This is a genomic window from Paraburkholderia largidicola (genome assembly GCF_013426895.1).
Classification (GTDB): Bacteria; Pseudomonadota; Gammaproteobacteria; order Burkholderiales; family Burkholderiaceae; genus Paraburkholderia; species Paraburkholderia largidicola.
Genome location: NZ_AP023176.1, coordinates 1,656,881 through 1,713,132, shown reverse-complemented (window position 1 = coordinate 1,713,132; position 56,252 = coordinate 1,656,881). Strand labels below are relative to the sequence as shown.

Sequence of the window (56,252 nt, the reverse complement as noted above, 5' to 3'; positions counted from 1 at the left end):
GCGCTTCCTCTTCGCCGCAGCGAGTGCTGCGGGCGCCTCGCTCGCCGCACGCGCCGCACCGGGCGAGCACTTCGAAATCGTCTATCCACAGATCCGGCCGGGCAGGGACGTGCATGCCGCTTTCGCGCTCGCCACGCTCGATCTCGCGATGAAAGCGGCCAACGCGTCCTATACGACGCGGCAAGTCGAACTCGTGATGGAGCGCGGCCGCGCGCTCGCTGAACTTGCGGCCGGCACGACCATCAATCTGCACTGGACGAGCATGGAAGCGCAGGCCGAGCGCGGCCTGAACGTCGTGCATATTCCGATTCATCGCGGCTTGATCGGGTATCGGGTGTTTCTGATCAGGCAGGACAGGCAGCCCGATTTCGACCGCATCGAAACGCTCGACGATCTGCGTTCGATGACGGGTGTTCAAGGGCTGGGCTGGATCGACACCGAGATCATGCGCAACGCAGGTCTCACCGTGCAGACGACCTCGAGTTACGAAACGATCTTCAAGATGGTCGAAGGCCGGCGCGTCGACTATTTTCCGCGCGGCGTGATCGAAGCGTACCCGGAGATCGAGTCGCGCAAGGACACCGAGCCGAGCCTCGCTGTCGAGAACCGCTTGCTGCTCGCGTATCGCTCGGATTTTGTGTTCTACGTGTCGCCAAATCAGGCGCGGCTCGCGGCGACCATCGCGCGAGGCTTCGCGACGGCCTGGCGCGATGGCTCATATCTGAAGTTGTTCAACACACATCCGTATATCCAGAATGGATTGAAGCGCACGAATCTGGCGAACCGGAAAATCATTCGTCTGGACAATCCGTTTCTATCAAATGAGGATCGCGCGATTCCCGACATGTACTGGATGCATCTTTAGCGCGTCGCTGAAACGTAATCAGCCATGATTTGTATCAACATTTGGGAAATGAGCGCTAAAACCTAGGGTAACTACCTACAAAAGACCATTTATTAATTGTCAAATGATGTGTTTAGAATGACGCTTCAAATTGTGCTTCGCACAACAATCGTTATGCGAACACACATGCTTTTTGCATGACACAGCGCGGCCCCGCTGTGCATGCGGCATGGATCTAATTAGTAAGACTAACGGAGTCGCGTCAATGAACACACGGAATTCCGTAGGTGTCATTTCGGCGTGGGAGCCAGGCATCTCCGCTCTCCACGCATGGGCCAATCCCTTCGTTCGCGAAGGGCAATCCGTCGTTGCGCTTAATCTGCATTTGATTAGCCAGTTGAATGGCGAGGCGCTGAAAACCATGAGCATGATCAGCAGTGCTCAGAGGCCGGATGAATGGGCCGCAATCCAGTGGAATGCGCTCAATACCGGCATGTCGCTATGTGCGGATTACGGCCAGGAATTGGGGCGTATCGTTTCGCAGCTGAATGCAGCGCTTCAGGAAGTCGGACAAACACAAGCGAAAAAGAACGACATCCAGTTGCGCTGCGCCGTCGATGCCATCCAGAGCCGCACGCAAGCAGCGGCATCGGCCATGAAGTCGGCTGTCGCGACGGCGCTTTCCACTGCGCCGACGCCCGAAGCGCTCGCGCAGCAGCAAACCGAAGAGGCGATCGCGCGCGCTGCGAGTCCGCAGGCCGCTACGCGTCCTCACAAAGCGGTTGTCGATTAATCACCTTAAGCACAGGCATACGCCGAACCATCTACCGACACGCGACGTCGCAGGGAATCGCGAAACGCGCGCGCTGCAGTGAGCGGCGACATAAAGGATCAGTCGGGGAGACCAGTCAACGGCTGTATCTGCGAACCAGCCGGTTGACGATCGGGAAGTTTCGCAATGAACGACTGACAGGTGTAAAGGATGACTAATCGAATTGCTGTGGTAACGGGCGGTATGGGTGGTCTGGGCGAGGCTATCAGTGTCCGTTTGCACGACGCCGGCTATCGCGTGGTCGTGACGTGCTCGCCCGGCAACACGTGCTCGGACGAATGGCTGGCCGCGATGGAAGCCTCAGGCCGCGCGTTCTACGCGTATACCGTCGATGTCGCCGACTACGACTCGTGTTACGCCTGCGTGGCGAAGATCACGGCGGAGATCGGTCCCGTCGACATCCTCGTGAACAATGCGGGCATCACGCGCGACATGACGCTGCGCAAGCTCGACAAGGTGAACTGGGACGCCGTCATGCGCACGAATCTCGACTCCGTCTTCAACATGACGAAGCCGGTCTGCGAAATGATGATGGAGCGCGGCTGGGGACGCGTGATCAATATCTCGTCGGTGAATGGATCGAAGGGATCGGTTGGGCAAACCAACTACTCGGCGGCGAAGGCGGGCATGCACGGCTTCACGAAGGCGCTTGCGCTCGAAGTGGCGCGCAAGGGCGTGACCGTCAACACGATTTCGCCGGGTTATCTCGCGACGAAAATGGTCACGGCGATTCCGCAGGAGATCCTCGACACGAAGATCCTGCCGCAGATTCCCGCGGGCCGGCTGGGCAAGCCGGAAGAAGTGGCTGCGCTGGTCACGTTCCTTTGCTCGGACGATGCGGGTTTCATTACGGGCGCGAACCTGGCCGTGAACGGCGGCCAGCATATGAACTGATTTCGTATCGACAATAAACAAGGGCCCACGCAAGTCCAGAGATAGCGGAAAGGGCCTGACAAGGAAGAAGTGGTGGAGACAAAACAACAGCTTTATCAATGCCGGTGCACGAACCAGATCGTCGTCGTGAACCGGACTTTTGGGCCGCGTACGCCTGCGGATCGCGACGCGGGTCGATACCGCGAACTGGTTTTCGAGCAGTGCATGAACTCAGGCAATTGTCCGAAGGCGGGACAGTGCCCGCTCTGAAAACATGGCGCGACATTGCAGGCGTAGCTGTTACAGGGGATGGCAATGAACGAAACATGGATTGTGACTGCTCTCGGGGGATCCGTGCTGTTGATTGCGTTGCTGTCGGTGGTGCAGCACTACCGTCGCGAGCGGTCGCGCGCGGAATTGCTGAAGAATCTCGATCACCATAGCTGGTGCCGCTTCTCACGCGTGCGACGTTGACTTCGACCAGCCAGTAGCCGCGCGGGTCTCCGCGCGGCTTACGCTTCCACCATGCTGATCGTGCGCGCGACGTCGACGACGGCAAGACGTATCGCGTCGATCAACGCCCGCGCGGCCGGGGACGGCGTCCCCGCGCCGCGCATCGTGAGGCCGATTTCGCGCCGCGTGTTGTGCAGCTTTACATCGAGCACGACCAGTTCACCCGACTGACATTCGTAGTGCAGTTGCTGTGCGGACAGTGCCGCGAGCATGTCCGTGCCGAGCAGCAGTCCGCGAATCACCGCGAGGTCCGCCGTTTCGACGGACGGCATGGGCGGCTTCAGTTTGATCCGCTTGAATTGCGCTTCGAACAGCCCGCGTGCCGGCGCGTGGCTGCGCGGCACGATCCATTGCACGTTCTGCAGATCGGCGAGCGTCAGGCCGCGCGCGTTCGCCAGCGGATGCGCGCGCCGCGCGAGCACGACCATATCGTCCGACATCAGGCGCTCGTTCATCAGGCCACTCGATGCATCGTTCTCGCGCAACGCGCCGAGAATGAAATCGATATCGCCGGCGCGCAGTCCCGCGACCAATGTTTCGTATGCGCTCTCGTCGGTGATGATGCGCACGCCCGGATGCTTCGCGCTCATGCTTGCGATCGCTTTCGGCAGGATCAGCGTGCGGCCGAGCGGCAGCGCGCCCACTGTCACTGCGCCCTGAATGTAGCCGTGCAACGCGGCGATATCGTCGGGTACGTGGCGCAGTTCGTTCAGCGCGCGGCGCACGTGCAGCAGGAACGTTTCGCCCTCCGTGGTCAACAGGATGCCGCGCGGATTACGATGGAACAGTTGCAGACCCGAGCCGCTCTCGAGCACGCGAATCGCCGTGCTCACGGCCGGCTGGCTGATGCCGAAAGCCTTTGCCGCGCTCGGCATATGCCGATGACGCGCGAGCGCCGAGAACAGTTGCAGCCGCCGCGTATTGAGCAGGTAGGCGGGCAACGAACCTTCCGCCGCAGGACGGCGGCGCGCCTGACGCGCGGCGCACCATTGCGCGAGTTCTTCCAGCTCCGCGAAGAGCCGTTCGCAGCGATTCAGCACTGCGCGGCCGACGGGCGTCGGCAGCATGCCGGAAGGCTTGCGGTCGAACAGCGGTTCGCCCAGCGCGGCTTCGAGTTCCTGCACCGAACGCGTGACGGCCGACTGCGCACGAAACAGCGCGGAAGCCGCGCGCGTGGCACTGCCCGTATCCGCGACGAGTTTGAACGCGCGCAACTGTGCGATGTTGAGAAGATCTTTGCTGCTCACGGAATAGGCCAGAAGAAAGTACTAAAAGCCGCAATCGCCATCATGCCGCGCCCGCGATCAGATGCAGCGTCGGCAACGACAGATTGAGGCTTTCCTTCGATATATGCGTGTGTTCCTTCATGAGCGCGTCGACGCGCGCGCCTTCGCCATTGACCAGCGCATTGACGATCGCATGATGTTGCCGGTGCGCATACGTGAGCATCGAGAACTGGCGGTCCCGAGCGGATTCGTCGAATGCAATGGTCGATGGCGCGACGAAGGGGATCTTGTCGTTCAGGCTCAATGCAGCGCTGATTGCGGCGTTCTGCGAGGCTTCGATAATCAGCGCGTGAAAACGGCCGTTCATCGCTGCATAGCGCAAGTCGTCGCCATGCTTCAACGCGCCCGCGTTGAAAATCTCGTCGCCCTCGCGCAAACATGTATTCAGCGATGCGGCGAGTGCCGCCGACACGCCATTTTCCGCGACCATCCGCGCAGCGAGACCTTCGAGCACGCCGCGCACGTCGATTGCATTCAGCACGTCGCGCACGCTGAAGCGCCGCACCACGAAACCGCGCGCACCCGAACGTTCGAGCAGTGCTTCACTTGCCAATACGCTCAACGCGTAACGCAGCGGCGTGCGGGATACGCCGAGCCATTGCGCGAGTTGCGCCTCGACGAGACGCTGGCCGGGCGCCAGTTCCCCTGCGAGGATCTTTTCGCGCAACGTGTGAACAATCGCTTGCTGGGTTGTCTCGTTCATGTGTTTCTACTCATCGGCTGGTCAGTATAACGGCGCTCATGATCGCGCAACAACGCCGTTTCAACGCATTGCGACTTGATTCGCTTGCCATCTGTTCTGTTTATCGGCATGTACGACTGCCGATAGCGAAGCGAACCGGCTCACCCACGTCTCGGGATACCACAGAGCCTGATCTGTCGGGCAATCGGGCCGCCTACCACCGGCTCGCGCATCCCGTTCCGCCTTGTCTTACCGAATCTGACCGGCCTTTCATGTGGTTTACCCGCACTACCGGGAGTGGATGCCATTTCTATATCTTTGTATCCCAAGATAGCCGCAAGTTCAGGAAGCAGGAAGACCGCGAGCTATCCGACTGGCGCGCGAGCGCCGCGCAGCGTGAAGTGACGGAAGACATCGAAATGGCAAGGATTATGGGTGGTATCGGAACGTCGAACATGCCGACTGTGACGATCACGAATCTCGGCATGCACACCCGTATGCGGGGCGAAATACGGGAAGCGGTCCTGACGATGCGTCGAGTACCTGAAGCGGTGTAGCGAGCGCCGCCGCTGAATCTTCCGTAGTCGCTTTTCTCCTTCGATACAACAAGACCCCGGGTTCGACAGAAGCCCGGGGCGGGGCACCTTTTTTTCGGAGACATCTATGAAACCAACAGAATCAGTCGACATCAAGGCGTTTATCGACGAACGCAAGATGTCGGCGTACCAGTGGCTCGTGCTCGTGCTGTGCTTCTGGATCGTCACCATGGACGGGCTCGACACGGCCGTCATGGGCTTCGTCGCGCCCGTCATCATGCATGACTGGAACGTGAGCCGCGCCGCCTTCGGGCCCGTGATGAGCGCCGCGATGGTCGGCCTCGCGGTGGGCGCGCTGGTAGCCGGACCGATGGCCGATCGTGTCGGGCGAAAGAAAATATTGATTGGCTCCGTGTTCTGCTTCGGGCTTTTCAGCCTGCTCTGCGCGTTCGCGGAGACACCCACCGCGCTCGTGATCCTGCGCTTTCTGACGGGCCTCGGTCTCGGCGCCGCGATGCCGAACTCGACGACGCTGCTGTCCGAGTACGTGCCGTCGCGCAGCCGTTCGCTGCTGCTGACGATCATGTTCACCGGTTTCAACTTCGGCTCGGGCGCAGGCGGCTTCGTTGCCGCGTGGCTGATTCCGCATTTCGGCTGGCGCGCGGTGTTCATGTTCGGCGGCATTCTGCCCGTCGTCAGCGTGCCGTTGCTGCTGTGGCTGTTGCCCGAGTCCGCGCGACTGCTGCTCGTGCGCAAGGCCGTCACGGAGCGCATTGCGCGCACCTTGGGACGTGTCTGCGGGCACCGCTTCGCTGACGACGTTCGCTTCACCGCGCCGGAACCCGTCGTTGCCGCAAAAGCGCCCGTGCGCATGCTGTTCGCGGACGGCTACGCGATGAGCACGCTGATGCTGTGGGTCACGTACTTCATGGGCCTGCTGATCATCTATCTGCTGACGGGCTGGCTGCCGACGCTCATCAAGGACGCGGGCCTGCCCGTCGAACGCGCAGCGGCAATCACCGGCATGTTCCAGCTGGGCGGCACGGTCGGCGCGGTGGCAGTCGGCTTCGCGATGGACCGGATGGACCGCAATGCCGTCATCGGCTGCTCGTATCTGCTCGGCGGCGCGTTCATTTTCGCGCTCGGCATGGGCACGCTCCAGTCGGGCACGCTGCCCATTCTCGTCGCGTGTGCCGGCTTCTTCATGAGCGGCGCGCAAACGGGCCTCAACGCGCTCGCGCCGAGCTGCTACCCGACCCGTGCGCGTGCCACGGGCGTCAGCTGGATGCTGGGATTTGGCCGGCTGGGCGGGATTCTGGGTTCGCTGGTAGGTGGCGCATTGCTCTCGCTGGGCTTCAGCTTTGCGACGGTGTTCTCGGTGCTCGCCGTGCCTGCCGTGATCGCTGCCATTGCGATCGTGATGAACCGCGTTGCGTTGCGCTTCATCACGAGTCCAGTGGCCGATGTCTGAAGTCAATACGTGAAGTTCGCCGATGGCCATGCGCCATCGGCTTTCGAAATACCCGATGTTTAAACCGGCATGAGGAGACACGAGATGGCTGGCAACTTCAGCATTAGCGGAAAAGAACTCGGCGGCAATGCAGCGCTGAATGCGTCAGGCTGGCCGAGCGTATCCGCGATGCTTCGTGCGGGACTGGCGGCCGGGCTGCTCGGCGCGGTGATCATCTGGATCTACGAAGCCGTCGTATGGGTCGGCATCCAGCATCTGATGCCGCTCGCGGGCATTCCGCGCAACGCGACAGGGCTGGTGTTCGGCAAGGCGGTGCAGGAATCGATCGGCGTGTGGGCGTATGTCGTCGGCACGGGCATTCACTTCGTTTTTGCGCTCGGGTGGGGCGTGCTGTTCGCCGCGATCTGGCCGTACTTTCAACGCCGCGGATACGAAGCGACTTTCGTCGCGCTCTTTTACGCTGTGCTGGCGTGGATCGTCATGCACGTCGCGATCATCGTCGTCTCGGACAACCACCCCGATTACACGAACCCCAATGTCGTGATTGGCGGCTTTATGTCTCATTTCTTCTTTACCGTGCCATTGGCTTTGACGGTGAAGCGGAAGCTGAGCGAGTACAGAACATAACGACACAACGGTTTTAAAGAACTCAAACAGCAGCAAAAACCAGGAAGATGGAGGTCACAAGAATGAAGAGGAGTACCAGTAGCGTCAAGGCGGTTGTCATCGGGGCGGCGATCGTCGGCGGGGCGCCGGCGTTTGCGCAGAGCAGCGTGACGTTGTACGGCATTGTCGATAACGGACTGGCGTATCAGAGCAGTTCGACATCGCTTGGATCGACGAGCGGCGGGCACTCCGTCGTCAAGATGACGCCGGGCGTGTGGGCGGGCAGTCGCTTCGGCCTGAAAGGCGCGGAAGATCTCGGCGGCGGTACGAAAGCGATCTTTCAACTGGAGTCGGGTTTCAATTCGGGGACGGGCGCGCAGCAGTACACCAATGCGATGTTCGGCCGTCTCGCGTATGTCGGCGTGACGAATCCGACCTACGGTACGTTCACGGCAGGCCGCCAGTACGCTTCGTACTATCAGCTGTTGTCGCCGTATAGCCCGACGACCTGGATCACGGGCTTCTACGGCGCGCATCCTGGCGATATCGACGGGCTCGACACGATCTATCGCGCGAACAATACGCTCGAGTACACGTCGCCGAAGCTGTACGGCGTGACGGTGAGCGGCTCGTATTCGCTCGGCGGCGTAGCGGGCAGCGTGAACCAGGGCTCGACATGGGCGACGGCGATCCAGTACGCGCTAGGCCCGATCGGTCTCGCGGTCGGCTTCTCGCGGATCAACAATTCGACCTCGGGCGGCGGCGCGTGGGGCGCGGATTCCACCACGACGAACGGCGGCTCGCAGATCGGCGTATCCGCGTTGACGAACGGCTATCAGACGGCGCGCGCGCAGCAGCGTTTTGCCGTGGGTGGCGGCTATACGTTCAACAGCGCGTGGGACGTCACGGCGACTTACTCGAATGTTCAGTACATTCCCGGCATCAATTCGAAGTTCACCGGTACGGCGATCTTCAATACGGGTGGTGCCGTGCTGCACTGGAAGCCGGCTGTGACGTGGGACTTTGCCGCGGGCTACAGCTATACGCGTGCTACCCGCTCGAATGGCATTACGGATGCCGCGTCGTATCAGCAGTTCAACCTGTCCCAGTACTATTCGCTGTCCAAGCGTACGGGCCTCTATGCACTCGAAGCGTATCAGCACGCGAACGGCAAGACGCTCGGCACGAATGGCGCGGGGCAGATCATCGACGCGACCGCGAGTATCGGCGATGGCTTCAACTCGACGCCTTCGTCGTCGGCCAGTCAGTTTGCGTTTGGCCTTGGTGTGATTCATCGCTTCTGACGTGAAGCGCAAGCCGGACCGGTGAAGCCGGTTCGGCTTGTGGTAGCGTAACGGCATCTGTCCGTTACCGGTATCTCACGTCATGTCCGCATCCTTCAGCAAGGTCCCCCGCGTTCTTCTCACCAACGACGACGGCATCGACGCCCCCGGCCTCGCCGTGCTCGAAGCCGTTGCCAACGAGTTGGCCGACGAAGTATGGGTCGTCGCACCCGAGCACGATCAGAGCGGCACGTCGCATTCGATCAGCCTGCATTCGCCGCTGCGCGTGAGCCGCCAGGGCGAGCGCCGCTTCGGCGTAGTGGGCACGCCCGGCGACTGCGTCGTGATGGCCGTGCGTCATCTGATGCGCGACAGGCGGCCGACGCTCGTCCTGTCCGGCATCAATCGCGGCGGCAATCTCGGCGTCGAGACGATGTTCTCCGGCACCGTCGGCGCGGCGATGACAGGGCTGCTGCTCGGTCTGCCGTCGATTGCCTTGAGTCAGACCTTCCGGGACCGCGAGAACGTGCGCTGGGATACGGCACGCGCGCTCGCGCCGGGCGTGATCCGCCAGTTGCTGGCCATCGAGCACGACGCGCCCGTTTGCCTGAACGTCAATTTCCCCGATGTCGATGCCTCGGCGGCAGGACCGCTGACGCCGACGAAGCAGGGCGTGGGTCTCGTCGAAGGGATCGACGTGCTGCCGCAGGTCGATCCGCGCGGCCTCGAGTATCACTGGCTGCGCTTTCAGCGTGGCCCGCGCGAGAACGCGCCGGATAGCGAAACGGCCGTGGTCGCATCGGGGCGCGTGTCGGTGACGCCGCTTTACTTCGATCGTACGGACGAGAATACCTTTGCGAAGCTGTCGGCGTCGTTGAGCGCTTGAAGCTGGTGAGGCGCCCGGAGCGATGGGTCCGGGCGAAGTCGCCGCGTCACGGGCTGCAGATGCGTCGGCAGCGCGAATCGATGAAGCACCGGGATTACAACGACTGCGCGGAGAACGTGTCGCATTGACGGATATCCCCCGTCGTCATGCCACGCCGTAGCCATCGCTGACGCTGCTCACTCGTGCCATGCGTGAATGCGTCGGGCACGACGCGTCCCTGCGATTGCCGCTGTAGCCGGTCATCGCCGATCGCGGCGGCTGCGTTGAGACCCTGTTCAAAGTCTCCCGGTTCTATCAGCCTCGCATTCTGTTTCTGCGCGACGGCTGCCCACACGCCGGCGAAGCAATCTGCCTGCAATTCCAGGCGCACTGACAAGGCGTTGCCACGTGCCGCAGACATACGCGCACGCGCGGCTTCATACTTATCGGAGATCCCCAGCACGTTCTGAACATGATGGCCGACCTCATGCGCGATCACGTACGCTTGCGCGAAGTCACCGCCCGCACCGAAACGGTCGCGCAATTCGCGGTAGAACGACAGGTCGATATAGACAGTGCGATCGGGCGGGCAATAGAAAGGGCCCATGGCGGACTGACCGGTACCGCACGCGGTACGCGTTGCATCACTGAAAAGTACGAGCTTGGGTGCTGGATAGTCCTGATCGAAACGCGTCCGGAAGATATATTGCCACGTACGTTCAGTGTTGCCGAGCACACGCCGAACGAACTGACTGCCCTGATCCTCGACGGGGCGTGCGCTTGTCGGCGCCTGATGCTGCGGCGCGTTACCTTGGAGCACTTGCGCGCCGTTGATGATCGTCATCGGGTTGATGCCGAAAAAGTAAGAAGCGGCCAGCGCGATGATGATGGTCCCAAGACCAATGCCGCCGCCTACCCGCATCCCGCCGCCTCTGCGGTCTTCGACGTTCTGACTTTCTGCTTCATCATCGAGGCGCATGTTCGTTTCCTCTGAATGGCTCGCGCACTTGCGAGTGGATATCGATCGTCATTGTAAGCAGTTTATATGCCCGTTTCCGCGCGACCAGCGCGAGTCTGGCGAGGCTGTATGACGGCGGCTGCGTAGCGTGGTCTTGCGCGAGAACGGCTTCTACAGCGCGACGGATCCTCAGGCGCAGCGACATGCGTACATGGTAGCTCGCGAAGGGACTGCGTGACGCGCTGACGTGTTGAAACGTGCAGCAATAACTGGCACGGAAACGGGAAGGGCGCTACGAAGCGCGGGGAATGGCGAAGCAAAACGTTGCGGACCTCTCCGATAGAGGTTCGTAACCGGTTCGCTGCTCAGCAGCGTGGGCGTGCGCCGCGATATTTCGCGGCGCACGCTGCAGAAACGATCTGGATATAAAGCAGGTGAAGCAACTACGACAGGTGACGCTGCCCTTACTTCACCTGATCGCGCCAGTAGTACTTCTGCTTCCAGCCGAGCAGGCGCTTGAGCTTCTCGTTGCTCAGCAACGTCTCGAACTCACCGAGCTGCTTCTTCACCGGCACTTCCGGGTAGAACCGCTTCAGCAGTTCCGCGGTCGGCAGATCGGACGATACGTCGTCGGCGGCGATATTCATCACCTCGAAACCGAGGCCGTCTTTCTCGATACCAAGACGCGCCGCTTCAGCGAGATCGCGGCCGTCGATATAACTCCATGCGATGCGCTTGCGCAGCGACGGGTCCTTGTTCCACTGCGTGAACTTCGCGTAGTCTTCCGGATCCAGCACGTTGCCGATCCGGAAGCAGTACAGGTCGGCGCCGGTGCGCGCATGAAACGCTTTCGCGGTCACTTCGTTGATCACCTTCGACGTCGCGTAACTGTCCATCGGGTCGACGGGATACTGCTCGTCGAGCGGGAAGTACTGCGGATTGCGGTGCCGGTGCGCAAACACTACGCCATAGGTGGTTTCGCTCGATGCAACGATCACCTTGCGGATTCCAAGCTTCGACGCAGCGTCCAGAATGTTGTAGGTGCCCATCACGTTGATGCGGAACACCTCGTTGTCGGTAGTGACCATGATGCGCGGAATCGCCGCAAAATGGACGATTGCGTCGATCGGCTTCGGCTCGAGGTCGGGTACGAATTCGGTTGGCGCGGTGCTCGACGCGAGCGCGTTGAACACCTGGCCTGCATCGGTGATATCCGTGATCAGCGTGCGCGCGGTGCGCCTGGGCATCGGCACGCGGTCGAGGTTCAGCACTTCGTAGCCGTGCTCGACCAGATTTTCGACTACCCATTTACCGGCGAGTCCGCTGCCGCCGGTCACAATCACTCGCTTCGTCATACGGTTTGCTCCTTGAAGAATGTAGAGGGGCCGGATGCGTGTCGCGTACCTGGCCGGCGGACCTTGCCAAGAGCTTAATGAACTTGTGCGGCACATTTCTGTGACGGGCGTCATAGTCGGCATCGCCGTGCGGGTTCGATGCGCGATTTGCGGGCCTTCGCAGCATGTTTCGGCGGTTCTTTCGCCGGTTCCTGTCTTGCAGACAGATTGCACGCGCATTGCAGTCACACGTCAATCGCACTGCAGCAATCGCTGATCCCGGGACAACCCCAATAGGTTTGTATGACGCCCGTCACAGTTTTGCGGCGCGCTCTCAACCTATGATCGTCCACGATGTCGAGCGCTCACATGGTAGTGGGCCCGCGGCGATGTTCATGCGCGACACCGAGGAGACCATCCGTTGAGAGCCCTTTCTTCGAAAACCGACGTGCCCGCTTTGCCGATGCCGCTCGCGCTGCTGCGCGCTTGCGTCAGGGTGCGCGAATTCAACATCTTCGCAGTGTTGATTCTGGTCGGCGTGCTGATCAGTCTGTTCTCGCCATACTTCCTGACCACCAACAATCTGATGGGCGTATTCCGCTCGTTTTCGCTCACGGCGATCATGGCAGTGGGGATGATGCTGGTGATCATTACGGGCGGCATCGATCTGTCGGTCGGTTCGGTGATGGGACTGTCGTCGCTGGTGACGGCGCTGTCGTTTCAGCACGGTCTCGGCGCAATGGTTGCCGTTGCAGCGGGACTCGCAACTGGCGTGGTAGTCGGCGCGTTCAATGGCTTTCTCGTCACACGCGTCCAGTTACCGCCGTTCATCGCGACGCTCGGCACGCTATCTATCGGTCGCGGCCTGATGTACATCATCACCAAAGGCGTGCCCGTCACACCGGATGTGCCCGACGGGTTTACGTTCCTCGGCCAGGGTTATCTCGGCTTTATCCCATTCCCTGTCGTGGTGATGGCGCTGCTTGCCGTGTGCTTTTCGATCGTGATGCGGCGCACGCGTTTTGGCCGTCATGTGTATGCGACGGGCGGTAACGAAACCGCTGCGCTGCTGAGCGGCGTACGCACAGCGCGCGTGAAGTTCACCGTCTATGCGCTGTCCGGCGCGATTGCGGCGCTGGCAGGCGTGCTCGCGTTTTCGCGCTTCGTGTCGGCCGAACCGGCCGCGGGCTTCGGCGCGGAACTCGACGTGATCGCGGCCGCCGCGATCGGCGGCGCGAGTCTGTCGGGTGGTGTCGGCAGCGTCGAAGGGGCGATTATCGGCGCGGCGCTGGCGGGCATCATCACCAATGGTGTGGTGCTGCTCAATATCGATACCTATGCGCAGCAAACCATCACGGGCTGCGTGATCCTGATTGCGGTCAGCATCGATATCTGGCGGCTGCGCTTTAAGGGGCGCTAAGGCTGCGAGCGAGGCCTGGCGCATGCGCCGCCAGGCCGTCTTGTGACTTTCCAAATTTCTAAAAATCGACGCATTCTGGAGACGACATCATGCAACGAACCCTGACTCGCGCGGCCCGTACGCGCAGCCTGAACGCATTGCTCGCGGTGTCGGCCGTGGCGGCGCTCTGCGCGCTCCCGGCCGGTAACGCTCACGCGAAAGACGCGAAGGATATTTCGGTCGCAGTGATTCCGAAAGTCGCCGTGCCGTTCTTCGACGATTGCAATAACGGCGCGAAAACTGCCGCGGACAAGTTGTCGGTCAATTACCAATGGGTGGTGCCGCAGAACACCCAGGGTTCGACGCAGGTGCAGATCATCGAAGACCTGATTTCGAAGCACGTCGACGGCATTGCAATTTCGGTGAACGAGCCGAAGTCAGTCGAAAGCGTGATGAAGCGCGCGGAAAAGAGCGGCATCAAGGTGCTGACCTACGATTCGGATTCGCCTAATAGTGGCCGCTCGATGTACATCGGCACCAGCAACGAATCGGCTGGCGAGACGATGGCCGAGACGATGGGCAAGGCATTGAACGGTCAGGGCGATGTCGCGATCGTCACCGGGCAACTGGGCGCGGTGAATCTGAACGAGCGCATCGCCGGCATCAAGAAGGGCCTCGCCAGATATCCGGGTATCAAGGTCGTCGAAACGCAGGGCACTGACGACGATCTGGCGCGCGGCGTTTCAGTGGTCGAGACCACGTTGCGTGCGCATCCTCAATTGAAGGGCATCTTCGGTGTCAGCCAGGTCGGCGGGCCGGCGGTCGCAAAGGTGTTGAACACCAAAGAGTTCGGCGCGATGAAGGGGAAGCTCGAAGTAATTGCGTTCGACGATCTGCCTGACACCGTGAAGGGTGTCCGCGATGGCTCGATCCAGGCAATCATGGTGCAGCGCCCCGTGACGATGGGCAAGCTGGCTGTCGAGCATCTGGTTTCGCAGATCCAGGGCAGCGAGAAGCAGGCGAACGATATCGACACCGGCGTGACCGTGGTGACAAAGAACAATCTCGGCAGCTATACCAAGTAACCGCGCGAAGGAACTGCGCCGCGTAGCCGCGCGGTCCGACCACGCGGTAAGCACGACGCGCCACGCAACCCGACAGAGACCGCCGATGACCCCGTTTCTCGAAGTGCGCGACATCTCGAAGACGTTTCCCGGCGTGCGCGCGTTGAACCGCGTCACGCTCGAGATCGCACGCGGCGAAGTGCTGGCGCTGGCGGGTGAAAACGGCGCGGGCAAGAGCACGTTGATGAAGATTCTCACCGGCGTGCTCGAACCTGACGCCGGCGGCGAAATCCGCATCGAAGGCGAGCCGGTGACATTGCGCGACGGCAATCACGCGCGTGCGTTGGGTATCGGCATCATTTATCAGGAACTGTCGGTCGTCGAAAACCTCAGCATCGCCGAGAACATCTTTCTCGCACGCGAACCGCTGACGCGTTTCGGCATGATCGACCGCGCGCGGATGAACGACGCGGCGCGCACCCTGCTCGAAACGATCGGCATGCATGTCGATCCGCGCGAACAGGTGAGCCACCTGAGCGTCGGGCAGAAACAGATGGTCGAAATCGCCAAGGCGATCTCGTGCGATTCGAAGATCATCATCATGGACGAGCCGACTGCGTCGTTGAGCCATCACGAAACGCGCATTCTGCTCGACCTGATCAAGCGACTGCGGATGCAGAACATCGGCATTGTCTATATTTCACATCGGCTCGAAGAACTGTTCGAACTGGCTGACCGCGTGACGGTGCTGCGCGACGGCGCAACCGTCGGCAGTGCGCCGATGGCAGAGATTACCCGCGAGTGGCTGGTGCGCAAGATGGTCGATCGCGATCTGAACGAACTGTATGCGGTGTCCGCGTCGCATGCGACACGCGAGGTCGTGCTCGAAGTGCGCAATCTGGAGCTTCGCGCACGCAATCGCGTGCCTGGCCGCATTCGCGACATCAGCTTCACTGTGCATCGTGGCGAGATTCTCGGCATTGCGGGGCTGGTCGGCTCGGGGCGCACGGAAATCATGGAGATGATCTTCGGCATGCGGCCGAAGAGCGGTGACGTGCTGATTGCCGGCAAACGCGTGACGATTGACAGTCCGCACGATGCGATTGCCAATGGCATCGGCTTCGTCACCGAAGACCGCAAAGGGCAGGGCCTGATAGCCGGTATGAGCGTGCGCGAGAATTTCAGCCTGACGCACCTCGAAACATACTCGCCGTTTCAGTTCGTGCGGCGCGCGGCCGAAGACGAACACTGCCGCGAATACGTGCGCACGCTTGGCGTTAAAACGCCGACCATCGAACAGAAAGTGATCAACCTGAGCGGCGGCAATCAGCAGAAGGTCGTGCTCGCGAAGTGGGTTGCGCGCAATCCGCGCGTGCTGATCGTCGATGAGCCGACCCGAGGCATCGATATCGGCGCGAAAGCGGAAGTGCATGCGCTGCTCGGGCGGCTTGCCGCGCAGGGCATTGCGATCATCGCGATCTCGTCGGACCTGCAGGAAGTGCTGGCGATCAGCGATCGCATTCTGGTGGTGCGCGAAGGGCGGCTGAACGGTACCTTCGAGTGCGCAGACGCAACCCAGGAGCGGGTGATGGCGGCGGCAACCGCATAACGTCCCGCCGCAAGTCTGTTTATTCAACACGGAGCTTCAATCGAGATGGCCACGATAGTCGTAGTGCACACCGGTCCCGTGACGGTTCAGCCGTTGAAGGATCAATTCGCCGCGCAACTGCCGGATGTGCGGATGATCAATATCGTCGACGACAGCCTGCTGAACGACGTACGCAGCGCCGGACACCTGACGCCCGAAGTCACGGGCCGGCTGTACTCGTATATGTCGAACGCGCAGGCGATGGGCGCGGACTTCATCCTGAACGCGTGTTCGTCGGTCGGCGAAGCGGTCGATACGTTGCGCGGCATGATCCGTACGCCGATCATCAAGATCGACGAAACCATGGCGCAGGAAGCGAGCCGGCTCGGCACGCGGATCGGTGTGGTGGCCACCGTGAAAACCACACTTGAGCCAACGGTACGGCTGATCCGCAAGAAAGCCGTCGAAGCGGGCCGCGAGATCAGCGTGGTCGAGCGCGTGGCCGAAGAAGCGTTCGCCGCGCTGCTGGCTGGCGACGCGGAGCGTCACGACGAAGTGCTCAGGCACACCATCGTCGCACTTGCCGACGAAGTGGACGTGGTGGTGCTCGCGCAGGTGTCGATGGCGCGGCTCGTGCCGTCGCTCGGCCAGACGCGCGTGCCCGTGCTGTCCAGCCCGCAAAGCGGCGTGGCGACGGTCAAGGCTGCGCTGTCAGACGCGCATTAAGTACGGGGCAGGCACGGCACTAGGCACGCACCAGCGGCGCCTTGTACGCATGATGGGTCGCCTGCACGCTGCTGGCGACTGGCTGCGCGGCGCCCGCCGCGGCGAGCGCCGCTGTCATGCCCGGCAGAAATTGCGCGACGAACGCGGGTGTCAGCACGACCTTGCGTTCGTGTGTATCGACGAGGCCTTCGGCTTTCAGATCGCTGAAGTGGCGGTTCACCGATTCGCGCGACGTGCCGATGAATTCCGCCAACTTGTCCTGCGCGATCGACAGATCGATCAGCACCGCGCCGCTCGCGCCGTCATGCACGAACGGTGCGCCGATCTGGTTGGCGAACATCGCGAGAATATTGACGAGGCGCTTGCGCACGTCGTGCAGCGACAGATTCTCGATCAGCTTTTGCGCTTCCTGCCAGCGCTGGTGATGGCTGCGCAACACGAACTGGTTGATCACGTGGTAGCGCTTGAGCAGGTCCTTGAAGTCTGCCTTGCGGATGAAGCAGATGCGGCATGCGGCGAGTGTCTCCGCATAGTGTGAGTAGCTCGCTTCGTTCAGCACGTCGCCGTCGCCGAAGATCATGCCGGCCTTGATAAACGACAGCGTGATTTCCTGGCCTTCCTCGGTGAGCCGATAGAGCCGCACGTGACCGACTTTCAGCAGGTACACGTATTCGCTTCGCTCCTCAGGGCGATAGATCAGTGCGTTCTTGCGCAGGCTGCGGTGATCGCTGAAGGCGGGCATCACCTCTTCGAGGCAGTTGCGTTCGATCAGCGCGAGAAGCTCGCTTTTTCCGACAAACCACATCGCTTGTCTCCTTGTGTCGTGCCGGCATTGCTGCAAAGGCAGAGATGAAGCCGCGACGCGCCGGCGCCTGATTGCCAGATATTCTAACCAGCATATTGTCGCGCCGCTGAGCTTTGCGCGCCGATGCGAGCTGCGCGGTGTAAGTGATATGTCAGGCGTGCCGTGGTGGGACGCGTGCAAGGGCTCAATGAGAAGTGACGCCAGTCGTCATGACGACACGTTCACGCAAGCGGAGGTAAGTGTCGATGCAAACAAACGCGCCCGGAAAGCAATGCTCCGGGCGCGATCGCTACGGCATCAGGCACATGCCGGGTTTTTTCCTGTCAGGCCTGGTCGTTGTTCAACATGCTCCTCGGGATGGACAGGATGAGCGCGCAACTGATGAGCAGGCATGCCCCGAGTGCGTAAGTACCATTGTTGATGTTGCCCGTCAGATCCTTTGCCACACTCGTGATCATCGAACCTGTGAAGCCGGACAGGTTGCCGACGGAGTTGATGAGGGCAATGCCTGCGGCGGCCGCCGTTCCCGACAGAATCTGGCCAGGAAAGGTCCAGAAAATCGGCATCAAGCCGAGGATTGCGCAGGTGGAAATCGTCAGGAAGAGGATGGACAGCGGCACATTGTTCGCGAAGGTGGCGCTGAGGATGAGGCCGACGCCGCCGATGCACGCGGGAATCGCTGCATGCAGGCGGCGCTCGCCTGTCTTGCGTGAGTGGCGCGCATTCCAGATCATCGCGACAACCGCGCTCAGGTACGGAATGGCCGTCAGCAGGCCGATATTCAGCGTGCTCTTGACGCCGGATGCCTTGATGATGGATGGCAGCCAAAACGCGAGACCATAAAAGCCCGTGTTGAAGGTGAGCAGGATGAAAGTCAGCAGCCACACGCGCGGGCTCTTGAGCGCCGCTCCGATGCGGTGGGTCTTCTTCGTGCTTTCCTGCTCGAGATTCCTCTGCAGCAGTGTCTTTTCGGATGCCGTCAGCCATGTCGCCGACTGGATACCGTCGCCCATGCGAAAGAACACGAGGAACGCGACGAGGATCGACGGAATGCCTTCGACCAGCAGCATCCATTGCCAGCCGTCCATGCCAAGCGCGCCATGTGTGTTTTCCATGAGCCAGCCGGAGATGACGCCACCCAACGTCAGGCTCACGGGAATGGCGATCAGGAACCCGGACATGGCGATGCTCTGGCGCCGTGCGGGGAACCAGTAGTTCATGTAGAGGATGATGCCGGGGAAGAAGCCCGCTTCACAGACGCCCAGCAGGAAACGCAGAATGTAGAACATCGTAGACGTTTCGACATGAAAGAAGCTGGCGAGCGGCGAGATGAAAGCGAGTGAGGAGGAGACGATGCCCCACGACACCATGATGCGTGCGATCCAGAACCGTGCGCCGTACCGGTGAAGGAGGAGATTGCTGGGCATCTCGAAGAGAAAGTAGCCCCAGAAGAAGATACTCGCGCCGATAGCGTAGACGGAGTCGCTCAGCCCCAGCGAATCGAGCATCTGCAATTTGGCGAAACCGACGTTCACGCGATCGAGATAAGCCACGACGTAGCACAGCAGAAGCAGCGGCAGAATCCGCTTCAGAACCTTGCGGTATAGCAGTTCTTCGGTCTCATTGACCGCCGCAGGCGAAGCCGCAGTCTGAGCGATTGTTGGCATTGGAATGTCTCCTTTTTGTATGTCTCGAGCGGTATAGCGGTGGGAGTCGCCTGCATGAAATCAGGGTCTGCCCGCAGACGAGCCTCAATCTGTTCACCGTTATCGAACAATCGGGCTCTCTATGTTACCGATAACAAATCGGGGTGCAATTTTATGTGGTGCGGGATGTTATCGGTAACAAAATTAGCACGTTGTACCCTGAAGAGGCAAGCCAGGGGAATCTACCTGGTCCGGGATGGACGTCCCGTCTGGTTGGCGCGGTGGGGCGTTGCGCTTTTTTGTGTTGCGTCACGTTGCGGCGCCAGCGCGATGCTGGCCGCCTGTGGCAACAGATTGAAGCGAAGCTACGCAGCGTGCAGTTCGGCCCGAAGGCCGACGCATCGGCTATTCGTCGAGTCCGGAATACGTTTGCCGCGGTGCCAGGCCGTGCTCCTGGCGAATGGTGTTTTCAGTCAACGGGTAGGCGGCGCTATCGGCATATTGTCCTAAACCGACCACTTTATTCTCGTCGTCGATTTTAGGATCTGCGGGGAGAGAGGTCTTTTGCTGGGCAATCTTGCCCGGTCCTTGCGCGCCCGTATTGGCCGTCGAACCGGAGGGTTTCGAAATCAGACTGGATTCGCCTTTCAGATTGTTGTGCGCGTGGATCATTTCATGAGCGAGCCCGATGAATGGTGGCCGCTTGCCGTCCGGCGTAACGGTTTGCTGCGGGTTCCATTTGACGGACGACGCAGCGCCTTCGCCCGGTGTCGAAGCTTTTTCATCGCTGGCCGATTTGGTGACGTTACCGTCCGCATAGGTCCGCGGCCGCCCGAACAACGTCTGCCGCTTCTCCGAGGCCTGGGGCATGATGGCAACTTTGTACCCAAACTGGTCGTTGCCCTGGTGGTCCCCGATCTCCTGCAGCAACTGTTTGCCCGCCGGTTGGCTTGCGATCTCGTCCAGCGCCGCGTGAACCTGCCCGGGAAATGCCTTTGAATCGCCGGGACGCGTTTTGATCACCACGCCGTTCCATTTTGTTGGCGTCGTTACCATCGGGCCCGTCGGCGGGACAACTGGACGGCTTGTCTTTTCCTTCACCGCCTTCGAGAACGATGACAACGCACTCAATGTGGCGTTGGGAAGCCTGGCTTTGGACGGGCTGGCCGGATTGGCTGCCGGTTTGTCAGGCGATACGGACGGCGCTGATAACGCGTGATCGCTTGACGTACTTCCGCTTCGGCGAATCTGACTGGGCATCGCAACTCTCCTGTGTGCAGCCACCGTGGCTAGCTGTGTGACGGTGGTGAGTCGAAGTATGCGCAACAAGGTGCGGCGTGATGACGAGCATGCGAAGTGATACACGTCGCCGCGCAAAACGATGCTTGTCGGGGCAATTCGGCACGCCATCCCTTCAAGAGCCGAAAGTGAGTTTCATATCGTGAGATTTGCTCCGGGTTTCAGCGCCATCCTCTTTTTGGTACCTGAAAGCATGTTTTACATGGCAAAAAGAGTCGCCTATCTCATTGAAAAATAGGCATAAATAATGTCTTATGTCTTATATAAGACTTGGCTCAAGCGGGTCAAACGGCGCTACTATTTAGTCATGCAGTTCGCTCACGCAGACGGAGCGACACGCCAGATCAGTTAAACGCCCCAGGAGAAAAACATGAGCCAGTATCAAGACGACATCAGCGCAGTTGCCGATTTGAAAGAGACTCACGGCAGCGCGTGGAATGCAATCAGCCCGGAGTACGCCGCCCGCATGCGTGCCCAGAACAAGTTCAAAACGGGCCTGGACATCGCGAAGTACACCGCCAGGATCATGCGCGCTGACATGGCTGCCTACGATGCCGATCCGTCGAAGTACACCCAGTCGCTGGGATGCTGGCACGGCTTCATCGGCCAGCAGAAGATGATCTCCATCAAGAAGCACTTCAACAGCACCGACCGTCGCTACCTTTATCTGTCCGGCTGGATGGTGGCCGCGCTGCGCTCCGAGTTCGGCCCGCTGCCGGACCAGTCGATGCACGAAAAGACCTCGGTCAGCGCGCTCATCCGCGAGCTGTACACATTCCTTCGCCAGGCCGATGCGCGTGAACTGGGAGGCTTGTTCCGCGAGCTCGACGCGGCCGTTGGCTCTGCCAAGGCGGCCATTCAGGAAAAAATCGATAACCACGTCACGCACGTCGTGCCTATCATCGCCGACATCGACGCAGGCTTTGGCAACGCGGAAGCAACCTACCTGCTCGCCAAGCAGTTCATTGAAGCGGGCGCATGCTGCATCCAGATCGAGAACCAGGTGTCCGACGAGAAGCAGTGTGGTCACCAGGATGGCAAGGTCACGGTGCCGCACGAGGATTTCCTGGCCAAGATCCGCGCCATCCGTTACGCGTTCCTCGAACTGGGCGTGGACGACGGCATCATCGTGGCCCGCACCGATTCACTCGGTGCCGGCCTGACCAAGCAGATCGCCGTCACCAGCAGGCCAGGCGATCTGGGCGACCAGTACAACGCCTTCCTCGATTGCGAAGAATTGTCGGCCGACGAACTGGGCAATGGCGACGTCATCATCAAGCGTGACGGCAAGCTGCTGCGTCCGAAGCGCCTGCCGAGCAACCTGTTCCAGTTCCGCGCCGGCACGGGCGAAGCACGCTGCGTGCTGGATTGCGTCACCGCGTTGCAAAACGGCGCTGACCTGCTGTGGATCGAAACCGAAAAACCGCACATCGCTCAGATTGGCGGCATGGTCAGCGAGATTCGCAAAGTCATCCCGAACGCCAAGCTGGTGTACAACAACAGCCCGTCGTTCAACTGGACCCTGAACTTCCGTCAGCAGGCGTATGACGCAATGCAGGCCGAGGGCAAGGATGTGTCGGCATACGACCGCCCGCGACTGATGAGCGTGGAATACGACGAGACCGAACTGGCGAAACTCGCCGACGAGAAGATCCGTACCTTCCAGGCCGACGCATCGCGCGAAGCAGGTATCTTCCACCACCTGATTACGCTGCCGACGTACCATACCGCCGCACTGTCGACCGACAATCTGGCCAGGGAATACTTCGGCGACCAGGGCATGCTGGGTTATGTGGCCGGCGTGCAGCGCAAGGAAATCCGTCAGGGCATCGCGTGCGTCAAGCATCAGAACATGTCCGGTTCGGACATCGGTGACGACCACAAGGAGTATTTCAGCGGCGAAGCGGCGCTGAAAGCGGCGGGTAAAGACAACACCATGAACCAGTTCTGATATCCGTCATACGCCTGGCGAAACGCCAACCCATACGGGTTGGCGTTTTTTTTCGCGCGATAGCGCGTGGGTTCGCTTCAATATTTCCTTGTGCGCGTCCATGCAGAAGCGACATGTGTGGTCGACACGCGGAGGATGACCCGGTGTGTTTTCGGGGAGTCACAGCTTCTGGTCTGGATGTGACACAGCCGTTTGAAGATCTGGCTTCATTTCTGTTGCTGCGTGAGACAACGCATCGCAACTGCAGCGGCTGCCGATCGCGTTTCAACACTGAGCTTGCTGAATACGTGTTCGAGATGCTTGTTAACCGTGCGTGGCGCCATGCCCAGAATGTCGCTGATATCGCGGTTCGTCTTGCCGCGTGAGAGCCAGAGCAACACTTCCGCCTCGCGGCTGGTGAGGCTGAAACGTCCGGCGAGGCTATCAGTTTGCGACGCGTCGTCGAACTCTTCCAGCACGATGAGCCAGTCGCCGTGTTCCGCGCGTCCGATTACGCGTACGCTCTGACGCACGCGGCCGCTCACCGTGTCGAAACTCGCCTGCAGATCGCAGCCGGCTTCGACCCAGCGCATTAGCCACTGATGCAGCAACTCAGGGAGCAACTCAGGGAGCAACTCAGGGAGCAACTCAGGCAGCCCATCACCGGGCGCACTCTCCGCTGCGTAGCGGGGTAGCCGCTCGCGCGCGAGTTCGCTTTGCCAGCGTATCGTGCCGTCTTCCGCAGCGATGAGTGCCGCGCGCATGCCGATCTCCAATGCCGCATCCATATGCCGCTGTTGCCTGGACCGTTGCACGTGTGCGGCGATACGCGCAACCACTTCGCTCGGCTTGACTGGTTTTGGCACATAGTCGATGCCACCAACACGAAAGCCATGCACGACATGTTCGCTTTCTGTCAGCGCGGTCATGAAAATCACGGGCAGGTGTCGATTGCGCGGATCGGCCTTGATGAGCTTGCAAGTCTCGAAGCCGTCCATGCCCGGCATCAGCGCGTCGAGCAGTACGACGTCGGGCGTCACGCGCGCGAGTCGTTGCAGCGCCGATTGGCCGTCCAGCGCGACGAGCACCGCATAGCCAGCGTCGTTCAGCGTATCCGAGAGCAGCGCGAGATTGTCGGGCGTGTCGTCGACGATCAGCACGACTGCGCGGTCATTGGGCAATTCGGGCAGGCTCGCCGTCTCGCTGGGCAGAAGGTGCTGATCGTCATGCATCGGGATTGGTCGGCTGAGGTGGCGCAAGCACGCGCGCGAGTTCGGAAAGCCTGAAGCGCCGCGCCATTGCACGTAGTGGTTCGAGGAGCGAAGAGAGCTCGGGGGCATGATGCTCGGCGGCATCCAGTTGTTCGATGAAGCCCTGCATATAGCCCATCTCCAGCGTTGAGCGCAGATTGTCGAGCAAGGGCGTCGGTAGTGAGGCGATCGCCTGTGGCGAGATGGATGCTTCGGCAGATAGCGGCGCGGGCTCTGTGATCCACTGCAATTCGAGCAGCGTGGCCATCTTGTCGAGCAGCAGCGGCAGATGCACGGGCTTGGCCAGATAATCGTCGCATCCGGCCGCCGCACCTTTTTCGCGGTCGTCGGCGAAGGCGTTTGCCGACAGGATCAGGATCGGCGCGTCCGACAGATGATTGTCACGGATCAACCGGCTCGCCTCGAAACCGTCCATCATCGGCATGGCCACGTCCATCAGAATGAGATCGGCACCGCCCGTCGCAAGCCATTGCAGTGCTTGCGGGCCGCTCCCAACCTCGATCACGTCGAAGCCGAGTGGTACGAGTGTCTGCGTGACGATGCGCCGCTGCTCCGTCAGGTCGTCGACGATCAGCACGGTGCGCCGTTTGCCCAGGTAGCCCCTGATGTTGATCTGACCACCGGAAAACCGCACGGGTGCGCGCACTTCCGATGCGAACAGCTTCACGATGAAGCGCGTGCCTTTACCTACTTCGCTTTGTACCTGCAGGCTGCCGCCCATCAGCTCGGTCAGCAGCCGGCATATGGTGAGACCAAGTCCCGCGCCGTGGTCGTGCTCGCGTGCGGCCGCGCCGCGTTCGAACGGCAGGAACAGGCGTTCCAGTTCGGCGGCAGGGATGCCCGGGCCGGTGTCGGTGATATCGAAGGTCAGCGTTTCCCACGCATATCCGGCGCGCACGTTCACGCGGCCTTGCGACGTGAAACGGATTGCATTGCCGATCAGGTTGATCAGAATCTGCCGCACGCGCTTTTCGTCGATGCGAACCACTTCCGGAATGCGGCCCGTGGTCTGGAAGTCGAACGCGAGGCCCTTGTCGGTCGCCTGTGGTTCGAGCATTGCGCTGAGTTGGGTAACGAAATCCGGCAGCGACACTTCGGTGACGTTCAGTTGAAGCTTGCCCGACTCGATGCGCGCGACATCGAGCAAGCCGTCGACGAGTGCCAGCAGGTGTTCTCCGCTGCGATAGATGGTCGCCGCCGCTTCACGGCGTGCGGGAGGCAACTCGTCGGTCGCTTGCAGAAGCAGTTGCGCATAGCCGAGGATGCTGTTGAGCGGCGTGCGCAGTTCATGGCTCAGCCCCGTCACATAGCGGCTCTTCGCACGGTTCGCCGATTCGGCTGCCGCGCTTGCCTGCTGGAGCGCCGCGTCGGTCTTGCGGTGCGCCTCGATTTCCTGCATCAGCAATTCGGCCTGGCGCTGCAGTTCTTCCTGGGTGACCTTGCGATTTTCGTTCGCGAGCACCAGCCACCACGCAGCAATGCAGCCGACCAGCGCGAGTGCGAAGAACGCTTCCAGATAACCGTGCAGAAGCGCGTCGCGCGCCATCGTGTCGAGATCGGACAGGGCGCTCACGCTCTGATACCACTGGATCGACATGACGCCGCCGAGCAGGACGAGTCCGACAATCAATAAGCCAAGGTATTGCGCGATGCGCAAGCTCGCGCGTCCGAGCTGCAAGCGCGGAAACAGGTTGCGCACGGTTTGCCCTAGTTGTGTGGTCAGGCGGGCGTGTGGCTTGCATAAGTCGTTGCAGCGTGAATCGAGTGAGCAACATAGCGAACAGATCGAACCCGCGTAGGCGGGGCAATGCGCCATGTCTTCACGTTCGAAGGTGTTTTCGCAGATCACGCAGCGCAGGGTCGCACCGGGCGCGAGCGTGCTGTCGTCGCGTGCCAGATAGAAGCGGCCTCGGGTGACGAGCGCAATGAGCGGCGCACACACGAACGCAACCAGCAATGCAATGAACGACGACAGCGCTTCCGCCACCGGCCCGAAAACGCCCGCATGCGAAAGCGCCGCGACGGCGGACGCGACGAACATCGCACCGATGCCGACCGGGTTCACGTCGTACAGATGCGCGCGCTTGAACTCGACATACGACGGGCTGAGCTTGAGCGGCTTGTTGATGACGAGGTCCCCGACGAGCGCCCCGATCCACGCGATCGCCACGTTCGAATACAGCGCGAGCACCTTGCTGATCGCTTCGAATACGCCCATCTCGACCAGCAGCAACGCGATGAGCACGTTGAATACGAGCCATACCACGCGCCCTGGATGACTATGTGTGAGCCGTGCGAAAAAATTCGACCACGCGAGCGAACCGGCGTACGCGTTGGTCACGTTGATCTTGATCTGCGACACGATGACGAACAGGGTCATCGCGGCAAGCGCACCTTCGGGCGAACGGAACAGGTATTGATAGGCGACGAGGTACATCTGCGTCGGCTCGACGGCCTTTGCCGGATCGATTTCGTGCTGGATGGCGAGAAACGCGAGGAATGCACCGCCGAGCATCTTCAGTGCGCCGGGAATGATCCAGCCGGGCCCTGCCGCGATCAACGCAATCCACCAGCGCACGCGGTTCTTGCTCGTGCACGGTGGCAGGAAACGCAGATAGTCGACCTGTTCGCCGATCTGCACGATCATCGACAGCGCCACCGTGCAGCCCGCGCCGAACGCAAACAGATTGAATTTGCGGTCATCGCCCGAGATCCCGGCGAAGGTGAACCAGTCGGCGAGTGCGTGCGGTTCGCGCCATAGCACGGCTGCGTAAGGGACGACGAGCAGCACGATCCACAGCGGCTGCGTCCAGCCCTGCAAGCGGTTGATGAACGTGATGCCGAACGTCACCACGGGGATGATGACGAGCGCACTGATCACATATGCGATGGAGAGCGGTATGCCGAAATACAACTCCACCGCGAGCGACATGATGGCCGCTTCGAGCGCGAAGAACACGAAGGTGAAGACGGCATAGATCAGCGACGTCAGCGTCGAGCCGATATAGCCGAAGCCCGCGCCGCGCGTGAGCAGATCCATATCGACGCCGAAACGCGCGGCGTAGTAACTGATCGGCATACCCGTCAGGAAGATCAGCACCGCGACCGCGAGAATCGCGCACACCGCGTTGGTGAAGCCGTAGTTCACGACGAGCGCGCCGCCGATGGCTTCGAGCGCGAGAAAGGACACGGCGCCCATCGCCGTATTGGCGACGCGCAGTTCCGACCAACGCCGGAAGCCGCGCGGCGTATAGCGCAGCGCGTAGTCCTCCAGCGTTTCATCCGCGACCCATGCGTTGTAGTCGCGGCGAATCTTCACGATACGTTGCGTGCCGCCCATTGCCGGGCGCGACGCCCCGGCTTGGGTCGCTGCGTCGTCAGAGGCGGCAGGCGGTGATTCCCTTTGGTGCATCGATGGCTGGAGTAGGCGGGTTCCGGGCGGATCGGGCTCGCCATGCAAGTAGCATTCCATTCGATGGGGCTTCCTTGAACGTTTGGCTTTGGAACGTCGTGGCGGACGCGATTGTATGAAGCCGTTTTGGGGAGCGCCCTACGTCATATGACGTATTCAATCGCGCAAATTGGCTCCCTACATTTCGCTTCGAAGACGCAAACCGGATACGACCACAAGGGAGATTTCGATGTCGCACGACGATCACAACGACCAGACCATGCCGTCGGCCATGCGCCGCAAACTCTTGATGGGCCTCGCCGCAGCGCCCGCGCTTGCGGTGCCGGCCATCGGCTGGGCGCAGCAATATCCGACCGCAAAGGTCAATACGACCAACCTCGCCGTGACCGATACGGAAGTGACCGTCGGTCAGCTTCACTCGGCGACCGGCACGATGGCGATCTCCGAGACGGGCTCGATTCAGGCCGAGCGTCTCGCAATCGAGCAGATCAACGGGATGGGCGGCATTCTGGGTCGCAAGATCAAGATCATTCAGGAAGACGGTGCGTCCGACTGGCCCACCTTTGCCGAGAAGTCGAAGAAGCTGCTGGAGAACGACCATGTGGCCGCCGTGTTCGGCTGCTGGACCTCGGCATCGCGCAAGGCCGTGTTGCCTATCTTCGAGCGCGACAACGGCCTCCTGTACTACCCGACCTTCTACGAAGGCCTCGAGCAGTCGAAAAACGTCTTCTATACCGGACAGGAAGCGACCCAGCAAATCCTCTGGGGCCTGAACTGGGCGAACCAGACGAAGAAGGCGAAGAGCTTCTTCCTGATTGGCTCCGACTACATCTGGCCGCGCACGTCGAACAAGATTGCGCGCAAGCACATCGAAGGGCACCTGCAGGGCTGCAAGGTCGTCGGCGAAGAGTATTACCCGCTCGGCACCACCAACTTCAATTCGCTCATCAACAAGATCAAGATCGCGAAGCCCGATTGCATCTACGCGATCATCGTCGGTGGCTCGAACGTCGCGTTCTACAAGCAGCTGAAGGCGGCGGGCATTACGGCGGACAAGCAGTTCCTGCTGACCATCTCCGTCACGGAAGACGAGGTGCTGGGTATCGGCGGCGAAAACGTCGCGGGCTTCTATTCGGCCATGAAGTACTTCGAATCGCTCGACAACGAGAACAACAAGAAATTCGTCGCGGCGTTCAAGGCGAAGTATGGGCCGAAATCTGTCATCGGTGACGTCACGCAGGCAGCGTACCTCGGGCCGTGGCTGTGGAAGGCGGCTGTCGAGAAAGCTGGCAGCTTCGACGTCGACAAGGTCGTTGCGGCTTCGCCAGGCATCGAACTGAAGACGGCGCCTGAAGGCTACGTGAAGATCCACGCGAATCACCACTTGTGGAGCCGTACGCGCATCGGCCAGGCGCAGGCGGACGGGCAGTTCAAGGTGGTCGCGGAATCGCCGGATCTGATCGAGCCGAATCCGTTCCCGAAGGGCTATCAGTAAGCGCTGCCATGCCGCTCGTGTCGCGTGACGTGCGTGACGTGAGCGGCTTCATTCGAGGAGGGAAGCATGTCGGCTTCGGACATTCTCAACATCACGCTGATGCAGGGTTTCGCGGGTCTTTCGCTTTTCAGCGTGTTGTTGCTGATGGGCCTTGGGCTAGCGGTGATTTTCGGCCAGATGGGCGTCATCAACATGGCGCACGGCGAATTCATGACAATCGGCGCGTACACCATCTACATGTTCTCGCAGCTCGCGGATAACGTGTGGCCCGGTTTCAGGCCGGTATATTTTCCGCTCGCGATCGTCGTCGCGTTCGTGCTGGCATTCGCAGTGGGCTGGCTCGCAGAGTGGGCGCTGATCCGTCATCTCTACAAGCGCCCGCTCGACACGCTGCTTGCGACGTGGGGCTTGAGCCTCGGCATGCAGCAGGTGTTTCGCTCGACCTTCGGCCCGAAGGAAGTCAGCCCGAATCTTCCCGAATGGCTGATGGGTTCATGGTCGCCGAAGCAGGGCCTCGACATTCCCATCAATGGTCTCTTCGTGATGTCGCTTGCTGCGTTGATGACGGGCGGCCTGTTGCTCGCGCTGTATCGCGCACGCTGGGGCCTGCGTGTGCGAGCCACGGTAGCGAACCGGCAGATGGCGAACGCGGCCGGCATCGACACGAAGATGACGGACCGCGTGACCTTCGCGATCGGTTGCGGCATGGCAGGCGTTGCCGGTGCGGCCTTCACCGCGATCGGTTCGACGGGACCGACGAGCGGCTCGCTCTACATCGTCGATTCGTTTCTGGTGGTCACCTTCGGCGGCGCGGCGAGCCTGCTTGGCACGGTAGCGTCGGCGTTCGGCATCGCGCAGATGCAATCGATCAGCGAGTTCTTCATGACGGGTTCGTCGGCGCGTGTGCTGACGCTGCTCACCATCGTGATCGTGCTGATGCTGCGGCCACAGGGCCTGTTCGCATCGAAGGTGCGCCGTGCGTGAACTGACCCACTCTTCAATCTCTTCGATGCAAGCGGGAGAAACGACCATGAATCCAATCGCCGATGCCCCGGTCGATACGCAACCGCCGCCGGCTGCGGGCTGGCTGCGCCGCATGTTCCTGCATAGCGGCGGGTACGGCAGCTTCATCGTACTGGCGCTGCTGATCCTCGTCGTGTTTCCGCTGACGCTCGACGTGTTCCGCCTCAACCTGATGGGCAAGTACCTGACCTATGCGTTCGTCGCTGTCGGCCTCGTGCTCGCGTGGGGATACGGCGGCGTGCTGAGCCTCGGGCAGGGCGTGTTCTTCGGACTCGGCGGCTATTGCATGGCGATGTTCCTCAAGCTCGAAGCCTCCGATCCCGTCAGCACCAAGATCCAGTCGACGCCGGGCATTCCCGACTTCATGGACTGGAACCAGCTGACTGCGTTGCCGCTCTGGTGGAAACCGTTTCACTCGCTGCCGTTTTCGTTGCTCGCGGTGCTGGTGGTGCCAGGCCTGCTCGCGTTCATTGTCGGTTTCGCCATGTTCAAGCGGCGCGTGGGCGGTGTGTACTTCGCGATCATCACGCAGGCGGTGGCGCTGATCCTGTCGGTGCTGATCATCGGTCAGCAAGGCTATACGGGCGGCGTGAACGGCATCACGGATTTGCGCACGCTGCTCGGCTGGGACATTCGCGGCGATCACGCGAAGCTGATTCTCTACTTCGTCAATGCGGTGCTGTTGCTCGCGGCGATCCTCTTCTGTCGGCGGGTGACGCGCAGCAAGCTCGGTACGTTGCTGCTGGCGATGCGCGACAAGGAAGACCGCGTGCGCTTCTCCGGCTACGACGTGGCGATGTTCAAGGTCTTTTCTTTCTGCCTCGCCGCCGTGCTCGCGGCGATCGGCGGCGCGATGTTCACGTTGCAGGTGGGCTTCATGTCGCCGTCGTTCGTGGGCATCGTGCCGTCGATCGAGATGGTGATCTATGCGGCCGTCGGCGGACGCATGTCGCTGGTCGGCGCAGTGTACGGCGCGATCCTCGTCAATCTCGGCAAGACGTGGTTCTCCGAGAGTTTCCCGAACCTGTGGCTGTTCCTGATGGCGGCGCTCTTCATCGGCGTGGTGATGGCGTTCCCCAACGGGCTCGCGGGCCTCTACGACAGTCATGTGAAGCCCTGGCTCATGCGCCGTGGCGCAAGGAGCACGTCATGAGCAACACCGATTTCGTGCTGGCCGTCGAAGGGCTGTCCGTCGCATTCGACGGCTTCAAGGCGGTCGACGATCTGAGCCTGTATGTGGATCGCGGGGAACTTCGCGTCGTGATCGGACCCAACGGTGCGGGCAAGACCACGCTGCTCGATCTGATCTGCGGCAAGACGCGCGCGAACGCGGGCAGCATCAAGTTCCGCAACGAAGAGATGACGCGTCTGCCGGAATTTCGACGCGTGCGCAAAGGGATCGGGCGCAAGTTTCAGACGCCGTCGATCTACGAGAACCTCACCGTGTTTCAGAACCTCGAAGTGTCGTTCCCGCGCGGACGTGGCGTGTTCGGTGCGCTCGCGTTCAAGCGCACGAGCGACGTGCTGGACCGCGTAAAGAGCGTCGCGCAGGAAATCGGCCTGGAAAAGGAACTCGACCTCGAAGCCGGGCTGTTGTCGCATGGTCAGAAGCAATGGCTCGAAATCGGCATGCTGCTGATGCAGGAGCCGGAACTGCTGATGCTCGACGAGCCGATTGCCGGTATGAGCGTGCGCGAGCGTGAAATTACCGCGGAGTTGCTGAAACGTATCTGCCAGAACCGCTCGATGATCGTGATCGAGCACGACATGGCTTTCGTCGAACAGATCGCGCACAAGGTCACGGTGATGCATCAGGGAAAGATCCTCGCGGAGGGGCCGATGGAGAAGGTGCAATCGGACCAGCGCGTGATCGACGTTTATCTTGGTCACTGAGTTGCCATTGAAAGGAGACCGCACATGCTGAACGTCGACGACGTATTCGTCAGCTACGGCCAGAGCGAGGCACTGCACGGCATCAGCTTCACCGCCCAGAAGAACGAGACGGTGGCGATCATGGGCCGCAATGGCATGGGCAAGACGACATTGTTCAAATCACTGATGGGCATTCTGCCGCTGAAGGGCGGCGCGGTGCGTGTAGATGGCGAGGACGTATCACGCGATGAGAGCTTCAGGCGTGTGAAGAAAGGCATCGCTTATGTACCGCAGGGGCGGCAGATTTTCGGCACGCTGACTGTGGAGGAGAACATTCAGACGGGCCTCGAAAACGCGCGCGAAAAGCGCGTTCCCGAAGAAATCTACGCACTGTTCCCGGTGCTTTACGACATGCGCAGCCGCAAGGGCGGCAATCTGTCGGGCGGCCAGCAGCAGCAACTCGCTATTGCCCGCGCACTCGTCACGCAACCGAAAGTGCTGCTGCTCGATGAACCCACCGAGGGCATTCAGCCGTCGATCATCAAGGACATCGCGCATGCGCTGAACGAGATTCGCAGGCTGCGCGGCATCAGCATCGTGGTGTCGGAACAGGTGCTGAGTTTTGCACTAGATGTGGCAGATCGTCTGTTCGTGATCGAAGGAGGGCGCCTCGTGCACGAAACGCCGCGCGCCGACGCGGACACGGCGAAGATCCGCGAATACCTGTCGGTGTGAGCCGACTGTCCACGCTATTTCAAAGGAGGGTAAGCAATGGCTGAAACACTGATCAAGGTGGACCTCGAACAGTCCGCGTACGACAACGAGCAGGTCCACAACCGCTGGCATCCGGATATCCCGATGGCGTGCTGGGTCAATCCCGGCGACGACTTCATTCTGGAGACGTACGACTGGACGGGCGGCTTCATCAAGAACAACGACAGTGCGGACGACGTGCGCGATATCGATCTGTCGATCGTTCACTTCCTGTCTGGACCCGTGGGCGTGAAGGGCGCGGAGCCGGGTGACCTGCTCGTCGTCGATCTGCTGGATATCGGCACGAAGGCGGACAGCCAGTGGGGTTTCAACGGTTTCTTCTCGAAGCAGAACGGTGGTGGATTCCTGACGGATCACTTTCCTCAAGCGCAAAAATCCATCTGGGATTTCCACGGGCTCTTTACGAGTTCACGCCATATCCCCGGAGTAAGTTTTGCGGGCCTGATTCATCCGGGTCTGATCGGCTGTCTGCCGGATCCTAAGATGCTCGCCACATGGAACGAACGCGAGGCCGCACTGATCGCCACCGATCCGACGCGCGTGCCGGGTCTTGCGAATCCCCCGTTTGCGGCGACGGCACACATGGGCAAGCTCACTGGCGACGCGAAGGCGAAAGCCGCCGCCGATGGCGCGCGCACGGTGCCGCCGCGCGAACATGGCGGCAATTGCGACATCAAGGATCTGTCGCGCGGTTCGAAGGTGTATTTCCCGGTTTATGTCGACGGCGCGGGGCTGTCTGTCGGCGATCTGCACTTCAGTCAGGGTGATGGTGAAATCACCTTCTGCGGCGCGATCGAAATGGCGGGATGGGTTCACATGAAGGTGGAGCTCATCAAAGGCGGCATGGAGAAGTACGGCATCAAGAACCCGATCTTCAAGCCGAGCCCGATCACGCCGAACTACAACGACTATCTGATCTTCGAAGGCATTTCCGTCGATGAGGGCGGCAAGCAGCATTATCTCGACGTGCACATCGCTTATCGCCAGGCGTGTCTCAATGCAATCGAATATCTGAAGAAGTTCGGCTATTCAGGGGCGCAGGCATATTCGATTCTCGGCACGGCTCCCGTGCAAGGGCATATCAGCGGCGTGGTCGACGTGCCGAATGCCTGCGCGACGTTGTGGTTGCCCACGCAGATCTTCGACTTTGATATTCGCCCGGGCGCGGATGGACCTATCAAACACATCAAGGGTGATGTCGATATGCCGCTGTCGCCTGACATCGTCTGATGTCCGAGCCCGCCGGGTCGTGATGCGGCGGGCGATTCGTTCTGGAGCAACCTATGCCGACCTACGATTATCGTTGCGACACGTGCGGCCATTTCGCCGCGCTGCGCCGCATCTCCGAGCGCGATGCCGCGTCGCCTTGTCCGTCATGCGGCAAGCTCGCGCAGCGGACACTGAGTTTGCCCGCATTGTCGCTGATGGCGTCCACGCAACGCGCGGCGCACCAGGTCAACGAGCGTGCTGCGAATGCGCCGCACCGTCACGGACCGGGGTGCGGATGTGGCAGCAGCGCGAAACCCAGGCTGGCCGGCGCAGCGCCAACAGGATTAAAGAGCAATGGCGGTGGACGGCCGTGGATGATCAGTCATTGATCCTATTCCACAAAAGCAGAACCCGGCGGACGTTCCACGCGGGTCGCACATTCGCGCGCCAGCTCTCGGCTAGTAGCGCATGCGCCGCAGAACGCGCCTTCGTTGGTGATCGACGCGGGATGCGACGCAGACCGCTATGAGCGGGACAACACCGCTTGCAGGAACGAGCGTGTGCGGGGTTGCGTCGGCGTCGAGAAAATCTGTGCGGGCGGACCGGCTTCGACGATCTCACCACCGTCCATCACGACGACGACATCGGCGACTTCCTTCGCGAAATTCATTTCGTGCGTGACGACGAGCATCGTCATGCCTTCGGATGCGAGCAGCTTCATCACCTGCAACACTTCGCCGACGAGTTCGGGATCGAGCGCGGACGTGGGTTCATCGAACAACATGACGCGCGGCTGCATCGCCAGCGCACGCGCAATCGCGACGCGCTGTTTCTGGCCGCCCGACAGGCTGGCGGGCATCGCGTGCGCCTTGTGTTCGAGGCCGACTTTCCTGAGCAGCGCGAGCGCGGCGGCTTCGGCGTCGGCTTTCGACGAGTCACGCAGCATGCGTGGCCCGACGGTGATGTTGTGCAGCACCGAAAGATGCGGGAACAGGTTGAACGACTGGAACACCATGCCCACTTCAGTGCGCAGCGCGTTGAGCGCGCGCTCCTTGAGCATCGTGCCGTGATCGACGAGGCGACGTCCGCAGATATCGACAGTTCCACGCTCCGGCCGCTCCAGCCCGTTGCAGCAGCGCAGGAACGTACTTTTGCCGGAACCGCTCGGTCCGATCACGACCACGACCTGGCTTGGCTGGATATCGAAGTCAATGCCGTTCAGGACGCGATGCGTGCCGAACGATTTCGTCAGCTCGCGAATACTGACGATAGGTTGAGCGCTGTTCATTGCACCATCCCTCCTGCGCGCAACCGGCGCTCGACGCGATGAAGCATGTAATTGGTCGTCTGCGTGAGCACGAGATAGACGAGCGCGATGACGAGATACACCTCGAGCGACCGGTACGACACGCTGATGATCTTCTGTCCTTCATGCATCAGGTCGTCGATGGTCAGGAGCGACACCAGCGCCGAGTTCTTGATCAGCGCGATGAACTCGTTGCCGAGTGGCGGAATCATGCGCACGACAGCCTGAGGCAGAATGATTGCGCGCATCGCCTGTCCCGCCGACATGCCGATCGAGCGGGCCGCTTCCATCTGTCCGCGATCCACCGACTGGATCGCACCGCGCACGATCTCCGACACATAAGCCGCCGAATACAGCCCGAGCCCCAGCATGCCGCACACGAAAGCGGGCAACAGAATGTTGAACTGCGGCAAGCCGAAGAACAGCAGAAACAGTTGCACGAGCAGCGGTGTGCCACGGAAGAAGATCAGATAGCCGGTGCAGAAACCGTAGACCAGACGGCGCTGCGGTGAAAGACGGCCGATGCCGATCAGCAGTCCGAGCAGGCACGAGAGCACGAGCGCGGCGGCCGTCACTTCCACCGTGACCAGCGCGCCATGCGCAATATCGGCCCAACCGGCGAAGGCCGGCGTGAAGTCGAGTTGCATGAGTCAGATCCGCCGGATTACTTCGGGTTGGCGGTTGCGGCGGTGCTCGCGCTGAACCACTTCTTCACGATCGCATCGTACGTGCCGTCGGCCTTGATCTTTGCGAGCGCCGCGTTCATCTGGTCGCGCAATTGCGGTTCGTCCTTGCGCACGGCGATGCCGTACGCTTCCGTCGTCAGTTCCTTGTCCAGCACGCGGAAACCCGGACGCGTGCGCACGAACTGCCAGGCAGCCGGCTTGCCGGTCACGGCGGCATCCGCGCGGCCGATGCCGACCAGATCGAACATCTCCTGGTTCTTTTCCACTTCCACGCGCTGCACCTGCGGATAGTTGTCGCGCAGGAAGTTGACCGACTTCGTACCGACCTGCACAGTCACTTTTTTGCCGTTGAGATCGGTGAGCGTCTTGATCGGCGAATCGGCCTTGACGAGCGCAGAGAGGCCGCCCGCGAAGTAGGGCTGCGTGAAGTCGACGACCTGGGCGCGCTCAGGTGTGATGTAGATGGCGGAGATCGCCGCATCGAAACGATGCGCGATCAGGCCGGGGATCAGCCCCTTGAAGTCGATGTCGGTCCACTGGATCTGCTTGCCCATCGCCTTGGCGAGCGCATTCATGATGTCGACGTCGAAGCCGGTGCGCTGGCCCTTGTCGACGAATTCCATGGGCGGGAAGGTTGCGTCGGTCGCGATGTTCAGCACGTTCGCGTCTTGCGCGGCGGCGATGCCGGGCGAACCGGCGATCATCATGGCAATGCCGAGGCTCGCGGCGGAAACAAGGTTCTTCAGTTTCATTGTGTGGGCTCCAGAGGTGTGTGGTCAGTCGTCGAGTTGGATTCAGGAGGCTTGCAGCCGGGCGGAAATGGCGTTGGCGACGCGCACGGTCCGCTCGGCGAGTTGCTGCTCGCGGCCTGCGGCGCGCGAGGACGGCGCCATCAGCGTGATCGATGCGCTGGCGCCAGCGCCGCGCGACGTGCGCCGGAACACGGGGGCGCTGACACCCCACACGCCCGGGTCGACTTCGCTGTCGCTCATCGCATAGCCGCGCGCGCGGATGTTTTCCAGTTCTGCTTCGAAGGCGGCGCGGGCCGTGTCGTTGCCGGCAAACTGCCGTTCGAGCGTTTCGGCGCGCGTCTTGTCGGACATGAACGCCAGCAGCGACTTCGCGGATGCGCCCGCACGCAACGGTACCGCGCGGCCCTTTTCGAACGAGCAGCGCAGCGAGTGGGTGCTCTCGATCATCTCGAGGCAGATCACCTGATCGTTCACGGCGACGATGAGCCCGACGCTTTCCTGCGTCGTGCACGAGAGTTGCATCATGCCGTCGCGGCTCGCTTCGACCAGCATCGAATTGATGTCGAAGCCGAGTGCAAGCTGGAGGCTGACGGGGCCGGGTGCATAGAAACCGGCATCCTCGGTGACAAAGCCCCAGCGTTTGAGCAGCGCGACCTGCCGGTAAAGCGTGCTTTGCGCGAGGCCGGTCGCAGCGAGCATGTCCTTCACGGACATGGCATTGCCGTGGCTGGCGAGCGCGGTCAGCACGAGCAGCAGGCGCTCGGCACCCTTGACGCCTGTTTCCTGTTTCACCGTCATTCCTGGACCGGAAGAGAAGCGATCTCGATGACCAGCAGAATGCCACGCCGCTCCCGCTGGACAAAAATACAATTCCCACTGGATGGGAATGAGGGGTGGGGATTTTCCCGTGATTAGCTGGGTGTGGGGTTGGCGACGGAGGTCTTTTGCGCGGGTGGCGCGTGAGCGCGGCCGGGTTCGATCAGGCGCATCGCCGTGAGTCGCGCGACGTGTTACATGGGCGTGAAACCCGATCGCGCTTTGGCCGTTCGAATCGCTTCGTCGAAGGACGAGGCGGTTGCCACGTGGCGATGGTTCACCGTGACAAGCCATGTGTCGTCACGCAGGCACCTCAAGATCCTGAAAGGGGAGAAGGTACCGCCCAAGTTTGTATTGCCGGCTGTCCGGGTCACGAAGGACAACATTGACTCGATGAAGCCAGCCTGTGAATTGCGAAATCAACGAGCGCGAGCGGTCATTCGCTTTTGCGATCGAGCGTCAGGAGGTCGAGACACGACGCTCGATCGTGTTCAAACGTGAACGTTCGAATGATCAGTAACGGCAGGGCTTCTCAAATACAATCGTCTCAAACAGTTCGTAATCTGCAGTCGCTTTCTGATCCGCACCGGGCGCGTGATAATAGTTCATCGTTATAGACGTACGGCCTCCGCGTTCGCCCGGATCGACATCGAACACAGCGATGCCATATCCCGTCCCGGTATCCCGCTGGGCGGACCAGATCGCGTCTTCGACTGCATCAGGCCCGGGCCGGACGAATGTGCCTGCTGTCGCGCTGGCGACGGGGCGGTTGGGCTTGGTGAAGACCATTGCCTGCGGCAGACCCGTACCCGCATCAACGCCATAGACATCGAGCGGTGCGCTAGTGCCACCACCACCGAGAATCAGATGCACGGTGCCGCGTGAGGTGTCGACGCGATCATTGGCTCGATGCGACGTCACCACAGGCCTTGGCTGGAGGGTATCGACGCGGTCACCGGTGGCCGCATCCCGGCCGGCATTATGATTGCAGCCACGCACAGGATGGCTGCGTTCATAGTCGTGATCGTGGCCGCACACCACGAGATCAACGCCGTATTGGTCAAACAACGGCAGCCACGCCTCGCGGATGCCCTTATCGGAGCCGTTGCCCGTCTTCGACGAACTGAGCGCATCCTGGTGCATCTGCACCACGATCCATTCGATGCCTCCGTCGCGCGAGGCTTCACGCAGCACGCGTTCGAGCCAGCGGGTCTGCTCTCCCTGGCTGTAGCCGCGGACATAGAATGAGGTTCCCGGTTCGATCGGGGGATGGCCGGTGCTCGCGGCCGGTGTCAGCGCCGATGGTCCAGCAACGAAGGCAGCTGCGTCCTGGTAGACGACGTCATCCGCATCGAGCGAGATGAACAGCACGGAGCTCACGCGGAAGCTATACCAGCGGCCCGGAAAGCGCGTGCCGTTGTGCGGCAGCGTATAGCGCGTGAGATACGAATCGAAGCCTTGCGTGCCGTTGTTGAATTCGATTTCGTGATTGCCGGGACACGGCATCCACGGACGATTCGCCGACGACGACTGGTTGTTGTTGCCGAAGTCGCGCCACACGGCCGGTTGGTGCGTCGGGTTCAGGTTTGCGTAGCACAGGTCGCCGTTGAGCAGGTGAAAGAGCGGCTGGAAACGCTCGACCGCCTGCACCGCGAAGCGGCTTTGCGGCGACGACAGCACCCAACTGGTGTTGGGCGTCGCGAGATCGCCGTAGCTCGTGAAGCGGAACGGCGCGCGGCCGCGCGGCGCGGTCTTGAACGACGCGGAGAAGGGTGCGCCCGTATTGCTGTCGTTATCGGCGGTGACTTCGTATTGATACGTGGTATTCGCCTTTAGATCGTGCAGACGCGCGTGATACGTGAACACGACTTCGCCATTCAGGCCGTCCGTGTAGGTGCGTTGAACGGCGTGAACGGTGTCTTTCCTGTCGCCGGCTGCGCCGAAGCGCACGCGCGGATTCGCGGCGGCCGCCATCGATGCCCATGACACCACGACTTCCTTCGTGGGATCTTCGCCCCATGTGAGATGGATCTGTTCGGGCGTGCCGTCGGGTGTCGACGGATCGGCTTTGGCGGAGCCTGCGAACGTGCTCGCTGCCGTCGCGAATCCCGATGCGCCCGCGAGCTTCAGAAAACCACGGCGCGAAAAGATGGCGGACTGTGCGTCGGATTGCATGTTGTCCGGTTCGTCCTGCGTCGTTTCGGGGGAGTTCTTTTTCGACATGTCTTTTGTTCTCGCGTTGGAAGGCAAACGACGCGCGAATCCACAGCGGCGCGGGCGCGTCGGCGCTGGAAAGGAACGGGAAGGAAGCGTCATTCCGGGCAACACGATATTCCCAAACCTGTTACCTCGCTGTGACAGCGCGATCACGACGCATGCGCGTTTGCCGCTGGCGCGGGTGTTGTAATCGCGCACAGTTGAAAACGCGATTGAAGGCCGACGTTACATTTTTTCCCTGCATACGGCGAAGCGCGCCGCGCAATTCACGTTTGCTTACACACGCACACATCTTCCCAGTGCGATTTGCATAGAGTGTCTTCCGAGATCCGAAGCTGGGAGTGCACGATGAAAGCAACAATCACCCTGACGATGCCCGGCCGTTTGCGTCGAAGCGCACTGGCTGGACGCTGCCTGTCATGACGGGCGCATACGAACAATCGTCTGACGGCGACGTGACCGTCAGCGTCGAAGAGCAGCCGTCGTCGAAGGGCACATGCGTGACGGTGCAGTCGAACGGCAAGTCGATGTCGGCGGAGTACAGCGAGCTGACGGGGCAACTGTGCCTGCGACAGGACGGTGTCATGGTGCAGGAATGGTTTCCGCCGCATTCGTGGTTTGCGATTGCATCGGTGGCGGGCGCGAGCAGTTGGGGCACGCAGCCGAGTGCCGATGACTTGCATGCGCTGATTCGCAATGAGTTGATGGCGAGGCGGGGGTAGGGGCGACTCAATGTCGCGCAATGCGCGCTGCATTGCTCATGTCAAGAATCGTCAAGATTGTCGATCGACGACATCAGCGCTCATATGCTTGCGGGAATGCGTCCTGGCCACCGGGACCGAGTGGTGCAAGGTCGCTGGTCGAACAACAGGGAGGCCACCCGTGACTGTGCGTTGTACGTTTTCGCTCAATAACAAAGATACGTCGGAACTGTACTGTTCGGGCTATGGAACGGTCAGTGCGTTTTCAGGCCATGACGCGGGTCGCGACAATCCGGAAGCGGTGAGTGTACCCAACGTGGGTCCATTGCCACCCGGCATGTACTACCTCGTAGACCGACAATCAGGGGGACATCTCGGGTGGCTGTATGACCTGCTGGGGCAATTCGGTTACGGTACGATGGACCACACGAAATGGTTTACGCTGTGGAACGCGAAAAGCGGGGATATGACGTTTATCGAAGGCGTCAAACGTGGCCACTTTCGCTTGCACCCGACAGGAGATTTCAGGCTTGGCGAAGGGTGCATCACGGTTGTCAGTCCAATGGAATTTGAGCGGCTCTCCCGACACATTCGCGCAAGCCCCCCGACACTCAACGTTCCGGGTGCGCAGTTCAAGGCCTATGGCACGGTGGAAGTGCGATGAGGCGGCGATCGTTGCGATGGCCTGGCTGGTGTGCGGCGTGGTTCTTCATTGGATGGTTACTCGGGGTCATCCTGACCCGGCTTTCATTCCGTTTGCCGCTGTTCGTTGAAGACGCAATACGGTTTGGGATTCGCATCAGCGGACATCAAGAACTCGATAATCCTGAGGACCTTGACACGCTAGCCTTGTTGACGGTCGTCATTATGTGTTTTGTCGCCGCCGTGTTTATTGTCTGGGGACTAAGCGCTTTCACAGAACGTTGCTGGCTGTCGCGCAAACGTCTGTAAGCCGCGTGCGGGCGCCTGGATGGTATCGAACACGACGCCAACCGCACGCAATAGTATGATCCCCCGCATATCCGCTGATTCCGCGACGAATCAGCCTAATACGAGGAGGGCACCGTGACAGTCTCCCGTTTACGCAACATCCCGGGCATCGGCGTCGACAGAATGGGCGATGCTGCCGATGCAACGAAGAATCGCAACATCCTGCGGCTCGAGAACCTCGACACCGACTTGAGGCCGCCCACCGAAGCGATTCGCCGCACGCATGAAGCCGTCGATGACGACGACGCAAACAGCTATCTGCCGTTCACAGGGCAGACGGCGTTACGTCAGGCCGTCGTCGCGCGGATGAAGCTGTCGACAGGTATCGACTACGACGCCAGCAGCGAGTGCATCGTTTCTGCGGGCGGTCTCGCGGGCATTCTCAACGTGCTGCTGTCGATCCTCGAACCGGGCGACGAAGTCGTGCTGACCGACCCCACGTACGCGGGCCTCATCAATCGCGTGCTGCTTGCGGGCGGCGTGCCGAAGTTCGCGCGGCTCATCCCTTCAGCCGATGGCTGGCGCCTCGACCTCGAATCGCTGGCAGGCGCAGTCGGCCCGCGCACGCGCGCATTCCTCATCATGTCGCCGTCGATGCCGAGCGGCTTCGTCGCGAACGAACCCGAATGGCACGCAATCGCCGATCATTGCCGCCGCGCGGATGCCTGGCTCGTCTACGACGCGGCAATGGAACGCATTCTGTTCGACGGGCGCAACGTGATTCACCCCGCGTCGTTGCCGGAAATGCGCGAGCGCACCTTCACGGTCGGCTCGGTCTCGAAGGAGTACAGGATGATCGGCTGGCGCGTGGGCTGGATCGTCGGTCCCGAACGCATCATGCACGATGTGCGGCTGACGAGTCTGTCGAACGTCGTTTGCCAGGTCGGTATCGGCATGCCGGGCGCGACGGCGGCGTTGACCTGCGCAGACGACGGCGTTGCGCAGGCGGTGGCCGAATGGCAAGCGCGTCGAGATTTTCTGTTGAGCGCGCTGCGTGACCTGCCGGTGATGCGTCCCGATGGCGGATGGTCGCTACTCATCGACACGACAGCGTTCGGCATCGCACCGCCCGACGCGTCACGCCTGCTGCTCGAAAAAGGCGAAGTCGCCGCGACACCGATGAACGGTTGGGGTCCGCAAGCCAAACGCTATCTGCGCTTCGTGTTCGCCAACGAATCCGTCGAGCGGCTCGCGGATATCCGCGAGCGTGTGCGCGCGGCGTGGAGCATTTGACATATCTCAGTGCGCGTAGTCAATCCGCGTGCAGCCAGCGCAGCACCTGGCGCCATTGAAGATCATGCATTTCGCCAAACCAGTCGTCGTGATGCGCATCAGGCAGAACCATCAGCTGCGCGCCGGGATGGGCGCCCGCGAGCCGTTCAGCGTGGACGACGGGAATCAGCGAATCTTGCTGCGCAGCGATCACGACGAGCGGTCCGTGATAGCGTTCGAGTGCGCCCACGGAATCGAAGGTGTCGTGCAGCATCCAGCGCACGGGGAACAACCAGTACTTCTCGCCCGCAACGCTCGCAAGCGTGTCCCACGGCGTAATGAGCACGACGCCTGCGATCGCGGCTTCATTGCCTTTGACGGCTTGCGCCGCCATCCCCGCGCCGAGCGACTCGCCCACCAGATAAACCGGTCCGCTCCATTGCGCGCGCGCTGCGACGAGCGCGTCTCGCGATGCCGTCAACGCCGCGAGCATCGTGCGTTTGCCTTGACGGTTGCCTTGCCCCGGATATTCGACCATCACGACGCGAAAGCCATCGCGCACGAACACTTCGGCAACAGGCAGCTTGTTCTCCGCCGTCTCTGCATTGCCGTGAAACAGGACGAAAGTACCGCGCGGCGCTGCGGCGGCTGGTGTCGCGACATAGCCCGCGTAGAGTCCGTCGACATGCCACGGCTCGACGTCGTACGTGCCGTGATGCCCTGTCGGCGTACCGGGCGCGTCGAGCGTCGCAGGCAGCAGCATGCGGTCCTGCATCAGATATAGCGCGATCAGCGCGACCACGTACGCGACCAGCGCGAGGCGGACGCAGAACTTGATCATCGACATGTCCGTGTCCGTCACATGTTGTCGTTCTTCTGAATCAGCAACACGACGAGCCGTCGAGGCCGATGTCGGCTTCGAACAGCTCGTCGTGAACAGGTCTTTGCCCGCCACAGCGGGCGAGGGCGGTTACGCGTGCGCGTGACGGTCCTCGGTGAGGGCCTTCAGGCGGGCATCGCCTGCGTCTTTCGCGGCAGCTCGGGTCGAGTACTTCTCGTCGGAAACGAGCGTGCGTTTCACTTCGCGTGCACCGAAATCGATCAGTGCAATCACCCACACGTAATCGCCTGCCTGTTCGGCCGTTTGCACGAAGGCGCGCACGTCGCCCTTGTCGTCTGCTTTCATCGTGACCTCCTGATTGGTTCGCGCGACAGATGGCGCACACCCAGCCTGACCGGAGTCCGGTACGGTTTCGCGGGCATCCGGCCGCGATGCGCCTGAAACGATTCTAGGCCATGAAATCGCGTCGTACGACATGCATGTCGCTCGCGTGTTTTATGGCGCGCCTCGACCGGTAATCTGGCTGAGGTATGCTGCTTGTTTTTGGGCAGATCGACAGCAAGAGGGGACATATGCGGCGCGTCGTATTCAATCAGAAGGGTGGTGTCGGTAAATCGACCATCGTATGCAATCTGGCGGCGATCAGCGCCCGTGAAGGGCTGCGTACGCTCGTCATCGATCTGGATGCGCAAGGCAATTCGAGCCAGTATCTGCTCGGCTCGCGGGCGAGCGAAGTGAACCCCACCGTGGCCGGTTTCTTCGAAACGGCGTTGACGTTCAGCTTCAAGCCCGTCGATGTGACATCGTTCATTCATCCGACGCCATTCGACAATCTCGACATCATGCCCGCGCACGCAGATCTCGACACGCTGCACGGCAAGCTCGAATCGCGCTACAAGATCTACAAGCTGCGCGATGCGCTCAACGAACTGGACATGTACGACGCGATCTACATCGACACGCCGCCCGCGTTGAATTTCTACACGCGCTCCGCGCTGATCGCTGTCGAGCGCTGTCTGATTCCGTTCGACTGCGACGATTTCTCGCGCCGCGCGCTCTACACGCTGCTCGATAACGTGAAAGAAATCCAGCAGGACCACAATGACGCGCTGCACGTCGAAGGTATCGTGATCAACCAGTTCCAGCCACGCGCGAGCCTGCCGCAGCAACTGGTCGACGAACTGGTGAGCGAAGGTCTGCCCGTACTCGATTCGAGGCTGTCGTCGTCCGTCAAGATCAAGGAGTCGCACCAGCACGCGAAGCCGGTGATTCACCTCGATCCGCGGCACAAGCTGTCGCTCGAATATCTGGCGCTGCATCGCGAACTGGCGGGCTAGCCGGGGCAAATCCTTACCAGATTCCAGAGACAACTCACCAGACCCGACGTATCGATTAGCACGGTCGTACGCATAGAATCGCCTCCAGACACACACAACAAAGGAGGAGATTCGATGAGGCCATACCGGGCTATCACCATTGCGGCCGCGCTGCTGACGGGCACGGCCGCGCATGCGCAGAGCGCGGGCAATTTCGTGGCGAATGTCGGCTGGTTCCATCTCGCGCCGCAGTCGTCGAGTCAACCGTTCAGCATCAATGCGCTTGGCACGACGACGACCGCGAGCGGATCGGGCGCCAGTGTGGACGGTGCCGATACGGTCGGCGTGACAGCGACGTATTTCATCACCGACCACATCGCGGCGGAGGGCGTGTTCGGCGTGCCGCCGAAATTCACGCTGTCGGGCACGGGCACGCTCGCAGGACTCGGCGAACTGGGCAAGGCGTATGAGTGGAGCCCGACGCTACTGCTGAAGTACTACTTCAACGATGCGCAAAGCCATTTCCGTCCGTTCCTCGGAGCGGGTGTCGCCTATGTCTGGTATAGCGGCGTGAAGCTCAGTTCGGCCATGTCGAGCGGTGCATTTCTTTACTCGTCGACTTATGGCACCGCGCTCGAAGGGCAGACCTCGGCGAAGTTGAGCAGTTCGTTCGCGCCCGTCATCAATGCGGGCTTCGCGTACAACTTCGACAAGCACTGGTCGGCGGGCGTGTCGCTGTCGTACATGTGGCTGTCGACGCGTGCAACGCTGACCACGCATTCGAGCGTCGGCACGGTGACGAGCACGTCGAAACTCCACGTGAATCCCATCGTTTCTTTTGTATCGGTCGGGTATCGCTTCTGACCGGAAATTCAAAGGCGTTCTTCAAAAAAGGCAACCAAAGGCCCGTCAATCGACGGGCCTTTGGCTTTTTGACGAACTGCAATGCGCGGCTTCAGTAGTCTTCGACCAGGGCGTTATCGAGCCCGAATGTCTTCAATATTTTGAGTGCGCGCTCGGAAACGACGAGCCGCGAGTCGTCGGCGATGCCGAAATCGCTGCGTCCCGCCTTGCCCGTCACGGATAACCATAGAAATTCCGGCAATACCCGCTCGGGATAAATCTCTTTAAACGAGTCGCTAACCGTTATTTCAACTTCGCGGCATTCGAATCCGCTTGCGCCGGCTTCATTCAGCGCATGGGCGGCTTCCTGCGTGATGATCAACGCAGGGAAGCTCTCCAGTAGCGCATCGCCCAGCCAATTGATAATACGGTAGTGCAACCTGGTGACGGTCGGCGGATGGACGTCTGAATCCAGCACGGTATCCTTTCCAAGGCCGCCAGCCACTTCGGGTTCGACATAGTAAAACGCCATATCGCATCGAGATCGGAGTGATCGCTAGTTTTGGCTCACATTCCGGTTATAGCATAATAGGGATCAGAAATTTTTTCTCGATGCGAAAGGCTATGTAATAGCGCAGAGTATTTCGGGAATATTACGCATCGCGCATAGAGGCGATTGGCGTAATTGGCCTTGGTCAATGCACGAGCTTGAGCGTCATCCGAGATGCGCGGCAAATCCCGCTTTGCCGGGCGCGATATCGTCGCGTAATGTGAGGGCGGGAATCTCGTAAGCCCCTGCATTTTGCGGATGAAATGGAATGGGCGGTACCGTCCATAGCGTGTCCAGACGTTGCCCGAGCGCATCGCACGTGGCTGCGTATCGAGCGTTGTTCATCTTGCCGGTCTGATAGATCACGAACGGTGGCAGCACGTCGAAGCCCGGGTAGTACAGAATTCCATGATGAATCGGAAACAGGATATCGTCGATTGGCCCGTTGATGCCGCGCGGGCCATAGTGCGATTCCCAACCGCCCGTCGTCACGATCAGCATCGCGCGCTTGCCTGCCAGCGTGCCTTCGCCGTAGCGGTCACCCCAGCGGGCGTCGGAATGTTCGCCGACGCCATACGCGAAACCATACGCATAGACGCGCTCCACCCAGCCTTTCAGGATCGCAGGCATCGAGAACCACCACAGCGGAAACTGCAGGATCACCGCGTCGGCCCACAATAGCTTCTGCTGCTCCCGCGCGATGTCCTCGCTTTGCAGGCCGTTTTCAAACGCGTGTTTCGAATCGAGGCTTGGGTCGAAGCGTTCGCCGATGGGCGGGCTCACGCGGTCGTTTGCATCGAGCGAGGCTTTCCAGTTCATCGCGTACAGATCCGATATCTGCACGGCGTGTCCGCTCTCCTCCAGGCGCGCGACCGAAAAGTCCTTCAGCGCACCATTGAGCGAGCGCGGTTCGGGGTGAGCATAGACGAGTAGTACATTCATGATTCGATCTCCGTTATTCACGGAAAGCAGCGTAAGCGGCGCTCAGGTATATTGGAAATGAATTTCTGATATGCCCGGTATTGCGATGAATAATCTCAGACGGTTGGACCTGAATCTGCTGGTGACGCTCGACGCGCTCCTGTCCGAACATAACGTGACGCGCGCGGCGGAACGACTCAACTTCTCTCAACCTTCGGTGAGCGTGCATCTGGCCAGGCTGCGCGAGATCTTTGGCGACCCTTTGTTGTTGCCCGGTCCGCGCGGCATGCGGCCCACCGCGCGAGCGGACGAACTGCGAGAGCCGTTGCGCGAAGCGCTCGATGCGCTGGAGCACGTCATCTCGCCGGCGAAGGCATTCGACCCGGCCACGGCGACGCACACATGGCGAGTGGCGGCGACCGACTACAGCGAATCGACAGTGCTGCTGCCCGTTTTGAATGCGTTGCGCTCGGCGGCGCCGGGCACGCGGCTTTCCGTTGTGGAGATGGTGCCACCGCGCATCGCGAAGCAGGCGGAACGAGGGGAAATCGATCTCGCCTTTCATACCAGTGACGAGTCGCCATTGGGCATGCACCGGCGAGTGCTGTTCACGGAGCGTTATGTGCTGGCTGGCCGCGCGGGCCATCCGCGACTGAAACGTCGGCCGACGCCTGCGCAATTCTGTGAACTGGAGCATGTGATCGTTTCGCCGGACGGCGGCGGCTTTCGGGGCGTCACGGATGAGGCGCTCGGACAACTGGGGCTCACGCGGCGTGTGGTGCTGTCCGTTCCGCACTTTCTGTTCATGCTGTCCGTGCTGGCGAGCACGGATCTCGTCGCGATGGTGCCGGAGCGGCTGGTTCGGAACATGAGTGCATTGCAGATCGTCAAACCGCCTGTCGATGTGCCAGGCTATGAACTGGGGATGCTATGGCATGAGCGATGTCATCGTGACCCGGCGCATCGCTGGCTGCGCGAGCAGATTGCCGATGCAACGGCTCATGTTCCGGGATCTCGCGCGCTGAGCAGACAATCGGGCGCATTGAACAAGGAGTGAAATTGAAAAGCAATCTGGAGATGTTCAATCTCGCTGGCCGCCGTGCACTGATCACGGGTTCGAGCACGGGCATCGGTTTTGCGCTTGCGAAGGGCCTGGCTGGCGCGGGCGCCGAAATCGTGCTGAACGCGCGTAACGAAAAGCGGCTTGCCGAAGCCGTCGCGCAGTTGCGTGACGAAGGCGCGAGCGTTCATGCAGCGAGTTTCGATGTGACTTCACCGGACGAGGTCAAGACGGCTATCGAACGTATCGAGCAGGATGTGGGCGCGATCGACATCCTCGTCAACAACGCGGGCATGCAAAGGCGAGCCCCGCTCGAACAGTTTTCGCACGAGCAGTGGGACGAACTGATGAGAACCAACGTCGACAGCGTGTTCCTCGTCGGGCAGGCCGTTGCTCGCTACATGATCGCGCGTAAGCGCGGCAAGATCATCAATATCTGCTCGGTGCAAAGCGAACTGGGCCGTCCCAGCATCGCCGCCTATACGGCCAGCAAAGGTGCGGTGAAGATGCTGACGAAAGGCATGGCGATCGACTGGGGGCAATACGGCATTCAGGTGAATGGTCTTGGTCCCGGCTACTTCAAGACTGAGCTGACCGAGGCACTCGTTAAAGACGATGTGTTCAGCGGCTGGCTGATTGGCCGCACGCCGTCACGCCGCTGGGGCGATGTCGAAGATCTCGTCGGTGCGGCCGTGTTTCTCGCGAGCAACGCTTCGAACTTCGTGAATGGCCACATTCTGTATGTCGACGGGGGCGTGACTTCTACGCTTTAGCATGCGTTAACTAACGAGCGCGCGCTTCACGGATTTTGCCGCTGGATGATTTCCGCTTCCTTTGCAATGAAGGAGAGCGTTCAGTCAAGTGAGTTGCCGCGTCCTGACCGGGAGAACCGGCAGCGAGAAACTGTCGTCGATATTCGGCCGGTGTCGTCTGCTTCGCGGCCTTGAACATCGAAAGGACACGGTTGATCCGCTCGAGCTCGTGGCCGGAAGGGCCTGTGTTCGTCTGATTGAAGGCGCTCGGCGAGGCGAGCGGTTGGCCCGGTGCGACGGCGAGCGTACACAGAATTTCGAGCGCTGCATTCAGGCGTTCGCGCGCCATGTTAAATCTCAGGTGCGTCTCAGCGCCTGTCCGACTGGGCCGAGATCACAACACGACGCCGGACGGCCCTAACATCAGCTGTCGGCAGAAGAAAAATGCACACAATCCCGAGTCGGAATCTGGCGCAACCGGTAACACGAGCGATATATCGAAAGCATTTTTGCCACGTAGAACCTTCGATATCAGACAGCCCGGTAACGGGCTCTGACCTGATAGCGACATGAAAAGCAGGGACGATCGTCCCTGGTATGAAGTTCAGTTTTGCATCAAGCACCCTTCGGGGCGCTCGAATCACAGTTCGCCAGTGAGAAACTGCGCTACGCCATGACCGAAGCTCCAGTCAGCGTCGGAGTTGCTTACTAGCGAAACGACTACATCGCTCGGAGCGATCTGGCAACGCTCTTGCAGCTCCCGGGTGATTTCTTGATAAAAGTGTTCCTTCGCCTCTTGCGCTCGCGAACGGGTCACCACGGTGATGACGACCATGTTCTTGGTGCGCTCAATTCCCAGCCCCGTATCTTCAACAATAAGATGGGCTGGTTCATGCTCGGTCACGATTTGATAACGGTCGCGCTCTGGCACCTGGAATGCGTTGACAACAGCGCGGTGTGCGCCATCGAGCATTGCACGGGTTTGTGCTTCCGTGCGGCCCTTGATAACGTCGAACTTGATGAGAGGCATTGCTTTCTCCTGGTGAAGGTAGTCGGAGGGCGGTTGCGATCGAACCATGACTTCAGTGTAGGAGCTGGCTTCCCCGGTTTAAATGGCTGATCTGAAAAATCATTGTTCATTGACGTGAACAATCTTGAGCGCTCATCCCCATCGCGATTGCTTTCCGCGGGTGAGTAATTAGATGTTGGGGTTCGCAAATTTACTTCTGGTTTCACTGAGGGGCAGATCGTGGACATGATTTGCTACGTCTTCGACAGCGAAGTGGATTTCCTGCTCGTCGTTTTTCTGTGTATTCAACGCCGTAACAAGATTTCGGTAGGTCGCTCCGTGCTGAGGTTGAAAGAGGACGGCGGCGACGGCGCAGAAACGCGGCTCAGATTAGTCGGAAGATTGTCGTAGCTTGACAATATGGCTGTGCCGTGTCATTTTGGTCCTTCGATGGATGTATATGCATCTTGAAGCTTTGAGGCCCATGAGGGCATCCGCCTTGGCATAGACAAATAGGACAGGATCCATGTTTACGGATTGCTATTGCACACAATTTCGACGCTCGGCAAACCAGCTAACAGGAATTTACGACGAGGCTCTGCGGCCGGTTGGCCTGAAGATCACCCAGTTCTCGCTGCTGCGCGCAATTGAGCGTCTAGGGGCGGCGACGTACAACGAGATCGCTGCGGAAGCAGCGTTGGATAAGACGACGATTTCACGAAATCTGAAGGTGCTTATCAACGCTGGCTGGGTTACTGTCAGCGTGCCGTCAGAGGAGGACGCGCGCTACAGATCCGCTCAATTGAGTAAGGAAGGGGTTAAGAAGCTCCGAAGTGCCGAGCCGTACTGGCGAGTCGCCCAGCGTCTCGTTGAGGATGGCGTTCAGCGTTTTCTCAATGGTCCCGCGAATCAGCAGCTACTGGAAGCGTTAGAAGCGCTGCAACAGGTACCGCTAAAGTAACCGATTAACTGAGCGGTTGTCCTGGTTAGGGCGCACGACTCGACGACAAAAATACGTATTGACATGTCGGTCACGCCGTATAAGATGTACCTACAACTATTTGCTAGTCAGTTCCTTGAAATAAGCACGCATTTTTGCAGACAAATAGTTGCAGCTACATCTACACCTGATCGACGTCACATTTGAACGTTCTCGGACAGCTCATTCGCGTTCGATTGGATTCTTATTGGAGACTGAAAGATGCCTACTTACATCGTATCCGCAACTCAAAACCTGTTGTCCCCCGAGGAAAAGAAGAAGGTCGCAAAGGAGGTTACACGAGCCCACAGCCAGGCCACTGGCGCGCAAGGCTTTTTCGCTCAGGTGATTTTCAGCGAAATCCCGTCGGGATCGCATTTCATGGGTGGTGTGGAAATCAGCGCGAAACAGATTTTCGTGCATGGACACATCCGTGCTGGGCGTACTGAAGAACAAAAAGGCGCCTTACTCGCCGACATCATTAACTCGATTCACGGTGTCACAGGGATCGAGAAACGCTTTCTGTGGGCGTATATCTCCGAGCTGGCGCCGAACAACATGGTCGAGTATGGGCAAGTGCTGCCCCAGCCTGGCAAGGAAGCCGAGTGGCTCGAGTCGCTATCGGCGGCAGATCGTGACTACATGCTGAGCCTCAGTAAAGCTCAATAACACGCGAATCAGACGCGACCGCACAGAACCCAGGTAGGAGACGCCCTTGAACACCTCAGCCATTCCCCTTAACGAGTCAGGACGGATGACCTCTGACGAACGCAAGATCATCTTTGCATCGTCGCTCGGTACAGTCTTTGAGTGGTACGACTTTTACTTGTACGGCTCGCTTGCCGCTGTTGTCGGAAAGCAGTTTTTCTCGAGCGTCAACGAAACAGCGGCGTTCATTTTTGCGTTGCTGGCGTTTGCCGCGGGCTTTGCGGTGCGGCCGTTTGGGGCGTTGGTATTCGGTCGTCTCGGAGATCTGGTCGGCCGTAAGTACACCTTCCTGGTCACAATTCTTTTGATGGGTACGTCAACGTTTCTCGTCGGCGTACTACCTTCGTACGCGAGCATTGGCATCACCGCGCCTGTGTTGCTGATTGTTCTGCGACTTGTGCAAGGTCTCGCCCTCGGTGGCGAGTATGGCGGCGCGGCGACATATGTAGCGGAACATGCGCCGGGGCACAAACGCGGTGGCTACACGGCGTGGATCCAGACCACGGCTACCTTGGGATTCTTTCTGTCGTTGCTCGTGATTCTCGGAACACGTCTGATTGCAGGCGAGTCTGCGTTCGCCGATTGGGCGTGGCGCATTCCGTTCGTGTTTTCAGTGATCCTTGTGTCAATCTCAGTATGGATTCGGATGACTCTATCGGAATCTCCTGTGTTCCTGAAAATGAAGGCGGAAAACACGACGTCTAAAGCGCCGATCAAGGAGGCGTTCGGCGAGTGGAAGAATGTTCGCCTTGTTCTGATCGCGCTGTTCGGCGTTGTCGCTGGTCAGGCTGTAATCTGGTATGCAGGCCAATTCTACGCACTCTTTTTTCTGACGCAGACCCTTAAGGTCAATCCTGTGACGGCAAATTTGATGATCGCGGCGGCGTTGCTGATCGGAACACCGATGATCGTCTTCTTCGGTTCACTATCGGACCGTGTCGGTCGCAAGCCGGTGATGCTGCTGGGATTCTTGCTCGCGATCGTGTTCTACTTTCCGATTTTTCACGGACTGACAAAGTTTGCGAATCCGACGCTTTATGCAGCGCAGGAAAGCGCACCGGTGACGGTCGTGGCCGATCCGACCAGTTGTTCATTTCAGTTCAATCCAGTCGGAACGTCGAGTTTTAGCAAATCTTGCGACATCGCGAAGTCGTTTCTCGCTCGATCAGCAGTGAACTATTCGAACGAAAACGCGCCAGCGGGCACCGTCGCGTACGTTCGTGTAGGCAACACCCGAATCGACAGTGTTGATATCGCAGGAGTGGGCAACAAGGAAGGGGCGAAACAGGTCAGGGATTTCGAGGCAAAGCTGGGAACGCTGATCAAATCAGTTGGTTACCCGACGATAGCTGATCCAAAACTCATCAACTACCCGATGGTTTTGTTGATGCTTATCGGGCTGGTTTTGACCGTTGCAATGGTGTACGGACCGATAGCTGCGACGCTTGTCGAACTGTTTCCGACCCGCATCCGATATACGGCAATGTCGCTCCCGTATCACATCGGTAATGGCTGGTTTGGCGGCTTCCTCCCGACAACTGCGTTCGCGCTGGTAGCCGCAACGGGCAATATTTACGCAGGCGTTTGGTACCCCGTAGTCATCGCTGCAGTGTCCCTCGTCATCGGCTTTTTCTTTCTACCTGAGACTCGCCAAAGGCGCATCATCGACTGATGATGCCGGCGCAGGTGTAACTGGATCGTCCAATTTAAATTGAGCATTGCTTAACAAGGAGGAAGCTGGTTATCCAGACTTCCTCCGAAGTCATAGATAAAGTCGATTTCGATGCGCGTTTGCCGCATTTTGGTTGGAGCGAAGAATGGATAGGCGTTTTCTGACACTGCTCTGCGTTTCAATACCGTCGTTCATGATTAATCTGGATGCGAACATTGTTTCCGTCTCATTGCCGTCAATCGCCCAGACGTTGCACGCGGATTTTGGGGCGATCGAATGGGTAATCAGTGCATATACGCTTGCGTTCGCAAGCCTTGTCATGCCGGCAGGTGCGCTCGCTGACCGGTTTGGACGCAAGCGCCTGCTGGTCGTCGGTCTCGCCGTATTTACGCTGGCGTCATTGATATGCGGAGCGGCATCGTCGGTAACGTTGTTGAACTGGGCGCGAGCGGTGCAAGGTACCGGCGCAGCGTTGCAGTTGAGTGCGGCATTGGCAATCTTGTCCAACGAATTCCAGGGCAAGCACCGGGCAAAGGCGTTTGCGTTCTGGGGCTCGATTATCGGCATTGGGATCATGCTCGGACCGGTCGCTGGCGGCGTGATAACGCAGATTCTCGGATGGCAATGGGCGTTCTACGTCAATCTTCCGATTGGCGCGGCTATGATCGCGCTCACAATCTTCACTGTGAACGAATCGCGAGACCCGAAAGCCAATCGCATTGACGTAGTGGGCGTGGTGACTTTGGCATCCTTTCTTGGGTTGGCGACGTACGCATTGATCTCTGGAAATCATGCAGGCTGGTCAAGCCAACCTGTCTTGACGAGTGCTTTTTGTGCAGTTGCGGCCCTGGTTGCGTTCATCGTGGTTGAGCGGATCCAGGAACGACCGATGATGGACTTCACGTACTTTATCCGTCCGACCTATCTCGGTGCAAACATTGCGGCAGTGGCGTACGCGGCGACTTTTCTGACCATGTTGACCTACCTGCCGTTCTTCTTTCAGAACGGCCTTGCGTTTGGTCCGATGAAGGCAGGGGCGTTGATGCTGCCTCTTGCTGCCGGGCTTTTCGTTGTCCCTCGCCTGGTGACTGCGTATGTTGAGCACCGCGTCTCGGGGCGATTGCTTCTCGTCATCGGTCTCATTCTGGTTGGAAGCGGTCTTTTGATCGCATCGACACAGGTTGGCACGATGAGTTATCTAAGAGTCGCTGTTCCGATGATGCTTGCGTCCATCGGCGCCGGTATTCTGAACGGGCAGGTAGTCAAGGTGGGTATGACGGTGATTCCGGCGGATCGCGCGGGGATGGCATCGGGTGTTTCCGGAACGATGCGATTCAGCGGGATTGTGATCGGCTTTGCGGCATTGGGAGCTGTTTTTTTTTCAAGGAATCACATCAGGGGTCAGTCATGCAATACCGTTCGTCGGAGGCGATCTCTTGCGCGTGATATCGAGAGCCATTGGTAGCGGCGATATGACGGTTGCTGCCACGCTTTTGGAGAAACAAGGCATCGACGGAAGTGTTGCAAGGGAGATTGTTGGTGCGGGGCTTCATGAAGTAATGAAATATGCCTCGATGACCGCATTTGTGGCCGCGATAGCGTCACACTGGCTCATCAGCCCAGCCGAAACGGAGCCGCTCGGGACCAAGGAGACTCAGGTAATTGATTCTTTGATCGATTGAACAGCGTATTGGATTGAACATGAAATGAAGTTTGAGGCCCAGTTTCAAGACGTTTTAATGTGTCTCACAGTTCGAAGCAAAATCGCGGCGATAACTGCTTACCGTGCGTTTTCTACGTGAGAGGGTCTCGATGAACGGCGGAGACAAATTTAACCGGATCTCCTGTATCAGCCGGCCGTTCCAAACGGGCAGCTTTGCTTTTGTGAGCGGTGAGTCTTGCCACGCGCGCCTGAGCGCAAAATTGCAGGGCGCGCAGCCCTAGACTCACTTTCCTTTTGTGAGCGATAGTGAGCGCGCCACCTAAATATCGAACGTCAAAAAGGGGTTGTTCAGACCTTCCCCGACTTCCGTTTTATTGTTTGCAGGAACCGCTAAGGTCTGCAGTATTCGGCATGAGTTTCAGGTGCGAAATCCCTTCGGTGGCCGATCGTGGAGTCGACTGCGATTGAGGAGCCGGAGAGATCCCATGTGGTCAGATACGTCAAAACGCGACTTTGGCGCTGCCTTTGAGACCCAAAATATCGCGTGCTTCACCGGGCGTCGCGATTGCATACCCCAACTGCTCGATGATATTCCTGATCGAAGTGACCTGCTCGGCATTGCTTTTCGCAAGTTCGCCCTGTCGGAGCCACAGATTGTCTTCGAGACCGACGCGCACATGGCCGCCCGCGAGCAGGCCCTGCGTCAGCACGCGCGGTTGGCGCGCACCGGCGCCTAACACCGACCATTGATAGTCGTTACCAAACAGCCTGTCCGCTGTTCGCTTCATGTGCGCCAGATCCTCGGGGTGCGCGCCGATTCCCCCGCGAATTCCAAATACGGACTGGATAAAAATGGGTGCCTGCAACAGTCCGCGATCCATGAAATGTGCGGCCGTGTACAGGTGGCCGATGTCGTAACACTCGATCTCGAAGCGCGTGCCATTCTCGCGGCAGGACTCGAGAATGTACGCGATATCCTTGAACGTGTTGCGGAAGATCATGTCTTCCGTTCCTTCGAGGTAGGGTCGTTCCCAGTCGTGCTTGAACGCCTTGTAGCGAGCGAGCATCTCGTACATGCCGAAATTCATCGAACCCATGTTCAACGATGCAATCTCCGGCTTGAAGCGCAGCGCAGGCAACAGGCGTTCTTCCACACTCATCGACGGCGCACCGCCCGTCGTGATGTTGACGACCACGTCGGAGGCTTCCTTGATGCGCGGCAGAATCTGCTCGAACAGCGCGGGGTCCTGACGCGGAATGCCCGTTTGCGGATCACGCGCGTGCAGATGAACGATTGCTGCGCCGGCGGCGGCAGCATCGATGGCGGATTGAGCGATCTGTTCGGGCGTGATAGGCAGCCATGGCGACATCGACGGCGTATGTATCGAGCCCGTTATCGCGCAGGTGATGATCACTTTGGATGCTTGTGCCATTTGAGTGTTTCCGTTGTCTTGTCAGCGATGAAGGCGCGCAGTGCACGCCTGCGGTCATGCGGCCTTGCGGCGCGGCTCCGGCACGATGCGATTTTCGATGTGCCCGATACCGTCGATTTCGACGCGCACCACATCGCCTGCGCCGAGAAAACGCGGCGGATTCATCGCGAGGCCCACGCCTGCGGGCGTACCTGTGATCAGGATGTCACCGGGTTGGAGGGTCATCACC

At 60.1% G+C, this 56,252-nt stretch carries 55 protein-coding genes (2 of these 55 running past the window's edge); 33 read left to right on the top strand and 22 right to left on the bottom strand.

Annotation, left to right across the window (positions count from 1 at the left end; translation table 11 throughout):
- The 4 genes from PPGU16_RS36420 to PPGU16_RS36405 all read left to right on the top strand — a co-directional run.
- Nucleotides 1-865 carry the 3' portion of a type 2 periplasmic-binding domain-containing protein gene (locus tag PPGU16_RS36420; protein ID WP_180725672.1) on the top strand. Its footprint begins 11 nt before the window's first position, so the window shows 865 of its 876 coding nt (coding positions 12-876); the start codon falls outside the window, past its left edge; the stop codon is at nt 863-865.
- A gap of 244 nt (nt 866-1,109) precedes the next feature.
- Nucleotides 1,110-1,637, top strand: a complete 528-nt coding sequence (locus PPGU16_RS36415) for a phasin family protein (protein ID WP_180725671.1) — start codon at nt 1,110-1,112, stop codon at nt 1,635-1,637.
- Between the two features lie 189 nt (nt 1,638-1,826).
- Entirely contained in the window at nt 1,827-2,570 is a 744-nt protein-coding gene (gene phbB / locus PPGU16_RS36410) for an acetoacetyl-CoA reductase (RefSeq protein ID WP_180725670.1), read from the top strand.
- 294 nt (nt 2,571-2,864) lie between these two features.
- Nucleotides 2,865-3,023 (top strand): hypothetical protein, encoded by a 159-nt coding sequence (locus PPGU16_RS36405; protein WP_167352384.1) that lies wholly within the window; start codon nt 2,865-2,867, stop codon nt 3,021-3,023.
- A 38-nt stretch (nt 3,024-3,061) separates the two neighbouring features.
- Here PPGU16_RS36405 and PPGU16_RS36400 read toward each other — a convergent pair whose 3' ends face one another.
- Entirely contained in the window at nt 3,062-4,309 is a 1,248-nt protein-coding gene (locus PPGU16_RS36400) for a LysR family transcriptional regulator (protein WP_180725669.1), read from the bottom strand.
- Between the two features lie 40 nt (nt 4,310-4,349).
- Complete coding sequence (locus PPGU16_RS36395) at nt 4,350-5,051, bottom strand: GntR family transcriptional regulator (protein WP_180725668.1); 702 nt, start codon at nt 5,049-5,051, stop codon at nt 4,350-4,352.
- A 38-nt stretch (nt 5,052-5,089) separates the two neighbouring features.
- On the opposite strand from PPGU16_RS36395, the gene PPGU16_RS36390 reads away from it, so the two are divergent.
- The 5 genes from PPGU16_RS36390 (at nt 5,090) to surE (ending at nt 9,812) form a co-directional block, all read left to right on the top strand.
- The gene (locus PPGU16_RS36390) at nt 5,090-5,587 is read left to right on the top strand and encodes a hypothetical protein (protein ID WP_180725667.1); all 498 of its coding nucleotides are present in this window, start codon (nt 5,090-5,092) and stop codon (nt 5,585-5,587) included.
- A 106-nt stretch (nt 5,588-5,693) separates the two neighbouring features.
- Complete coding sequence (locus PPGU16_RS36385; protein WP_180725666.1) at nt 5,694-7,037, top strand: MFS transporter; 1,344 nt, start codon at nt 5,694-5,696, stop codon at nt 7,035-7,037.
- Between the two features lie 84 nt (nt 7,038-7,121).
- Nucleotides 7,122-7,664, top strand: coding sequence for a hypothetical protein (locus PPGU16_RS36380; protein WP_180725665.1), 543 nt, complete (start codon nt 7,122-7,124; stop codon nt 7,662-7,664).
- A 62-nt stretch (nt 7,665-7,726) separates the two neighbouring features.
- A complete protein-coding gene (locus tag PPGU16_RS36375; protein WP_180725664.1) occupies nt 7,727-8,947 on the top strand; it encodes a porin in 1,221 nt (406 codons plus the stop codon).
- Nucleotides 8,948-9,029: 82 nt separating this feature from the next.
- Complete coding sequence (gene surE / locus PPGU16_RS36370) at nt 9,030-9,812, top strand: 5'/3'-nucleotidase SurE (protein WP_180725663.1); 783 nt, start codon at nt 9,030-9,032, stop codon at nt 9,810-9,812.
- 94 nt (nt 9,813-9,906) lie between these two features.
- Here the strand turns inward: surE and ypfJ are convergent, their stop codons facing one another.
- Both ypfJ and PPGU16_RS36360 read right to left on the bottom strand, forming a co-directional pair.
- A complete protein-coding gene (gene ypfJ, locus PPGU16_RS36365) occupies nt 9,907-10,770 on the bottom strand; it encodes a KPN_02809 family neutral zinc metallopeptidase (RefSeq protein WP_180725662.1) in 864 nt (287 codons plus the stop codon).
- 443 nt (nt 10,771-11,213) lie between these two features.
- Entirely contained in the window at nt 11,214-12,104 is an 891-nt protein-coding gene (locus PPGU16_RS36360) for an NAD-dependent epimerase/dehydratase family protein (protein ID WP_180725661.1), read from the bottom strand.
- A gap of 442 nt (nt 12,105-12,546) precedes the next feature.
- On the opposite strand from PPGU16_RS36360, the gene PPGU16_RS36355 reads away from it, so the two are divergent.
- The 4 genes from PPGU16_RS36355 (at nt 12,547) to PPGU16_RS36340 (ending at nt 16,860) form a co-directional block, all read left to right on the top strand.
- Complete coding sequence (locus PPGU16_RS36355; protein ID WP_180727195.1) at nt 12,547-13,503, top strand: ABC transporter permease; 957 nt, start codon at nt 12,547-12,549, stop codon at nt 13,501-13,503.
- Between the two features lie 89 nt (nt 13,504-13,592).
- On the top strand, nt 13,593-14,567 hold the full coding sequence (locus PPGU16_RS36350; RefSeq protein ID WP_180725660.1) for a sugar-binding protein: 975 nt from the start codon (nt 13,593-13,595) through the stop codon (nt 14,565-14,567).
- Between the two features lie 85 nt (nt 14,568-14,652).
- Entirely contained in the window at nt 14,653-16,155 is a 1,503-nt protein-coding gene (locus PPGU16_RS36345) for a sugar ABC transporter ATP-binding protein (RefSeq protein WP_180725659.1), read from the top strand.
- Between the two features lie 45 nt (nt 16,156-16,200).
- Complete coding sequence (locus PPGU16_RS36340; RefSeq protein WP_180725658.1) at nt 16,201-16,860, top strand: aspartate/glutamate racemase family protein; 660 nt, start codon at nt 16,201-16,203, stop codon at nt 16,858-16,860.
- Nucleotides 16,861-16,879: 19 nt separating this feature from the next.
- Here PPGU16_RS36340 and PPGU16_RS36335 read toward each other — a convergent pair whose 3' ends face one another.
- The 3 genes from PPGU16_RS36335 to PPGU16_RS36325 form a co-directional block, all read right to left on the bottom strand.
- On the bottom strand, nt 16,880-17,665 hold the full coding sequence (locus PPGU16_RS36335) for a Crp/Fnr family transcriptional regulator (RefSeq protein WP_180725657.1): 786 nt from the start codon (nt 17,663-17,665) through the stop codon (nt 16,880-16,882).
- 323 nt (nt 17,666-17,988) lie between these two features.
- Nucleotides 17,989-19,332 (bottom strand): MFS transporter, encoded by a 1,344-nt coding sequence (locus PPGU16_RS36330; RefSeq protein ID WP_180725656.1) that lies wholly within the window; start codon nt 19,330-19,332, stop codon nt 17,989-17,991.
- Nucleotides 19,333-19,716: 384 nt separating this feature from the next.
- Nucleotides 19,717-20,571 carry a M91 family zinc metallopeptidase gene (locus tag PPGU16_RS36325; protein ID WP_180725655.1) on the bottom strand — a complete coding sequence of 285 codons (855 nt, stop codon included), beginning with the start codon at nt 20,569-20,571 and terminating at the stop codon, nt 19,717-19,719.
- Nucleotides 20,572-20,980: 409 nt separating this feature from the next.
- Here PPGU16_RS36325 and PPGU16_RS36320 point away from each other — a divergent pair, with 409 nt between their 5' ends.
- Nucleotides 20,981-22,561, top strand: coding sequence for an isocitrate lyase (locus PPGU16_RS36320; protein WP_180725654.1), 1,581 nt, complete (start codon nt 20,981-20,983; stop codon nt 22,559-22,561).
- 206 nt (nt 22,562-22,767) lie between these two features.
- On the opposite strand, the gene PPGU16_RS36315 is transcribed toward PPGU16_RS36320, so the two are convergent.
- Together PPGU16_RS36315 and PPGU16_RS36310 are read right to left on the bottom strand one after the other, a co-directional pair.
- The gene (locus tag PPGU16_RS36315) at nt 22,768-23,772 is read right to left on the bottom strand and encodes a response regulator transcription factor (RefSeq protein ID WP_180725653.1); all 1,005 of its coding nucleotides are present in this window, start codon (nt 23,770-23,772) and stop codon (nt 22,768-22,770) included.
- Nucleotides 23,765-27,223 carry an ATP-binding protein gene (locus PPGU16_RS36310; RefSeq protein ID WP_405032562.1) on the bottom strand — a complete coding sequence of 1,153 codons (3,459 nt, stop codon included), beginning with the start codon at nt 27,221-27,223 and terminating at the stop codon, nt 23,765-23,767. Before PPGU16_RS36310 ends, PPGU16_RS36315 begins: the two co-directional genes overlap by 8 nt.
- A gap of 229 nt (nt 27,224-27,452) precedes the next feature.
- Here PPGU16_RS36310 and urtA point away from each other — a divergent pair, with 229 nt between their 5' ends.
- From urtA to PPGU16_RS36275, 7 genes are all read left to right on the top strand, one after another.
- Entirely contained in the window at nt 27,453-28,718 is a 1,266-nt protein-coding gene (gene urtA, locus PPGU16_RS36305) for an urea ABC transporter substrate-binding protein (RefSeq protein WP_079503771.1), read from the top strand.
- Nucleotides 28,719-28,784: 66 nt separating this feature from the next.
- On the top strand, nt 28,785-29,702 hold the full coding sequence (gene urtB / locus PPGU16_RS36300) for an urea ABC transporter permease subunit UrtB (protein WP_079495142.1): 918 nt from the start codon (nt 28,785-28,787) through the stop codon (nt 29,700-29,702).
- Between the two features lie 46 nt (nt 29,703-29,748).
- On the top strand, nt 29,749-30,894 hold the full coding sequence (gene urtC / locus PPGU16_RS36295) for an urea ABC transporter permease subunit UrtC (RefSeq protein ID WP_180725651.1): 1,146 nt from the start codon (nt 29,749-29,751) through the stop codon (nt 30,892-30,894).
- Entirely contained in the window at nt 30,891-31,634 is a 744-nt protein-coding gene (gene urtD / locus PPGU16_RS36290) for an urea ABC transporter ATP-binding protein UrtD (protein WP_054930723.1), read from the top strand. The genes urtC and urtD overlap by 4 nt, the downstream gene beginning before the upstream one ends.
- Before the next feature lie 24 nt (nt 31,635-31,658).
- Nucleotides 31,659-32,348: an urea ABC transporter ATP-binding subunit UrtE gene (urtE, locus tag PPGU16_RS36285; protein ID WP_180725650.1), complete on the top strand. Its 690-nt coding sequence runs from the start codon at nt 31,659-31,661 to the stop codon at nt 32,346-32,348.
- A gap of 36 nt (nt 32,349-32,384) precedes the next feature.
- Complete coding sequence (fmdA, locus tag PPGU16_RS36280; protein ID WP_079495146.1) at nt 32,385-33,617, top strand: formamidase; 1,233 nt, start codon at nt 32,385-32,387, stop codon at nt 33,615-33,617.
- Between the two features lie 53 nt (nt 33,618-33,670).
- On the top strand, nt 33,671-33,985 hold the full coding sequence (locus PPGU16_RS36275; protein WP_180725649.1) for an FmdB family zinc ribbon protein: 315 nt from the start codon (nt 33,671-33,673) through the stop codon (nt 33,983-33,985).
- A 134-nt stretch (nt 33,986-34,119) separates the two neighbouring features.
- On the opposite strand, the gene PPGU16_RS36270 is transcribed toward PPGU16_RS36275, so the two are convergent.
- From PPGU16_RS36270 to PPGU16_RS36250, 5 genes are all read right to left on the bottom strand, one after another.
- Complete coding sequence (locus tag PPGU16_RS36270) at nt 34,120-34,884, bottom strand: amino acid ABC transporter ATP-binding protein (RefSeq protein WP_274599993.1); 765 nt, start codon at nt 34,882-34,884, stop codon at nt 34,120-34,122.
- Nucleotides 34,881-35,549, bottom strand: coding sequence for an amino acid ABC transporter permease (locus PPGU16_RS36265; protein WP_079495153.1), 669 nt, complete (start codon nt 35,547-35,549; stop codon nt 34,881-34,883). Before PPGU16_RS36265 ends, PPGU16_RS36270 begins: the two co-directional genes overlap by 4 nt.
- A gap of 17 nt (nt 35,550-35,566) precedes the next feature.
- Complete coding sequence (locus tag PPGU16_RS36260) at nt 35,567-36,340, bottom strand: transporter substrate-binding domain-containing protein (protein WP_180725648.1); 774 nt, start codon at nt 36,338-36,340, stop codon at nt 35,567-35,569.
- A gap of 42 nt (nt 36,341-36,382) precedes the next feature.
- A complete protein-coding gene (locus PPGU16_RS36255) occupies nt 36,383-37,132 on the bottom strand; it encodes an IclR family transcriptional regulator (RefSeq protein ID WP_180725647.1) in 750 nt (249 codons plus the stop codon).
- A gap of 537 nt (nt 37,133-37,669) precedes the next feature.
- Nucleotides 37,670-39,379 (bottom strand): purple acid phosphatase family protein, encoded by a 1,710-nt coding sequence (locus PPGU16_RS36250; RefSeq protein ID WP_180725646.1) that lies wholly within the window; start codon nt 39,377-39,379, stop codon nt 37,670-37,672.
- 413 nt (nt 39,380-39,792) lie between these two features.
- Here PPGU16_RS36250 and PPGU16_RS36245 point away from each other — a divergent pair, with 413 nt between their 5' ends.
- The 3 genes from PPGU16_RS36245 to PPGU16_RS36235 all read left to right on the top strand — a co-directional run bounded on the left by PPGU16_RS36245 (nt 39,793) and on the right by PPGU16_RS36235 (nt 42,297).
- Nucleotides 39,793-40,095, top strand: coding sequence for a hypothetical protein (locus PPGU16_RS36245; protein WP_180727193.1), 303 nt, complete (start codon nt 39,793-39,795; stop codon nt 40,093-40,095).
- 160 nt (nt 40,096-40,255) lie between these two features.
- Nucleotides 40,256-40,738 (top strand): DUF2778 domain-containing protein, encoded by a 483-nt coding sequence (locus tag PPGU16_RS36240; RefSeq protein ID WP_180725645.1) that lies wholly within the window; start codon nt 40,256-40,258, stop codon nt 40,736-40,738.
- Nucleotides 40,739-41,139: 401 nt separating this feature from the next.
- On the top strand, nt 41,140-42,297 hold the full coding sequence (locus PPGU16_RS36235) for a pyridoxal phosphate-dependent aminotransferase (protein ID WP_180725644.1): 1,158 nt from the start codon (nt 41,140-41,142) through the stop codon (nt 42,295-42,297).
- A 19-nt stretch (nt 42,298-42,316) separates the two neighbouring features.
- Here PPGU16_RS36235 and PPGU16_RS36230 read toward each other — a convergent pair whose 3' ends face one another.
- Both PPGU16_RS36230 and PPGU16_RS36225 read right to left on the bottom strand, forming a co-directional pair.
- A complete protein-coding gene (locus tag PPGU16_RS36230; RefSeq protein ID WP_180725643.1) occupies nt 42,317-43,123 on the bottom strand; it encodes an alpha/beta hydrolase in 807 nt (268 codons plus the stop codon).
- A 123-nt stretch (nt 43,124-43,246) separates the two neighbouring features.
- The gene (locus tag PPGU16_RS36225) at nt 43,247-43,462 is read right to left on the bottom strand and encodes a hypothetical protein (protein ID WP_180725642.1); all 216 of its coding nucleotides are present in this window, start codon (nt 43,460-43,462) and stop codon (nt 43,247-43,249) included.
- Between the two features lie 227 nt (nt 43,463-43,689).
- On the opposite strand from PPGU16_RS36225, the gene PPGU16_RS36220 reads away from it, so the two are divergent.
- Complete coding sequence (locus tag PPGU16_RS36220; RefSeq protein ID WP_180725641.1) at nt 43,690-44,454, top strand: ParA family protein; 765 nt, start codon at nt 43,690-43,692, stop codon at nt 44,452-44,454.
- Nucleotides 44,455-44,568: 114 nt separating this feature from the next.
- Entirely contained in the window at nt 44,569-45,297 is a 729-nt protein-coding gene (locus PPGU16_RS36215; protein WP_180725640.1) for an OmpW/AlkL family protein, read from the top strand.
- 91 nt (nt 45,298-45,388) lie between these two features.
- Here the strand turns inward: PPGU16_RS36215 and PPGU16_RS36210 are convergent, their stop codons facing one another.
- Entirely contained in the window at nt 45,389-45,808 is a 420-nt protein-coding gene (locus PPGU16_RS36210) for a hypothetical protein (protein ID WP_180725639.1), read from the bottom strand.
- 183 nt (nt 45,809-45,991) lie between these two features.
- Entirely contained in the window at nt 45,992-46,768 is a 777-nt protein-coding gene (locus PPGU16_RS36205) for an NAD(P)H-dependent oxidoreductase (RefSeq protein ID WP_180725638.1), read from the bottom strand.
- Between the two features lie 85 nt (nt 46,769-46,853).
- Between PPGU16_RS36205 and PPGU16_RS36200 the strand changes: the two genes are divergently transcribed.
- Nucleotides 46,854-47,804: a LysR family transcriptional regulator gene (locus tag PPGU16_RS36200; protein WP_224029027.1), complete on the top strand. Its 951-nt coding sequence runs from the start codon at nt 46,854-46,856 to the stop codon at nt 47,802-47,804.
- A gap of 20 nt (nt 47,805-47,824) precedes the next feature.
- Nucleotides 47,825-48,580, top strand: a complete 756-nt coding sequence (locus PPGU16_RS36195; RefSeq protein WP_180727192.1) for a glucose 1-dehydrogenase — start codon at nt 47,825-47,827, stop codon at nt 48,578-48,580.
- Between the two features lie 10 nt (nt 48,581-48,590).
- Here PPGU16_RS36195 and PPGU16_RS36190 read toward each other — a convergent pair whose 3' ends face one another.
- Complete coding sequence (locus PPGU16_RS36190; protein ID WP_434064437.1) at nt 48,591-48,908, bottom strand: hypothetical protein; 318 nt, start codon at nt 48,906-48,908, stop codon at nt 48,591-48,593.
- 291 nt (nt 48,909-49,199) lie between these two features.
- Nucleotides 49,200-49,589: a tautomerase family protein gene (locus PPGU16_RS36185; RefSeq protein WP_180725637.1), complete on the bottom strand. Its 390-nt coding sequence runs from the start codon at nt 49,587-49,589 to the stop codon at nt 49,200-49,202.
- Between the two features lie 505 nt (nt 49,590-50,094).
- Here PPGU16_RS36185 and PPGU16_RS36180 point away from each other — a divergent pair.
- From PPGU16_RS36180 to PPGU16_RS36160, 5 genes are all read left to right on the top strand, one after another.
- Nucleotides 50,095-50,529, top strand: coding sequence for a MarR family winged helix-turn-helix transcriptional regulator (locus PPGU16_RS36180; RefSeq protein ID WP_180725636.1), 435 nt, complete (start codon nt 50,095-50,097; stop codon nt 50,527-50,529).
- Between the two features lie 240 nt (nt 50,530-50,769).
- A complete protein-coding gene (locus PPGU16_RS36175) occupies nt 50,770-51,216 on the top strand; it encodes a tautomerase family protein (protein ID WP_180725635.1) in 447 nt (148 codons plus the stop codon).
- A gap of 85 nt (nt 51,217-51,301) precedes the next feature.
- Entirely contained in the window at nt 51,302-52,927 is a 1,626-nt protein-coding gene (locus PPGU16_RS36170) for an MFS transporter (RefSeq protein WP_180727191.1), read from the top strand.
- 145 nt (nt 52,928-53,072) lie between these two features.
- The gene (locus tag PPGU16_RS36165) at nt 53,073-54,392 is read left to right on the top strand and encodes an MFS transporter (RefSeq protein ID WP_180725634.1); all 1,320 of its coding nucleotides are present in this window, start codon (nt 53,073-53,075) and stop codon (nt 54,390-54,392) included.
- A 7-nt stretch (nt 54,393-54,399) separates the two neighbouring features.
- The gene (locus PPGU16_RS36160; RefSeq protein ID WP_180725633.1) at nt 54,400-54,609 is read left to right on the top strand and encodes a hypothetical protein; all 210 of its coding nucleotides are present in this window, start codon (nt 54,400-54,402) and stop codon (nt 54,607-54,609) included.
- Between the two features lie 481 nt (nt 54,610-55,090).
- Here the strand turns inward: PPGU16_RS36160 and kce are convergent, their stop codons facing one another.
- Together kce and PPGU16_RS36150 are read right to left on the bottom strand one after the other, a co-directional pair.
- Nucleotides 55,091-56,023 (bottom strand): 3,5-dioxohexanoate:acetyl-CoA acetone transferase, encoded by a 933-nt coding sequence (kce, locus tag PPGU16_RS36155; RefSeq protein ID WP_180725632.1) that lies wholly within the window; start codon nt 56,021-56,023, stop codon nt 55,091-55,093.
- A 54-nt stretch (nt 56,024-56,077) separates the two neighbouring features.
- Nucleotides 56,078-56,252: the 3' end of a fumarylacetoacetate hydrolase family protein gene (locus PPGU16_RS36150; RefSeq protein ID WP_180725631.1), read on the bottom strand. It continues 704 nt past the right edge of the window; the window shows 175 of its 879 coding nt (coding positions 705-879); its start codon lies beyond the right edge, outside the window; the stop codon is at nt 56,078-56,080.

Excerpts from the sequence above, each read along its gene's own strand:
- PPGU16_RS36275 (WP_180725649.1), top strand. The coding sequence starts at position 33,671 with ATGCCGACCTACGATTATCGTTGCGACACGTGCGGCCATTTCGCCGCG.
- urtC (WP_180725651.1), top strand. The coding sequence starts at position 29,749 with ATGAATCCAATCGCCGATGCCCCGGTCGATACGCAACCGCCGCCGGCT.
- urtB (WP_079495142.1), top strand. The coding sequence starts at position 28,785 with ATGTCGGCTTCGGACATTCTCAACATCACGCTGATGCAGGGTTTCGCG.
- PPGU16_RS36415 (WP_180725671.1), top strand. The coding sequence starts at position 1,110 with ATGAACACACGGAATTCCGTAGGTGTCATTTCGGCGTGGGAGCCAGGC.
- PPGU16_RS36205 (WP_180725638.1), bottom strand. The coding sequence starts at position 46,768 with ATGAATGTACTACTCGTCTATGCTCACCCCGAACCGCGCTCGCTCAAT.
- PPGU16_RS36195 (WP_180727192.1), top strand. The coding sequence starts at position 47,825 with ATGTTCAATCTCGCTGGCCGCCGTGCACTGATCACGGGTTCGAGCACG.
- PPGU16_RS36355 (WP_180727195.1), top strand. The coding sequence starts at position 12,547 with ATGCCGCTCGCGCTGCTGCGCGCTTGCGTCAGGGTGCGCGAATTCAAC.
- urtE (WP_180725650.1), top strand. The coding sequence starts at position 31,659 with ATGCTGAACGTCGACGACGTATTCGTCAGCTACGGCCAGAGCGAGGCA.
- PPGU16_RS36160 (WP_180725633.1), top strand. The coding sequence starts at position 54,400 with ATGACGGTTGCTGCCACGCTTTTGGAGAAACAAGGCATCGACGGAAGT.
- kce (WP_180725632.1), bottom strand. The coding sequence starts at position 56,023 with ATGGCACAAGCATCCAAAGTGATCATCACCTGCGCGATAACGGGCTCG.
- PPGU16_RS36395 (WP_180725668.1), bottom strand. The coding sequence starts at position 5,051 with ATGAACGAGACAACCCAGCAAGCGATTGTTCACACGTTGCGCGAAAAG.
- PPGU16_RS36245 (WP_180727193.1), top strand. The coding sequence starts at position 39,793 with ATGACGGGCGCATACGAACAATCGTCTGACGGCGACGTGACCGTCAGC.
- PPGU16_RS36390 (WP_180725667.1), top strand. The coding sequence starts at position 5,090 with ATGATCGCGCAACAACGCCGTTTCAACGCATTGCGACTTGATTCGCTT.
- PPGU16_RS36175 (WP_180725635.1), top strand. The coding sequence starts at position 50,770 with ATGCCTACTTACATCGTATCCGCAACTCAAAACCTGTTGTCCCCCGAG.
- PPGU16_RS36230 (WP_180725643.1), bottom strand. The coding sequence starts at position 43,123 with ATGTCGATGATCAAGTTCTGCGTCCGCCTCGCGCTGGTCGCGTACGTG.
- PPGU16_RS36265 (WP_079495153.1), bottom strand. The coding sequence starts at position 35,549 with ATGCAACTCGACTTCACGCCGGCCTTCGCCGGTTGGGCCGATATTGCG.
- PPGU16_RS36345 (WP_180725659.1), top strand. The coding sequence starts at position 14,653 with ATGACCCCGTTTCTCGAAGTGCGCGACATCTCGAAGACGTTTCCCGGC.
- PPGU16_RS36330 (WP_180725656.1), bottom strand. The coding sequence starts at position 19,332 with ATGCCAACAATCGCTCAGACTGCGGCTTCGCCTGCGGCGGTCAATGAG.
- PPGU16_RS36165 (WP_180725634.1), top strand. The coding sequence starts at position 53,073 with ATGGATAGGCGTTTTCTGACACTGCTCTGCGTTTCAATACCGTCGTTC.
- PPGU16_RS36200 (WP_224029027.1), top strand. The coding sequence starts at position 46,854 with ATGAATAATCTCAGACGGTTGGACCTGAATCTGCTGGTGACGCTCGAC.
- PPGU16_RS36215 (WP_180725640.1), top strand. The coding sequence starts at position 44,569 with ATGAGGCCATACCGGGCTATCACCATTGCGGCCGCGCTGCTGACGGGC.
- urtA (WP_079503771.1), top strand. The coding sequence starts at position 27,453 with ATGTCGCACGACGATCACAACGACCAGACCATGCCGTCGGCCATGCGC.
- fmdA (WP_079495146.1), top strand. The coding sequence starts at position 32,385 with ATGGCTGAAACACTGATCAAGGTGGACCTCGAACAGTCCGCGTACGAC.
- PPGU16_RS36350 (WP_180725660.1), top strand. The coding sequence starts at position 13,593 with ATGCAACGAACCCTGACTCGCGCGGCCCGTACGCGCAGCCTGAACGCA.
- PPGU16_RS36170 (WP_180727191.1), top strand. The coding sequence starts at position 51,302 with ATGACCTCTGACGAACGCAAGATCATCTTTGCATCGTCGCTCGGTACA.
- PPGU16_RS36260 (WP_180725648.1), bottom strand. The coding sequence starts at position 36,340 with ATGAAACTGAAGAACCTTGTTTCCGCCGCGAGCCTCGGCATTGCCATG.
- surE (WP_180725663.1), top strand. The coding sequence starts at position 9,030 with ATGTCCGCATCCTTCAGCAAGGTCCCCCGCGTTCTTCTCACCAACGAC.
- PPGU16_RS36375 (WP_180725664.1), top strand. The coding sequence starts at position 7,727 with ATGAAGAGGAGTACCAGTAGCGTCAAGGCGGTTGTCATCGGGGCGGCG.
- PPGU16_RS36320 (WP_180725654.1), top strand. The coding sequence starts at position 20,981 with ATGAGCCAGTATCAAGACGACATCAGCGCAGTTGCCGATTTGAAAGAG.
- PPGU16_RS36210 (WP_180725639.1), bottom strand. The coding sequence starts at position 45,808 with ATGGCGTTTTACTATGTCGAACCCGAAGTGGCTGGCGGCCTTGGAAAG.
- PPGU16_RS36310 (WP_405032562.1), bottom strand. The coding sequence starts at position 27,223 with ATGCACCAAAGGGAATCACCGCCTGCCGCCTCTGACGACGCAGCGACC.
- PPGU16_RS36405 (WP_167352384.1), top strand. The coding sequence starts at position 2,865 with ATGAACGAAACATGGATTGTGACTGCTCTCGGGGGATCCGTGCTGTTG.
- PPGU16_RS36380 (WP_180725665.1), top strand. The coding sequence starts at position 7,122 with ATGGCTGGCAACTTCAGCATTAGCGGAAAAGAACTCGGCGGCAATGCA.
- PPGU16_RS36225 (WP_180725642.1), bottom strand. The coding sequence starts at position 43,462 with ATGAAAGCAGACGACAAGGGCGACGTGCGCGCCTTCGTGCAAACGGCC.
- PPGU16_RS36180 (WP_180725636.1), top strand. The coding sequence starts at position 50,095 with ATGTTTACGGATTGCTATTGCACACAATTTCGACGCTCGGCAAACCAG.
- PPGU16_RS36325 (WP_180725655.1), bottom strand. The coding sequence starts at position 20,571 with ATGCCCAGTCAGATTCGCCGAAGCGGAAGTACGTCAAGCGATCACGCG.
- PPGU16_RS36250 (WP_180725646.1), bottom strand. The coding sequence starts at position 39,379 with ATGTCGAAAAAGAACTCCCCCGAAACGACGCAGGACGAACCGGACAAC.
- ypfJ (WP_180725662.1), bottom strand. The coding sequence starts at position 10,770 with ATGCGCCTCGATGATGAAGCAGAAAGTCAGAACGTCGAAGACCGCAGA.
- PPGU16_RS36220 (WP_180725641.1), top strand. The coding sequence starts at position 43,690 with ATGCGGCGCGTCGTATTCAATCAGAAGGGTGGTGTCGGTAAATCGACC.
- PPGU16_RS36270 (WP_274599993.1), bottom strand. The coding sequence starts at position 34,884 with ATGAACAGCGCTCAACCTATCGTCAGTATTCGCGAGCTGACGAAATCG.
- phbB (WP_180725670.1), top strand. The coding sequence starts at position 1,827 with ATGACTAATCGAATTGCTGTGGTAACGGGCGGTATGGGTGGTCTGGGC.
- PPGU16_RS36340 (WP_180725658.1), top strand. The coding sequence starts at position 16,201 with ATGGCCACGATAGTCGTAGTGCACACCGGTCCCGTGACGGTTCAGCCG.
- urtD (WP_054930723.1), top strand. The coding sequence starts at position 30,891 with ATGAGCAACACCGATTTCGTGCTGGCCGTCGAAGGGCTGTCCGTCGCA.
- PPGU16_RS36315 (WP_180725653.1), bottom strand. The coding sequence starts at position 23,772 with ATGCATGACGATCAGCACCTTCTGCCCAGCGAGACGGCGAGCCTGCCC.
- PPGU16_RS36335 (WP_180725657.1), bottom strand. The coding sequence starts at position 17,665 with ATGTGGTTTGTCGGAAAAAGCGAGCTTCTCGCGCTGATCGAACGCAAC.
- PPGU16_RS36360 (WP_180725661.1), bottom strand. The coding sequence starts at position 12,104 with ATGACGAAGCGAGTGATTGTGACCGGCGGCAGCGGACTCGCCGGTAAA.
- PPGU16_RS36190 (WP_434064437.1), bottom strand. The coding sequence starts at position 48,908 with ATGGCGCGCGAACGCCTGAATGCAGCGCTCGAAATTCTGTGTACGCTC.
- PPGU16_RS36385 (WP_180725666.1), top strand. The coding sequence starts at position 5,694 with ATGAAACCAACAGAATCAGTCGACATCAAGGCGTTTATCGACGAACGC.
- PPGU16_RS36185 (WP_180725637.1), bottom strand. The coding sequence starts at position 49,589 with ATGCCTCTCATCAAGTTCGACGTTATCAAGGGCCGCACGGAAGCACAA.